This is a genomic window from Sodalis ligni, from assembly GCF_016865525.2.
Taxonomy (GTDB): Bacteria; Pseudomonadota; Gammaproteobacteria; order Enterobacterales; family Enterobacteriaceae; genus Acerihabitans; species Acerihabitans ligni.
The window spans coordinates 1,671,754-1,729,424 of sequence record NZ_CP075169.1; the positions used below are offsets into that span (position 1 = coordinate 1,671,754).

The following is a 57,671-nucleotide window of genomic DNA, read 5'->3' on the forward strand; positions in this document are numbered from 1 at the left end:
CCACGCCGAATCCGGAAGAAGATCGGGATCGGGCCTTATTCCGTAAGCTGGGCCTTACTCCGCAGCCTCACCACACCGATAGCGGCGATGAGGAGCGCCGGCGTCAGCTGGCCGATGCGATACTGGATGCCGACACCGAGCAATTTTACAACGCGGCGCGCGGATGAGCTGGTCTGAACGAATCGCCCAGGGCCTGCAAAGCCGCAGGCAGGCAGACGCTTATCGCCGCCGCCTGGCCATTATCGGCGGCAACGGCCCCAGCCTTCAATATCGGGGCCGGCAATACCTGAATTTCTCCAGCAACGATTATCTGGGCCTGGCGCGCAATCCGGATATTATCGCCGCCTGGGCAGAGGGTGCGTCGGCGCACGGCGTCGGCAGCGGCGGTTCGGGGCATGTGGCCGGCTATAGCGAGGCGCACCGGGACTTGGAGCAACGGTTGGCGGGTTGGCTGGGATATGAGCGGGCTCTGTTGTTCAACGCCGGCTATGCCGCCAATCAGGGCCTGATCGCCGCGCTGGTAGCCAAAGGGGATATGGTGTTGGCGGACAAGCTCAGCCATGCCTCGCTGCTGGAGGCGGCCGTACTGTCCCCCGGCCAGCTGCGCCGTTTTCACCACAACGACGCCGGTTCGCTTCGTCAGCTGACGCGGGCGGAGTGTACGGGCAACCGGCTGGCCATCACGGAAGGGATCTTCAGCATGGACGGCGACAGCGCGCCGCTGGCCGCCCTGCAGCGCGGCATCGCGGATGCCGGCGGATGGCTGCTGGTGGATGACGCCCACGGTTTCGGCGTGGTGGGGGAGCAGGGAAGGGGCAGCGCCTGGCAGCAGGGCTGCCACCCGGAACTGCTGGTGGTGACCTTCGGCAAAGCGGCGGGAGTGGCGGGGGCGGCGGTGCTTTGCGCCGAGCCTGTGGCGGAATATCTCCTCCAGTACGCCCGCCATCTTATCTACAGCACCGCCATGCCGCCGGCACAGGTCTGCGCCATTGACGCCTCCCTGGACGCCATCATCCGGGGCGACGGACTGCGGGCGCAGCTGGGGCGCAATATCACCCGTTTTCGCGCCGGGGCCGCCGGTTTGGGATATCGCCTCGCCCCTTCCGCCAGCGCGATACAGCCGCTGCTGGTCGGGGAGAACGGCCGGGCGCTGGAGCTGACCGAGAGCCTTCGTGAACGGGGCTGCTGGCTGACGGCTATTCGCCCCCCCACCGTGCCCGTGGGCGGCGCCCGCCTGCGCATCACGCTCACCGCCGCCCATCAAAGCGCCGATATAGATTGTTTACTGGAGGCCCTCGCCGATGTACGCCGACCTGCATAAACAGGGTATTGCCCGCACCTTCGGACGTGCGGCGGCCGGTTATGACCGCCATGCCGCCTTTCAGCGCGCCAGCGGCGACGAACTGGCGGCCTTGCTGGGACCGCTGCAGGGGAAAACGCTGCTGGACGCCGGCTGCGGCACCGGATGGTTCAGCCGCGTTTGGCAGCGGTCCGGCAACCGGGTGATTGCGCTGGATCTCTCATCAGACATGCTGGCGGAGGCGCGCCGTCGGGAATCAGCCTCGGTTTACCTGGCGGGAGATATCGAACGATTGCCCCTGGCGGACGGTAGCCTGGACATTTGTTTTTCCAATCTGGCGGTACAGTGGTGCGATGAGTTACCCCGGGCGCTGGCGGAATTTCACCGCGTTACCCGTCCCGGCGGCATGATTGCCTTCTCTACCCTGGCGGAAGGCTCGCTGGAAGAATTGACCCGGGCCTGGCGGCAGGTGGACAGCGCCGTGCATGCCAACCGCTTTATGCCGGCCGCCGCCATCGCCCGGGCGTTGCAGCCTTATCGGCACCAATTGCATGCCGTACCCCACCGGCTCTATTACCCCGGCCTGGTGCCGCTGCTCCAGGATATCAAGGGGGTGGGGGCGGGTTATCTACGCGACGGCCGCCCGCTGGGGCTGGCCGGCAGCCAGCGCATCCGACGCCTCGAGGCGGTATGGGAGCGCCACGCCGCGGGTCTGCCGCTCACCTATCAATTGATTCACGGACTGATTTATCGTGACTAAAACCTATTTTATCACCGGCACCGATACCGATATCGGCAAGACATTGGCCACCTGCGCCCTGCTGCAGGCGGCCAATGGCCGCGGCCGCCGTACCGCGGGGTATAAACCGGTGGCTTCCGGCTGCATTGAGACCCCGCAAGGGCTGCGCAATACCGACGCCCTGGCGTTATCCGCCAACGGCAACGTCCGGCTGCCCTATGAGCTTATCAACCCGCTGGCGTTTCGGGAGGCGACGTCGCCGCATATCGCCAGCGGCGATGAACGGCGGCCCATCGATGCTTCCATGCTCTCCCGGGGGTTGGCAGCGGTACAGGCCCGCGCTGAATGGGTATTCGTCGAAGGAGCCGGCGGCTGGTTCACGCCCTTGAGCGATAACCTGACCTTCGCGCAGTGGGTGGCCGCCGAGCGGTTGCCGGTGATCCTGGTGGTGGGACTGAAACTGGGCTGTATCAATCATGCGCTGCTGACGGCATTGGCTGTCCGGCAGGCGGGATTGACCCTGGCTGGGTGGGTGGCCAACGATCTTTCCCCCGAACCGCATCGCCGCGCCGACTATCTGGCCACGCTTACACAACGCCTGGGAGCGCCATTGCTGGGGGAGATTCCATGGCTGGACGAGCCCGCGGGCGCCCGCCTAGGGCACTATCTTGATCTGGCGTTGCTGGTTTAACGGTATCAAACCATGAAATTGAACGGCGATGGTGCCGATATGACGCCTGTTCATGCAAGGATATTGAACAGCGATATCGCTGATGCGGCGGTGGCTTGATGCAGGGCGTCAAAACGGCGATAAACGCCCTGGAAAACCAGGCAGCGAGGAAAAAGCTAAGGCCGGGCGGTAATATAACGACATAGTCAGGCGTGGAATTATCATGGCTTTATGCTACACGGCCAGATAAGCCTGGATCAGGCTTTCATCCAGCTGCTCCAGCCTGCCCTGGGCCACGTTGCAACCCCCTTCCAGCAGGCAGAAACGATCGTCGCCCTGGGGCGTGAAAGGCAGCTGTTGTTCCACCACCAGCAGGGTCAGTCCGAACTCCTGCTGCAACTGGCGGATATTACGGCCTATCTCCGCCACCACCGTGGGCTGGAAACCGCCGGTGGGCTCGTCGAGAATCAGCAACTCCGGTTCAAGCACCAGCGCGCGCGCGATGGCCAATTGCTGTTGGCCGCTGCCGGTTAAATCACCGGCCCGGTGATGACGCATATCGTAGAGTACCGGAAACAGCTCATAGACCATCGGCGGTATACGGTTGGTCTTGTTGCGTCCGGCCATCAACGCCACGCGCAGATTTTCATCCACGCTTAGCTGCGAGAAAACCTGGCGTCCCTGTGGGACATAGCCTATGCCCAGCGCTGCCCGCTCCTCCACCGGATACAGCAGTAAATCCAGCTCCGGCTCGCCGTAAAGCTGCCAGCTAACGGTACCGCTGCTTACCGGCAGATGGCCCATGATACAGTTTACCAGTGTGGTTTTACCGACGCCGTTGCGCCCCAGCAGGTAGGTGCATTGGCCGCGGGGTAATTCCAAACTGATATCCCGCAGAATATGCTTTGGCCCGTAAAACTGATTTACCGCCTGCAAACGTAGCATAAGATTCCTTCCCCCCTTTTACCCTCTTCACTTTGTTTATGGGTGGCGCGGTGTGAAACCCATGGCCATCACCACCGATACGCCGCTCATAACATAAAGCAACTATCAGGCCAATGTGGTTTTAACGGAAAAAGATAACAGGATGAACTGTGGTCGCCGGTGGGTATTAGCATAAATAAATACCCCCAGAGGGCATTTACCAAACAAAGTGCGGGTTTTTGCACTTTTTCGGTGCTGGCGGCGGTTTAAGTGGTGCAGCCGACTTTTAAGGCACTATGAGAGTGCGCTTTTTGTGCAACGGCGACTCGCGGCGGTATTTGATAGTGACAAAAAGAGATAGTTATTTTAAGTATAACGGCGGCTGCCAAAAGGGGTAAAAATGGCTAAAAAAATTCTGTGTTGTCATCTGGGCGTCATTATTCTCGGCTTTACGGAATGCAAGCGGCCAGCGGCGCGGTGGGACTTATCCGCCATTCCTGTGGATAACCGTGTGCATTAGGTTTAGAAAAGCATGCGTAGGCGAGACCAGACGCGGCCTCGCCGCATTTTGCCTGTATTCTCCACGCTTTTTTTAATCGCTATAAATACAATTGGTTAATTAAAATCAAGCAAATTTGTACAAGCTTTGTCAATCCAATGTCATTTTTCGACATTCTTTACCGTCGGATGAATTTCATAACGCTTTGTAAGAAAATCTTTCCAAAGGTCTGAATGGAAGCGGCGGAAATTCCAAATCCGGATCGTTGTCGATCTTTGCACCCGCGCCGAGATAGGGTATTATAATACTGGTTTTGTATCCAGTGCCGATGTGCTGGCAAAATAACCGCTCTGTTCCCATACTCTAGAATTATCCTGTAGAGTTATCCCGTAGAGTTATCCCGTCTTTCATTTCTCCAGCAGGTAGCCAGTAAATGAGTAAAGAGTTCAAACTGCACTCGAGCTTCAAGCCCTCCGGCGATCAACCGGAGGCTATCCGTCGTTTGGAAGAGGGTCTGCTGGACGGCCTGGCCCACCAGACGTTATTGGGTGTGACCGGTTCGGGCAAGACCTTTACCGTGGCGAACGTGATTGCCGATCTCAACCGGCCCACCATGGTCCTGGCACCGAACAAGACCTTGGCGGCCCAGCTCTATGGCGAAATGAAGGCGTTTTTCCCCGATAACGCGGTGGAGTACTTCGTCTCCTATTACGATTATTACCAGCCGGAAGCCTATGTTCCCAGCTCGGATACCTTTATCGAAAAGGATGCCTCGGTGAACGAGCATATCGAACAGATGCGATTGTCCGCCACCAAAGCGCTGCTGGAGCGGCGCGACGTCATTGTGGTGGCCTCGGTGTCGGCAATTTACGGCCTGGGCGATCCGGACGCCTATCTGAAAATGATGCTGCATCTGACGCGGGGAATGATTATCGATCAGCGCTCCATACTGCGCCGGCTTTCGGAACTCCAGTACAGCCGTAACGATCAGGCTTTTCAGCGGGGGACCTTCCGGGTGCGTGGCGAGGTTATCGATATCTTTCCGGCGGAGTCCGATGAAATCGCTCTGCGGGTGGAATTATTCGATGAGGAAGTGGAACGACTGTCCCTGTTCGACCCGCTGACCGGCCAGGTGGTGCAGACGGTGCCGCGTTATACCATTTACCCGAAAACGCACTACGTCACGCCGCGGGAACGGTTGTTGCAGGCGATGGAAGACATCAAGGTGGAGCTGGCGGATCGCCGCAAGAACCTGCTGGCGGACAACAAGCTGCTGGAAGAGCAGCGCCTGTCGCAGCGGACCCAGTTCGATCTGGAGATGATGAATGAGCTGGGCTACTGTTCCGGCATCGAAAACTATTCCCGTTTTCTTTCCGGCCGGGGGCCGGGAGAACCGCCCCCAACCCTGTTCGATTACCTGCCCGCCGACGGCCTGCTGGTGGTGGATGAATCCCACGTCACCATTCCGCAAATCGGCGGGATGTACAAAGGTGACCGTGCGCGCAAGGAAACCCTGGTGGAATACGGTTTCCGTTTGCCTTCCGCCCTGGATAACCGGCCGCTGAGATTTGAGGAGTTCGCCGCCCTGGCGCCCCAGACCATCTACGTCTCGGCCACCCCGGGGAAATATGAACTGGAAATGACCGGCGGCGAAGTTATCGATCAGCTGGTGCGGCCCACCGGGCTGCTGGATCCGCAAATCGAGGTGCGGCCGGTTACCACCCAGGTGGACGATTTGTTATCCGAGATCCGCAAGCGGGTATTGATTAACGAGCGGGTGCTGGTGACCACCCTGACCAAGCGCATGGCGGAAGACCTGACCGAATATCTGGAAGAGCATGGCGAGCGCGTGAGATACCTGCATTCGGACATTGAGACCGTGGAGCGGGTGGAAATCATCCGCGATCTGCGGCTCGGAGAGTTTGATGTGCTGGTGGGGATTAACCTGCTGCGGGAAGGGCTGGATATGCCGGAGGTCTCCCTGGTGGCCATTCTGGATGCCGACAAAGAGGGTTTCCTGCGTTCGGAGCGTTCCCTGATCCAGACCATTGGCCGCGCCGCCCGTAACCTGAACGGCATGGCCATCCTTTATGGCGACAAGATCACCCCTTCCATGGCCCGTGCCATTGACGAGACCGAACGCCGGCGGGTTAAACAGCATGCCTATAACCTGGAACACGGCATCATCCCCCAGGCCCTCAACAAGTCAGTGGCGGATATCATGGAACTGGGCCAATCCCCGGCCCATGCCAAACAGAAAAAACGCAAGGCTATGGAAGATGCGGCTCATTACGGCGCGATGACGCCAAAAGCCGTGGATCAGAAAATACGCGAGCTGGAAGCTAAAATGCAGGCGCATGCGCAGAATCTCGAATTCGAACAGGCGGCGGCGGTACGGGACGAAATACACGCCATGCGGGAACACTTTATCGCCATCTCGTAACGGCGGCTGGCATGCTTGAGCCCAGGGATAACAGCTTCTCCAGCGCGTCCCGAAGCAGCCTCCGGTCATGATGGTGAGGGATCTCCCCGGCGGCCAGCGGCTGTTGTATCCTCAGATGGTGATCCACGTCGGAGGTATCGCTGTCCGGACCAAGTATCAGCCCATCGATTCTTTGCCCCACGCCTATGGCGTGTTCCATGATGTCCAGTTTTTGCCGCAGGCGCAGATTGGCGGCGGCGATGCTCAGCTCCCGTCCGAGGTTATCGATATAGATCAGCGGGGCCCGGCTTTGGCGCAGGGCCTCCGTGAGATCCGGCAGCAGCAGCAGCGGCATCAGGCTGGTGAAAAAGCTGCCGGGTCCCAGCAGGATAAGGTCCGCCGCCGATATCGCCTCCAGGGCTTCCGGGGTGGCTGCCACCGTTGGGCACAGCCGCAGGCTTACCGGCAGCTCCTTCAGATTATCCACCGCCGTTTCGCCGTATATGATTTCGCCGCCGGCGGTTTTGGCCTGTAAATCCACCGGCTGTTCCGACATGGGGATTAATAGCGCCTCCACTTTCAGTAGACTGCGTATCAGGTTGATGGCTTCCAGAGGGCGGACGCTTAAATCATCCAGGGCGGCGAGCATCAGGTTGCCGAGGTTATGACCGGCCAATTCTCCCCGGCCGCTGAAGCGGTATTCAAACATTGCCGCCGCAATATTGGGTCCGGACGCCAGCTGGTTCAGGCAATTACGCGTATCGCCCCAAGCGATGCCGCCGCGAGTCCGCCTGATCCGACCCGTGGAACCGCCGTTGTCGGTGGTGGTGACGATACCGGTCAAACCGGAACCGAGTTTAGAAAGCGCCGACATGGCCCGCCCCAGTCCATGACCGCCTCCCAGGGCCACGACATGGTTCAGTTCCGCCAGGGTGGGATTGCCCATAACGCTCCTCAGAATAGCTAACATTAGCCCCGTTATGCTTAAAATAGCGGATTCGGCACTAAAAGCGAGGCTGCGAACCGATTAACGCGCATTGGCTCGCAATCTTTTGAAAAATCAGGCTATAAATACATCAATATTACGCTATATATATGTTTATATAGCGAAATTTCTCCGACTCAGTCATGGCTAAGGAGCATGATTAGGATTAGAATGATTTTTAAGCCAGGTTTTACCGCTGGAACGATGCTTTCGGCGCGTGAACCCTAACTCCTAGCCTTTACGCCTAAGTGGCTCCTCCGGGAACGATAGGGTGTATTGGCCGTGGCCCCTAAAGGCCGCCAGGGTGCAGGATAGAAATGTCCGCATCTCCCGTATTTGGAAAGGTGTTAACGGTGCCACAACTCATTGATGCGTTTGCGCGCAAATTTTATTATTTGCGCCTGTCCGTCACGGATGTCTGCAATTTCCGCTGTACCTACTGTTTGCCCGACGGCTACCGGCCCAACGGAAACACCAACAAAAGCTTCCTGTCGCCGGACGAAATCCGGCGCGTGACCCGGGCCTTTGCCGAACTGGGAACGGAAAAAGTCCGCCTCACCGGCGGCGAACCCTCGCTGCGCCGCGACTTTTGCGACATCATTGCCGCGGTACGCTCCCATTCATCCATCACCACCCTGGCGGTGACCACCAACGGCTATCGGCTGGCGCGGGATATCGCCTCATGGCGCGACGCCGGCCTGACGGCGCTTAACGTCAGCGTCGACAGTCTGGACGCGCGCCAGTTCAAGGCCATTACCGGCCAGGACAAGTTCCTGCAGGTCATGGCCGGCATCGATGCGGCGTTTGACGCGGGTTTTTCCAAGGTCAAGGTGAATACCGTCCTGATGCGCGATGTCAACGATATTCATCTCGATGCGTTCCTGGACTGGATTAAAACACGTCCGATCCAACTGCGTTTTATTGAATTGATGGAGACCGGCGACGGCGCAGAGCTGTTTCGCCAACGTCACGTTTCCGGCGATACCATTCGCCGGCGCTTGCTGGCCCTTGGCTGGGAATTGCAGCCGCGCGGGCGTACCGACGGTCCCGCCCTGGTGTTCCGCCATGCCGACTATCAGGGAGAGATTGGCCTGATTATGCCTTACGCCAAGGATTTTTGCGCCAGCTGCAACCGTCTGCGGGTATCGGCGACCGGCAACCTGCATCTCTGCCTGTTCGGCGAAGAGGGCATCCCTCTACGGGATTTGCTGGATGGCGACGCGTCCCTTGCGGCGTTGAAACTGCGCATTGCCGGTGGGTTGCAAATGAAAAAACAAACCCATTTTCTGCATCAGGGCAATTCCGGCAGTACCCGGAATCTTTCGTTTATCGGCGGCTGAAACCCGGCAAGGAGCACATAATGTCATCCCTCACTCATATCAATGCCGACGGCGAAGCGTTTATGGTGGACGTTTCCGCCAAAGAAGAGACCCGGCGCGAAGCGCGGGCCGAGGCCTATGTCGCCATGTCCGCCGCCACCCTGGCCATGATTATCGAAGGCAAACACCATAAAGGCGACGTCTTCGCCGTTGCGCGCATCGCCGGTATACAGGCCGCTAAACGGACCTGGGAACTCATTCCGCTGTGCCATCCGCTGGCGCTTAGCAACGTCGAAGTGCATCTGGAAGCGCAAACCGCCCATAACCGGGTGCGTATCGAGACCCGGTGCCGTCTTACCGGCAAGACCGGCGTGGAGATGGAGGCGCTCACCGCCGCGTCGGTGGCGGCGCTGACCATTTACGATATGTGCAAGGCAGTGCAAAAAGATATGGTCATAGGCCCGGTGCGGCTGCTGGCGAAAAGCGGCGGCAAATCCGGCGAATTCGAGGCGGCGAACTGATGATCACGGTGCTTTTTTTCGCCCGGATCCGGGAGTCGGTGGGAGTGGATCGCCTGACGCTGGACAGCGCCTACGGCACGGTGGAGGCGTTGCGCCTGGCGTTGTGCGAGCGTGGCGAACGCTGGTCCGTGGCGCTGGAACCGGGCAAAGTGCTGTCGGCGGTGAACCAGACGCTGGTCAGCCGGGATCATCCCGTGGCGGCCGGCGACGAGGTGGCGTTCTTTCCACCGGTCACCGGGGGTTGATATGGTAAATACCCGTATCCGTGTCAGCGAAGAGCCATTCGATATGGCGGATGAGTACGATTGGCTGGCGGCCTGCGACGAAGATGGCGCGGTGGTGACCTTCACCGGCAAGGTACGCAATCATAACCTGGGGGACGCGGTGACGACCCTGACCCTTGAGCATTACCCGGCAATGACCGAAAAGTCCCTGGCGGATATCGTGGAAGAAGCCCGGCGGCGCTGGCCGCTGCAGCGGGTAACGGTGATTCATCGGGTGGGCGAGCTGCGGGCGGGGGATCGGATAGTCCTGGTGGGCGTCAGCGGCGCCCATCGCGGCGCGGCGTTTGATGCCGCGCAATTCATCATGGATTATCTCAAAACCCGCGCCCCCTTCTGGAAGCGGGAGACCACCCCGGACGGCAGCCGCTGGCTGGATGCCCGCCCCGGCGACCACCAGGCGGCGGATCGCTGGCGGCCTGATTAACGACGGTTTTAAACCGCCGGCGGCCCGGTTAACGGCCCGCTTTATCCAGCGGCCATTGCCGCTTTTTTTGCGGCGGGTCCTTTATTGGCGCGCCGTTTTTTGTGGTAAGCTTTATGGTAGACTATATTCAGGCGGGCCGTAACCGCTTCATCATTGCGGCCTTGGTTTTCCCTATACGTTAAAGGTGATAGTCATGGATCGATTCCCCCGTTCTCAGGGTTCCATTGTGGAACGTGCTGATGCCGGTATCCAGCCATTTATGGCCCAGGTGTACGGCTGGATGACCTGCGGATTGTTTTTAACCGCTTTCGTTTCCTGGTACGCCGCGCGTACTCCGGCGGTGCTGAATCTGATTTTTTCTAGCCAGATCACCTTCTTCGGCCTGATTATCGCGCAGCTGGCGCTGGTGTTCGTGATTTCCGGCATGGTAAACCGCCTGAGCGGCACGGTGGCCACCGGGCTGTTCATGCTCTATTCCGCCCTCACCGGGCTGACGCTGTCGAGCATTTTTATCATCTATACCGCCTCGTCCATTGCCGGGACCTTTGTGGTGGCCGGCGGCATGTTCGGCGCCATGAGTCTCTACGGCTATACCACCAAACGCGACCTGAGCAGCTTCGGCAATTTGCTGTTCATGGCGCTGATCGGTATCGTACTGGCATCGGTGGTGAATATCTGGCTGAAAAGCACCCAGCTGATGTGGGTGGTAACCTATCTGGGCGTACTGGTGTTTGTCGGCCTGACCGCCTACGATACCCAGAAATTGAAATATATGGGTTCGCAACTTTCAGCGGATGATAAGGATAGCTACCGCAAATACTCCATCGTCGGCGCGCTGACCCTCTATCTTGACTTCATCAACCTGTTTTTGATGCTGCTGCGCATTTTCGGCAACCGCCGCTGACCTTTGGCACGCGCCGGGAGGGAGGCCGTTAGCGTCCCCGCCGGCGCCGGAGACAGATAGTGGATTTATCACAGCAACTGGCGAACTTTCCGCGCCTGGATCTTATCGGCCCGCCGACGCCGCTGGAATACCTCACACGGCTTTCCGACTATCTCGGCCGGGAAATTTTTATCAAACGGGATGATGTTACGCCGCTGGCTATGGGCGGCAACAAGCTGCGCAAATTGGAATACCTTGCCGCCGATGCCTTGCGCCAGGGTGCCGATACCCTGGTGACCGCCGGCGCCATTCAATCCAATCATGTCTGCCAGACGGCGGCGGTGGCGGCAAAACTGGGACTGCGCTGCGTCGCGCTATTGGAAAATCCCATCGGCACCCGCGCCGACAATTATCTTACCAACGGCAACCGGCTGCTGCTGGATCTGTTCGATGTGGAAGTGATGTCCTGCGAAACCCTCGACCAGCCGGATCAACAGCTGGCGGATATCGCCGAACGCCTGGAAGCGCAGGGATTTCGGCCTTATGTGGTGCCGGTGGGCGGTTCGAACGCGCTGGGGGCGTTGGGGTATGTCGGCTGTGGGGTGGAGATTGCCCACCAGTGCGACGGGCTGATTCGTCCGGGCAGCGTGGTGACCGCGTCGGGCAGCGCCGGCACCCATGCCGGCCTGGCGCTGGGGCTGCAAACCCTGCTGCCGGAAACCCTGGTTATCGGCGTGACGGTATCCCGCAGCGCCGAACAGCAACGCCCGAAAGTGGCGGCCCTGCAGGAGCAATTGGCCCTGATGCTGGATTGCCATGAGCCGCTGGCGAAAATTACCCTGTGGGATGATTATTTCGCTCCCCGCTACGGTATGCCCAACGAGGAAGGGCTGGCGGCTATCAAGCTGGTGGCGCGGCTGGAGGGAATTTTGCTCGATCCGGTCTATACCGGCAAGGCCATGGCGGGATTGATAGATGGCGTCAATCAATCCCGTTTTCCCGACGGTCCCATCCTGTTCGTGCATACCGGCGGTTCGCCGGCGCTGTTTGCTTATCACCCCACCGTATAATCCTGTGCTCTTGGAAGCATAAAGGGAGTCGTCATGAGCACTATTGAAGTCAGGCAGCTGGTAAAAACCTTTAACGGCCACCGGGTGCTTAACGGCATCGATCTTTCCGTGGAAACCGGCGACGTGCTGGCGATTGTCGGTCCCAGCGGGTCGGGCAAAACCACCATGCTGCGCAGTATCAACCTGCTGGAAGAACCGGACAGCGGCACCATTAAAGTGGGTTCGGTCCTTATCGACGGCGCCCGGCCCCTAAGCGCGCAAAAGCGGCAGATCCGGGCTTTGCGCCAGCAGGTGGGCTTTGTTTTTCAGAATTTCAATCTGTTTCCGCACCGTTCGGTATTGGAAAACATTATCGAAGGGCCGGTGGTGGTCAAGGGCGAACCGCGGGAAGAGGCCATCGAACGGGCGCGGGCCCTGTTGGCAAAGGTGGGCTTGAGCGGCAAGGAGGACGCCTATCCCAAACGTCTTTCCGGCGGCCAGCAGCAGCGGGTGGCCATTGCCCGCGCGCTGGCGATGCGTCCTGAGGTTATCCTGTTTGATGAGCCGACATCGGCGCTGGATCCCGAACTGGTGGGGGAGGTATTGAATACTATCCGCGCGCTGGCGGAGGAAAAACGCACCATGATTATCGTTACCCATGAAATGAGTTTTGCCCGTGACGTGGCTGACCGGGCCATATTCATGGATAACGGTGTGATTACCGAACAGGGCGCCGCCAAGGATCTTTTTACCCACCCCCAACACGACCGCACGCGGCAGTTCCTGAATAAATTTCTGAACGCCGGCTGAGGGTTATCGCATTTTTGGATCAAGCGGGTTCGCTGGCGCAATTGCCAACGGACCATGTAACGACAACCGAATTACAGTTATTTATCCGATACCCATCCCATTTTGTTACTATTTTTGCTACAATCCTTGTAATAGTTTTCGTCCGTTCACCATGGAAAGGCTTAGCCTCCCATCTGATTATCCCCCTGAGCGCAGACTGGCTGGCGACGTCGGGGCGGATCTGGAGTTTTTCAATATTATGTCATTCGATTCACTTGGCCTGAGTGCTGAGATTTTGCGTGCGTTATCCGACAAGGGCTACGAGCAGCCGACGCCGGTACAGCAACAGGCAATCCCCTATATTCTGCAGGGCCGTGATATCATGGCCAGTGCACAAACCGGCACCGGCAAAACCGCCGCGTTTACCCTGCCGATACTACAGTTGCTGAGCCAAAACCCGTTGGCCAAAAATCGCCGTCCGGTACGGGCGCTGATTTTGACGCCGACCCGGGAACTGGCGGCGCAGATTGGCGAGAATGTGGTTGAATACAGCACCAAGCTGTCCATTCGTTCGCTGGTGGTTTTTGGCGGCGTCAGTATCAATCCGCAAATGATGAAGCTGCGTGGCGGGGTGGATGTGCTGGTGGCGACACCGGGCCGCCTGCTTGATCTGGCGCAGCAGCGCGCCGTCGATTTGTCGGCGGTGGAAATCCTGGTGCTGGACGAAGCCGATCGCATGTTGGATATGGGCTTTATCCATGATATCCGCCGGGTGATGAAGCTGTTGCCCGCGAAGAAGCAGAGCCTGATGTTCTCGGCGACGTTCTCAGATGATATCAAGGTGTTGGCCAATACCTTGCTGAACAATCCTGCCCTGGTGGAAGTGGCGCGCCGTAACGCCCCTGCCGATCAGATTGAGCAGTGTGTCCATCTGGTGGATAAAAAGCGCAAGCGTGAATTGCTGTCCTATATGATAGGCCATCACGACTGGCGCCAGGTGCTGGTCTTCACCCGTACCAAGCATGGCGCCAATCATCTGGCGGAGCTGCTGAATAAAGACGGCATCAAGTCGGCGGCGATTCATGGCAATAAAAGCCAGGGCGCGCGTACCCGGGCGCTGGCGGATTTCAAGCAGGGAGAAATCCGTGTGCTGGTGGCCACCGATATCGCCGCCCGCGGGTTGGATATCGATCTGCTGCCCCATGTGGTCAACTATGAACTGCCGCAGATTGCGGAAGATTATGTACACCGCATCGGCCGTACCGGCCGTGCCGACGCTACCGGCGAAGCCTTGTCGCTGGTGTGTGTCGATGAATACGGTTTGCTGCGCGATATCGAACGTATGCTGAAAAAACCGATTCCGCGCATTGCGCTGCCGGGATACGATCCCGATCCGACCATCAAAGCCGAGCCGTTGCAGACCGGCCGCGGCAGTCGTTCCAGCGGTCCTTCACGCGGCGCTCCGTCCTGGCGGTGCGCGCGGCGGCGCCTCATCCGGCGGCGCGCGGGATGGCAACGGCGGTTCCCGCGAGAGCGGCAGCCGTGATGCCAGGCCGCCCCAGCGTCGCCGTGACGCCGACGGCGCTTCGCAGCCCGGCCGAAGCGGCGCCCCGCGTCGCTCAGCCGGTTCGTCTTCCTCGTATGCCGGATCCGGCGCGCGGGACAGCCGTAGCGGCAATAAGAAATAGGGAGCGGTTTTCCTTTAACAGATTCGTTGCACGATCGGTGATAGCGGGCTTACCGCGCCGTGGGGCGCTCGGGCGGGCGGTAAAACCGCGCCCGCTTCGACCCCTTTGTCGCGCTCTCCCTTTAACACGCCCCGTTTGAGCTTCGTTAATAGCCATTGATTTTCCCCGTTCCAATCCCCTACTATGGCGCGATCTTTTTTGCGGATATCTCATGCGCGTATTACTGGCCCCCATGGAGGGCGTTCTCGATTCACTGGTGCGGGAATTGCTCTGCGGCATTAACGATTACGATTTGTGCATCACCGAATTCCTGCGGGTGGTGGACGGCCTGCTGCCGGTAAAAAGCTTCTATCGACTGTGCCCTGAACTACGGCGGGGCGGCTTGACCCCTGACGGTACGCCGGTGCGGGTACAATTGCTGGGTCAATATCCGCAGTGGCTGGGGGAGAATGCATCGCGGGCGGTGGAACTGGGATCGCCCGGTGTCGATCTTAACTGCGGATGCCCGTCAAAAACGGTGAACGGCAGCGGCGGTGGGGCGACGCTGCTTAAGGATCCGGAATTGATTTACCAGGGGACCAAAGCGATGCGCGGGGCGGTCCCGGCCTCTTTGCCGGTCACGGTGAAAATCAGGCTTGGCTGGGACTCCTCCCAGCGGAGCCTGGAAATCGCCGACGCGGTACAACAGGCGGGGGCTACCGAACTGGTGGTTCATGGCCGCACCAAGGAAGACGGCTATCGGGCGGAGCGCATCGACTGGCCGGCTATTGCCGCCATTCGCCGGCGCCTGACCATTCCGGTTATCGCCAACGGCGAGATCCGCGACTGGCAAAGCGGCCAAGATTGCCGGGCTGTCACCGGCTGCGATGCGTTGATGATCGGACGCGGCGCCCTGAGCGTGCCGAATCTCAGCCGGGTGTTGAAATATAATGAGCCTGTCATGCCCTGGCCGTCGGTGGCGGCCCTGTTGCATCGTTATGCCTGTTTGGAAAAATCCGGCGATACCGGTATGTATCACGTCGCGCGTATTAAGCAATGGCTGGGTTTCCTGCGAAAGGAGTACCCCCAGGCGACGGCGCTGATTAATGAGAGCCGGACGCTGAATACCGCTGAAGCCATCGCGGCGGTGATTTGCCGAGAGTGCGCATCATGATGAAAAATACCGGCCCGGACCGGTTTTCTTGCGTATGCTTCCGCCGGCCCCCGTCGCGGCCACTGGCGTTCGGCTCCCGGTAGGCTACGCTATCATCATCTTCTTCAAGGCACGGTCCAATCCATGAGTCTGCTTCTGCTACATCCGGTAAAACATTATCTGACCGCCCGTCCAAGGCTGCTGATCGCCGTCGGCGCCGGGATTCTGGTTTATTTTTTCTTGCCCGCGAGCTTTTCGACGCTGATGCGCCTGACCATTGCCTGGAATGTGCTGGCCTGGTTATACCTGTTCTTCCTCTGGTGGCTGATGATGCGAGCCCAGGAGGAAGATATCCGGCATATTGCCCGTATACAGGACGAGAGCGCCAGTACGGTATTGTCGCTGGTGAGCGTCACCTGTCTGGTAAGCATCCTGGTGATCCTGCTGGAACTGAGCATGGTAAAACACTTGTCGGGCGCATCTAAGGTCATGCACCTGGTCTTGACCGGCACGACGCTGATAGGGTCCTGGGCCTTGTTGCCGACGGCATTCGCCATGCATTATGCCCATTTGTTTTACCGAACCCGCGCGCAGCCGGAGTTGGCGCTGCTCTTTCCCAATGATTTACGCAAACCCCGCTATTGGGACTTTTTATATTTTTCCTTTACCATCGGCGTGGCGTCGCAAACCGCCGATGTCGCCATCGGCAGTTCGGACGTCAGGCGCATCGCGCTGCTGCAGTCGGTATTATCCTTTATTTTCAATCTGGTTATCCTCGGCCTTTCCATCAACGTCTGCGCCGGGTTATTGAGTTAAAGAAGGAAGTAAGCGGGGCGTTAAGCATCACTGACTTAAAACTGTCAAAAACGGCCTATAGGATAGGATGCACTTGAAGCCGTGATGCAGAAGTCTTCTTATGCGCAAACGCCTTTTTCCCTATTTGCTGCTGGCACCCACGTTTATTTTCCTCGTCGGTTTCACCTATCTGCCGTTAATCCGCGCCCTGATTGACAGCCTGCATGATTCCAGGCTTTCCACCGACAGTCCGCCTTTCGTCGGCATGGATAATTTTATCCGCCTGTTTCAAGACCCGGTATTCTGGCTGTCCCTGAGAAATAACGGCGTTTATATCCTGCTGACCGTGATACCCGGTATTCTGCTGGCCCTGGTTCTGGCGGTATGGCTGACGGAGAACACCAGGGTAAATCGCTGGCTGCGCACGGCGTTTTTTTTTCCTACCATTATTCCCCTGGTGAGCGCCGCCACCTTGTGGACGTTTATTTTCATTCCCAACCTGGGCCTGCTGGATTATTACCTGGGCAAAGCGGTCGGTCCGCTGTCGGTGAATTACCTCGGCATGGGGAATAGCGCGATGGTTGCCCTGGCGGCGGTGGGTATCTGGAAGTTTGCCGGCTATTACATGCTGTTTTTCCTGGCCGCCCTGCAAGGCCTGCCGGCTTCGCCGCGGGAAGCGGCTATTATGGAAGGGGCCGGCCGGCGGCAGGTGTTTTTTTATATCACCTTGCCGCTGCTCAGGCCGACCCTGAATTTTGTCATTATCATCGCCTTGGTTTATGCCATTACCCAAATTGATCATGTGGTCATCATGACCCAGGGCGGCCCCAACAATGCCACCTCGGTAGTGCTGTTTTATATCCAGAACCTGGCCAACAACAGCCACGATTTCGGTAAAGCGTCTGCCGCCACCTTCTTCACCATGCTCGCCCTGTTTGTGATTTCCATCCTCAATCTGCGCACCCTGGAAAAAGGGGTGCACTATGAACGTTAAACAGCGATTCCCGCTGCGCACCCTCTCGCTGCTGCTGATCTGCGCCGCCCTGCTGTGGCTAACGCCGATATTCTGGATGATCTCATCGGCGTTCAGCGCCGACAGTTTTTCCCCCGCCATGGCGTCGATCCTGCCCCGCCGGCCCTTGACCTTCGGCACGCTGGAGGAGGCATGGGAGATCGCCGATTGGCTGCGGTTGTATGCCAACACGCTGATTTTCGCCCTGGGGACGTTTGCGGTGCAACTGGTGACCATTACCACGGCGGGTTATGTGTTTGCCTATCACGAGTTTCACGGCAAAACCACGCTGTTTTACCTGCTGCTGATTCAACTGATGATCATGCCGGTCATGCTCATGGTGCCCAATATGATGACGTTGCACCAGCTCGGCCTGCTCAATACCCTGACCGGGACCATGCTGCCTTATTTCGCCTCGGCCTTCGGTGTTTTCCTGATGCGGCAGGCGTTTCTCAATATCCCGCGCGAACTGGAGGATGCGGCGCTGATGGAAGGGTGCCGCTGGTGGCAGGTGGTGATGCATGTCCTGCTGCCTATGACCCGGCCCGCGCTGCTGGCGTTCGCCACTGTCTCCATTACCTATCACTGGAACGAATTTCTCTGGCCGCTGATGGTCTTGAACGACCCGGATAAACAGGTGCTTACCGTGGGCTTGGCCTCCTTTGCCCTGGGAGCGGAATCCGGCGGCCAGTGGGGGCTTATCAGCGCCGGATCCCTGATGGTCTGCCTGCCGCTGATGGTGGCGTTCATTCTGTGTCAAAAGCATTTTCTCAGTGGTTTTGGTTTCTCCGGTATCAAATAAGAGGACGACTATGTTCATTGCCCAACTTTCCGATCTTCACTTTCGCCAGCAGGGAACGAAGCTATATGACTTTATCGATGTCAATGCCGCCAATGGTGAAATCATCAACCGGATCAACGCGCTGGCGGAACGGCCCGATGCGGTGATCGTCACCGGCGATATCGCCAACTGCGGCGAGCCGGGGGAATATCGCCTGGCCCGCCGCATGCTGGGCATGCTGAACTATCCGCTCTATGTCATTCCCGGCAACCATGATAACAAGGCTTTTTTCCTTGACGCCTTCAGTGAGCTTTGTCCGCAACTGGGCCAGGATCCGGAAAATATCGCCTATCAAGTGGACGATTTCCCGGTCCGGCTGCTGTTTATCGATAGCTCGGTGACCGGCGCCGCCCACGGACATTTAAGTGAAAATACCCTGCGCTGGCTGGAGCGGGCGTTATCCCGGGACGATAAAGAGAGCTATGTTTTCATGCATCATCCGCCGCTGGCGTTCGGCTCGGCGCAGATGGACCCCATTGCCTGTGACAACGGCAAGGCGCTGTTGGCGCTGATTGAGCGCTTCGCTCACCTGACGCGGGTATTCTGCGGCCATGTGCATCGCATGATTGCCACCCAGTACCGGCAGGCGCTGATTTGCTCCGCGCCCGCCACCGTGCATCAGGTGCCTTATTACCATTCGGACGAACGGGCTTATTACAGTCTGGAACCGGGCGCCATGATGATGCACAACCTGGTGGAGGGGGTGGGGTTGGTGAGCAGCTACCACTCCCTGGCGCACTATGCCGGGCCCTGGTTATACGATCCGCGAATCAGCTGCCCGCTGGATACGTTCTGATGTCTTTATTGGCAATCGATGGCTTGACCAAGCGCTTCGGCGAGGTGGATGTCCTGCGGGAGGTGACGCTGGACATCCGGGAAGGGGAATTCCTGGTGTTGGTGGGACCCTCCGGATGCGGCAAAAGCACACTGTTGCGGATAGTGGCCGGCCTGGAGCAGCCCACCGCGGGCCGCATGCTGTTCAACGGCAGCGATATCGTCAACCGGACGCCGCGGGAGCGCAATTTCTCGCTGATTTTCCAGAATTATGCCCTGTTCCCTCATATGACGGTGAGAAATAACATTCTGTTCGGCATGAAAATACGCGGCGAGCCGGCGTCGGGATTCCCCCAACGGCTGGCCAAGGTGGCAGACCTGTTGCAATTGCAGCCGCTGCTGGATAGAAAACCGTCCCAGCTTTCCGGCGGCCAGCGGCAGCGCGTGGCCATGGCGCGGGCCATTATCCGCGAACCGGCGCTGTTTTTAATGGACGAGCCGTTATCCAATCTTGACGCCCGGCTGCGCGGCGAAGTCCGCGACGGCATCATGGCGCTGCATGAGAAGCTGAAGATCAGTACCGTTTACGTTACCCATGATCAAATCGAAGCCATGACCATGGCGGACCGTATCGCGGTTTTACATCAGGGCCGTCTGCAACAAATCGGTACGCCGGAATCCCTTTACCGGCGACCGGCCAATCTGTTCGTGGCGGGGTTTATCGGCACACCGGCCATGAATATCCTCAAGCTGCCTTGGGGCGACGGGAAGGCCTGGCTGGCGGGGCGGCCCATCGACGGGCCGGCGGGGGCTGCAGCGCGGGGTTACGGGGAAACGGAAGTCTATTTCGGCATACGTCCCGAGCACTTGGCGGAGGATCGGCAAAACGGTTTTCTGCACGGCCAGGTGGTGCGGCGAGAGCTGCACGGCGCTGAGTATCTCATCGCATTAAACACCCCTGCGGGGGTTATTCAGTACCGCCGGGAAAATCGCGGCGCTATCCCGGCCCCCGGCCAGGAGATTTCTCTCTCGTTTTCACCGCTGGATTGTTATCTGTTTTCGGTGGTTAACCAACATACGCTTTTAGGGGAGCAATAAATGAAAATATCAGGGTGGATGCTATTGATGGGCGGCGTGGCGGCAAGCGGCGGCGCCTGGGGGGCACAGGCCATTGACTTTATGTTTCCCGCCCCGGTGGACGGTAAGCTGACGATGGAAATGACCCGCATCATCAAAGAATTTAATCAATCCCAGCAGCAGGTCGAGGTGCGGGGCATTTTTACCGGTGGCTACGATACCACCAAGGTTAAGGCGGAGTCGGCGGCCAAGGCGGGCTCCCCGCCGGCGCTGGTGATCATGTCCGCCAATTTTACCGTCGATCTGGCGCTGAAGGATGAAATTTTGCCCATGGATGAATTATTTAAATTCTCGGCGGACAAGCAATCGGCGACGGATTTTCTGCAAAAAAACTTCTGGCCCGCGGTACAGCAGAATGCCCAGGTGCTGGGCCGGACCTATGCCATCCCTTTTCATAATTCCACCCCCATTCTTTATTACAACCGCGACCTGTTCCAACAGGCGGGCATCAGCCAGCCGCCGCGGACCTGGTCGGAACTGGCGGAGGACGCCAAAAAGCTCACCAATAAAGATAAAGGCCAGTGGGGCATTATGATTCCGTCCACCAATGACGATTACGGCGGCTGGATGCTTTCCGCGCTGACCCACGCCAACGGCGGCAACTGGTCTAACGACAACTATCCGGGGGAGGTGTATTACGACACTCCCAGCGCCAAGGGCGCCCTGCAGTTCTGGCAGAATCTGGTGTATCGCGACGGGGTGATGCCGGCGGGGGTATTGAATACCAAACAAATCAGCGCCGCGTTTTTCTCCGGTAAACTGGGCATGGCGTTGCTGAGCACCGGCGCATTAGGCTTTATGCGCGATAATAGCCGCGATTTTACCATGGAGGTGGCGATGATGCCGGTCCAGCAGCGCCAGGCGGTAATTATCGGCGGCGCCAGCCTGGTGAGTTTTAAAGGCATCAGCGAAGCGCAAAAGGCCGCCGCCTATCAATTCCTCACCTATCTCACCAGCCCCGATGTGAACGGTCAATGGAGCCGTTTCACCGGTTATTTCGCGCCGCGCATGGCCGCTTACGATACCCCGGCCATGAAGGATTATCTTGCCAAGGATCCGCGAGCGGCGGTGGCGCTGAAACAGCTGCAGTATGCCCATCCCTGGTATGCCACCTATGAGACGGTGGCGGTACGCCAGGCCATGGAGAATCAGCTGGCGTCGGTGGTCACAGACAAATCGCGCCTGGTGGCGGATGCGGCAAGGGATGCCCAGCGACAGGCGGATGAGATCATGAAGCCGTATGTGGCGCAAACGGCGTTGAAACAGCCCTGAGACCGGGGTTAAACCCCGGTCGGAGCTTGTTGACAAAGTGCCCGGTCGAGACAGGCTGCTAGATCGTAAACACGCCGTGAACCCTTCCCTGGGGGCTCGATCCGCGCCATCCCTGGCGCGGACGGTTTACTCTTCTAGCAGCCTGTCCCGCCTTATTGGCTTCGGGCATGTTTGTCAGCAGTCTGAGACCGGAGTTAAACCCCGGTCTTTACCCTGGCGATTAGGGCTGTCCGTTTCTGCCGTGGGCGATAAAAGCCGGCCGCAGGCTTAATCGTTCATAATAGGCGCTCACTGCCGGGAGGTCGGGGCGTTGGAGCGGGGTGGAAAACCAGCGGTTCACCGACAGGCCGATGGGGATATCCGCCAGGGTAAATGCCGGACCCGCGACAAAGGCTCCGGTGGCCTTGAGCTGGCCCTCCAGGATCGACATTTTGTCGGCCCAGCTTGCGGCGGCGGCCTTGATGCGTTCGGGATCGGGATGTTCGGGATTGTGCCGCACCAGGGCGCTGAAAACATAGCTCCAGGCGGGATTGAGATCGGCGGCCTGCCAATCAATCCACCGGTCGATGCCGGCCCGGATTTTGGGGGCCGCCGGGTATAGCGATTCGCCGCGGTAGGCGCGCGCCAGGTAACGGATAATGGTATTCGATTCCCATAGGACAAAATCCTCGTCCTGGATAACCGGAACCATGGCATTAGGATTCAGCGCGAGAAATTCGGGGCTGTGGGTGGATTTGAATCCGTTGCCCCAGTCTTCGCGCTGATATTCGATGCCCAACTCCGCGCAGGCCCATAGGACCTTGCGCACATTAATGGATGAAGATCTGCCGAGTATTTTCAGCATAGGCTTCCTTTACAATCAATGTTAGGGTGACAGTGGCCAAGCCATACTGGCATTTTTCCCGGCGGCTGGGAACAGGAAAACGCCGGCTTAAAGTCTCCAGGGCTGCTTGCGCCATTGAAATGCCTTGCCGGTATGCCGGGGATAAGTATCCCTAGCGCGCTGCCAACTGCTCGTTGACCCGCCTTTGCAAGCGTAGGAGGCTCTTGGAGAAGAACTCCGCGTCGTCAAGGGCGCGGGCCAGGATCAGGGCGCCCTGGATACCGGCCACCACCTCCTGCGACAGGATGGCGCAGGTGGAGTCGTCAACCCCAGCGCGCCGCAGGGCGCCCCCCAGCGCGGCTATCCACCGCCTGAAATAGCCGCTGATGGCGGTAGCGAACCGATCCCGCGTGCCGTCCAGGGCAAACGCCCCCACCAGGCAAACGCGTTTACCGGACTGAAAATAGTCATCCACTTCCCGCCACATGTCATCCAGAGCGCCGAAGGCGTTCTCCTGTTCCAGCGGCAGGAAAATATGCCCGGCGAACCAGCGGTGGATATGCAGCAGCACCTCAGCGGCCATCTCCTCCTTACCGGCGGGGAAAAAGTGATAAAGACTGCCTTTGCCCAGCCCGGTACCCTCGGTAATGCGGCTGAGGGAGGCGCCCTCAAAGCCGCACTCGCGGAATATTTCGGCAATGCGGGCCACCAGCTCGGTTTTTGCGTTTTCTTTGCTGTTCAATGAATGAATGCCTTGCAGTTACCGAGAACCACTACAAACCAAAATCGGACAGGCCGGGGTGGTCGTCCGGACGCCGGCCCAGCGGCCAGAAAAACCGGCGATCGTCGCTGGTAATGGGCAAATCATTGATGCAGGCAAAACGGCGGAACATCAATCCTTGCTCATTGAACTCCCAGTTTTCATTGCCGTAGGAGCGAAACCAGTTTCCGCTGTCATCGTGCCATTCGTAAGCGAAACGTACCGCTATCCGGGCGCCGGTAAATGCCCATAGCTCTTTGATCAGCCGATAATCCAGCTCCCTGGCCCATTTGCGGGTCAGGAAGGCTACCACTTCCTCGCGTCCGGTAACAATTTCAGCACGGTTGCGCCACTGGGTGTCTTCGGAGTAGACCAGGGAGACCCGGCGGGGGTCCCGGCTGTTCCAGCCGTCTTCCGCCAAACGGACTTTGGCGATTGCAGTCTCCAGCGTAAAGGGGGGAACCAGGTTAGCCATGATGAGTGCCTTTTCTATGAGTGAAGATAGGACTGTACCGATCGGTACAGCCATTGACAAGGTTTATTTTATCCTGTCAGGTTTCGCGGGAATTGCCGAAAACGTCAAGCCCGCCCGGAACGTGGCGGAAATGAACCCGGGTCCGAGGAGAAACGAAAAGCCGCACGTGTTGAAATCGGGTATGAAATGAGGGAACGGATGGGAGACGGAGGTGAACCGATAAAATCGGTTAAGGGATTTTAAACAGCAAAAGACCTGGCTGAATGCGCCATGTCTGAATGCGTGGGTCGTTAAAATGTATTAGCGGAATGGGCGTCCGGTAAAGGCCCGGATCAGGTAATCTGCCAGTCCGGCGGGGTGTGGACGATAATATATTCCCCCAGCTCTTTCAGACCGGCCCAGATATCGCGCCAGTGCGCCAGCTCCATCGAGAGGGTAATGCCCAGCAACCCGGCGACAAACCAATAGGCCATGCTGATGCCGACGCCGGTGAAGATAAAGGCAAGGGCATTTTTACTGGATCTACGGCATACGACATTTAGCGTGCTAGCGAAAAACATCATCACCGCACTGAGCAATTCCCAGCGCATCATCACAAAGCCTGCGGCCAGCGTACTCATGTGGAACCATCCTCCCGTTGATTAAGTTGCCGTAATTTTCTCCTGTTTTTAGGTATTGTGCTACAAAAATATGTGATGGAGGTCAAATTTTTTTGACGGCAATGGATAAGTTGTTTACTTTTTTGGTTTTTTTACTTTTGGGTGCCGGCCGCTACGGTTTCCGCCGGCCCGAACACCGGATACTTAGGTAAATTCACCTGCGTGTAGGGTTCCCAGCCTCCGCCCAGGGCTTTGTAAAGCGCCACCAAATCAATGCCGGTCTGGACCCGGGCGGCGGCGACCTACTGGCGGGCCTGGGCCAGCTGCCGCTGTGCATCAAGCATAGTGATAAATGACGTCAGTCCCTGGCGGTAGCTTTCGCTGGATAAATTGAAGGCGTTTTGAAATGACGCGGCGGCTTGCTCCAGGCCATCCACCTGCTGCTGATCCGTGCGGTAGCTCACCAGCGCGTTCTCCACATCCTGCAACGCGGTCAGGACGGTTTGGCGGTAGGACAAGACCGCATTGGCCTGTTGCACCCGGGCCAGCCGGACGCTTGACACCAGCCGGCCGCCCTGGAAAATCGGCAGCGACACCTGGGGACCGTAACTGTAAAAATGGCTGCTCCAGTGGGTCAGATAATCCGCCTCGGTATTGCGCATGCCGAACTGGCCGGTGAGGGAAAAATCAGGGAACAATTGCGCCACCGAGACGCCGATATTGGCGGTGGCCGCATGCAGATTGGCTTCCGCCTGGCGCACATCGGGACGGCGGCGCGCCAGGGCTGACGGCACGCCCACCGCCACAGCGGCCGGGACGGCGGGCTGCGGCTTGTCTTGGCGTAGTTCGTTATCCAGCGTGCCGGGAGGTTGTCCCAGCAATACCGCCAATCCGTTCATCGCCTGACGCTGTTCCGCTTCGTACCGCGGCAACTGCGCCCGCAGCGAACCGAGCTGGGCAGCGGCGTTTTCCACATCATACTGCGGCGCCAGACCGTGCTGCTGGCGGCTGCGGGTCAATTCCAGGGACTGTTCCGCCACATCGATTTGCGTGCGAAGCGTCTGCGCCACGGTCTGGGCGCCCCTCAGCTGCAAATAGGTCCGCGCCACCTCCGCCTCCAGGGACACCAGGGCGTCGTTGCGTTCTTCAACCGAAGCCTGGCTTTGCGCCTGCGCCATCTCCACCGATCGGCGGACTTTTCCCCAAAGATCCAGCTCCCAGCTGGCGTCGAAACTGCCCTGATACAAGCTTATCGGCTGAGTCAGGGTATCCAGCGCGGAGGCTGCCTGCGGACTAAGACTCGCCACGCTTGAGGTGTCGACATGGGCCGAATCCAGCTGGCCCGCCAGACCCAGCTGCTCGCGCTGGGCGCTGGCCTTGGCCTGCACCGACGGCAGGTAAGCGGCGCCGGCCTGCAGGGTTTGTTCACGGGCGCCGGCGATACGCAGTACCGCCTGCTGCAGATTGATATTGCCGGCGATGGCCCGGTCTATCAGGCTATCGAGCTGCGGATCGTTAAAGCTGTGCCACCAGGACGGATCGGGCAGCGCCGCCAGGGTAGCGGAGGCGGACCGGTTTTTGCCGCCGTTGTCGAGATTGTTGAACGCGGCGGGGGTCACCGGTGATGGGGGGCGGTAATCCGGACCCACCGAACAGGCGGTTATCATGGCCGCCAGCAAACCAAGGCCGAAACGGCGCAGGCGGGGAGCGTGCTGCAATTGAGCTTTTAACAAACGGGCCGGCATACTAATGGGCTCCAACGCTGCCTTCGCTCTTCACCGGCGAAAGCAACAGACAGAAAGGAATCAGGATAAACGCCACCACCGCGCAAATGGAAAACACGTCGATATAGGACATAATCCGCGATTGGATAATCATTTGCTGGTACATCTTGCCGGTGGCTATTTGCAGCGGGTCGCCTATTTGCAGGGAAAAGTCCCGGATGGCCGCCGCGCTGGTATTTACCGCCTGCTGGAATTGCTCATTAAGCGGCGACATGTTATGCACCATATACGCGCTGTGGACCTGGCTGCGTTCGGTAATGGCGGCGGTGGACAGGGAAATCCCGACGGATCCCGCCACATTGCGGAACATGGTAAACAGCGCCGAGGCGTCGGCATTGAGCTTCGGCGCCAAGGTGATATAGGCCACGGTGGTGAGGGGCACGAATAAAAATCCCAGCCCGATGGATTGGGCGCTGCGCATCATGACCAGGGTCAGATAGTCCACATTGGGCACCAGCCGGCTGGAATAGACAAAGGCCAGCGCCAGTAACGTGAAGCCGAAAGCCACCAGCCAGCGGGTTTGTACGATGGGCATCAGTTTTATCACCAGCGGGATGGACAGGACGATTAAAATCGCCCCCGGCGACATCACCAGGCCGGAGAGGGTGGCGGTATAGCCCAGCTCCTGCTGGGCCAACTGCGGTATCGCCACCGAACTGCCGTAGAGGATCATGGCCATGCCGGCCATCAGCAGGCTGGAGACGGCGAAATTTCTGTCTTTGAGACAGCGTAAATCCACCACCGGTTTTTTGGCGTAAAGCAGCCAATAGACGGCGCCCACAATGCCTACCGCCGTCAGGACCGCAAACAGACGGATAAAATTGGACGAGAACCAGTCATCGTCCTCGCCGCGGTCCAGCATGACCTGCAAACATCCCAGGCCAAGAGCTATCAGGCCGATGCCGGTAAAATCAATGGATAATTTACGGCCTTTGACCCGGCGTTCCCACGGAGGGTCTTCCAGCAGTTGGTAAATAGCCACCAGGGTCAGGACGCCGATGGGAATATTAATCAAAAACACCCAGCGCCAGCTGTAATTGTCGGTTATCCAGCCGCCCAGGGTGGGGCCCAGCACCGGCGCCACGATTATGGCGATAGAGGAGAGGCCGAAGGCTTTGCCGCGATCTTCTGGCTTGAAATAATCCAGCAGCACCGATTGTTGTACCGGCTGCAGTCCGCCGCCGAAAAAACCCTGCAGCACCCGAAATAAGATGATTTGCCACAGCTCGGTGGAGATGCCGCACAGGAACGAGCAGACGGTAAACATGGCGATACACAGCAGGAAATATTGCTTGCGGCCAAACACCCGGCCCAGAAAGGCGGAGATGGGCAATACGATACCGTTCGCCACCAGATACGAGGTGAGCACCCAGGTGGATTCATCGTAACTTGCCGATACGGTTCCGGCGATATGGGGCAGGGCGACATTGACAATGGTGGTATCCAGGATCTCCATGAATACCGCCAGGGTCACTACCCACGCCACGACCCAGGGGTTGCCCGTCGGCCGCCAGTGCCGATCGTCACTCATTTCAGGAATACCTTGGGCTGCACCGAGAGGCCGAGGGGCAGGGGCATATTCGGATCCAGTCCGCTGTCGATGACGATTTTCACCGGCACCCGCTGCACGATTTTCACAAAGTTACCGGTGGCGTTTTCCGCCGGGAACGCTGAAAAGCGCGAACCGGAACCTTGCTGCACGCTGTCCACATGGCCGTGCAGTTTCATGTCGGGGTAGGCATCCACCTCAATATCCACCTGGTTGCCGGGCTGCATGCGCTCCAGCTGCGACTCCTTGAAGTTGGCCGTCACCCAGACATCCGGTGAGACCACCGACATCAGGGCGCCGCCGGCCTGTACCAGCATGCCGGGCTGCACATTGCGGCGGGTGACGAATCCGTCGAACGGCGCGCGGACGTCGGCATAGGAGAGATTCAAATCGGCGGTTTCCACCTGCGCTTTCGCCTGCTGCACCTGTTGCTGGCGCGCCTCGACGGTGGTCTCCGCCTGGCGGATTTGCAGCGCCACCTGAGCGGCTACCTGCACCTGGGCGCGGGCATTGGCGACATCGGCGCTGGCCGCGCGCAACTGCGCGTTGGCGCTGTCGATATTTTGCTGCGAAGTGGCCCGGGGATCGACGCCGCGCTGCCGGCGATATTCCGCCTCGGCATTTTGTAGATTAGCCTCGGCCCGGGCCTGTTGCGCCTGGGCCTGCGCCAGCTGCGCCGGATACTGCACGCGGGATAGGTCCAACTGCACCTGGGCCTGGTGCAGCTGCGCCTGGGCCAGACCCAGCTGGGCCAGGGCCTGGTCCCGCTGCGCGGTATAATCCCTTGGGTCTATTTGCACCAGCAAATCCCCTTTATGCACGCGCTGGTTATCCCTGACCGCCAGGTTGACCACATAACCGGAGATTTTCGGCGCGATGGTCACCGCGTCGCTTTCGGTATAAGCATCGTCGGTGGTCTCCTGATTACGGGTGGACAACCAAAAGTAAAGCGCCACCAGGATGAGGATCAGCACCACCACGGCCAAAATGATCAGAGGCTTTTTACCGGGACCTTTACGGGGCGGCTCCGACGCGTCGTCTTGCTTATCGCCTTCCTCGTCGGACTGGTTGTCTTCATCTTGCCGGCCATGGGCCGGTGGCTGGTCTTGGTGGTCGTTATCGCGGCGGTCTTGGTTCGCCGGCAATGCGTCATCTGATTTGTCGTTATTATTGCTGTCCATAGGCCCCATCAAGATATCGGCAGCAAGGCGCTGCGCCGTTGATTAACAGAGAATCTTTTCATTGATTAAAAAGATTATAGCAAAGTTGTGACTTACATCAGTTTATTGCTGCTTTGCGAATGCATGAGACGTGGAGACGCTGGCCATTTCTTGCCAGACCCCCGTTGGACAAGCGGCGCGCAGCTTGATATCCGGCCTTCGCCGCTCGCCAGACCGCGGGATCCTGTTAAAACAATACATTGGCCGGCGCGTGCAAGAGATGCGTTGAGCGGCGAAAAAAAAATCGTTAGAAATTATGTCTAACATCGCGCGCGCCCGCTTTTTCGAGAGCCGGCGGGTTCTGCGGGCCGCCAGGAGATGAGATAAACCGGCGGAAAAATCGTGCTCTGCTAAACTCATGCATAGAATAGATTAGAAAAATTAACCTGCCGGAGAGGAGAGCCGCAAGCAGGGATAATGAGAAAATGGATCAGGTATCAGGCCGAATTTTCCCCGGTTCGCGGATGAATGACATCATCACACATGATTTATCATGAAGTATTGATTGTTCTACTTACCCTTTAGTCCGTGAGATGTTCCTCTCCCCATGGCCGCCGGGTATTTGTATGTGCAATGGATCTGTATCGATTATGCTGAAACATACCAGGCCGATTGTCATTGATAGCACGGCCGGCGATATGCTCACGTGCCGTTCCTCTCAATCCCCGATATCGGGGATGGCTGCCGCCGAAGTGCGAAGAGCCATTATTCTGACCTATCCGGGATGTTTTCTTGGCGAGGCCATCGAGCTGCTGGAATTAATGACTGCGCTGAACAGCGATCATGTTATTCATTACGTGTCGCGGTTTTATTCGCTGTCGGGAGGACCGGTGGATTCACCGTCCAGCGAGCTTATCCATGTGGACTGCCTGGCGGTGGACGGCCCGTTGCCCATTGAAAACGATCTGCTGATCATCGCCTCCGGCGCCAGATCGGCGGGGATCCAACCGGGGAAATATCCCGTTGGCTGCAGGCGGTCTGTCCGGCGTCAAGGCAAATCGTCGCACTGGGCTCTGGGGTACTGCGGCTGGCGGCCGCCGGCCTGCTGAACCACCGGCAAGTGACTACCCATTCCGCGCTGGCGCCGTTTCTCACCGCCAATTTTCCCCTGGTGGAGGTTAAAGCGCCGGGCGCGCTGCTTATCGACGGCAATCTTTTCACCACCAACGAACATATCGATTTGCGTAAGCTGGCGTTGCTGCTGGTGAGAGGGCCGCCATCGCTAAAAAGAGTACAGCGGCCGGCCAAGCCCGTCGGGCAGGCCGGGGTTGAGATTGTCTTTCATTCAGCGGCGTTCGTGAGTAAGGGAACCATTGCGCACCGGATTCTCCTTTGGTGGTTGATCCATTTGGACTATGACATAACAATGCAGAACTCGGCGAATTTTTTAGCTATGAGCGAACGCAGCTTCCGGCGTCATTTCAAAAGTGAAGTAGGATATAACCCCAATCTTTTTCTGCTGCTGCTGCGGCTGGAATTAGCCCGTCAGGCGCTGCTTGACGGTGATTTGCCGATCGATAAAATCGCCCGGCGCGGCGGATTGCACGACGGCCAACAGCTGGCGCGGATGTTTCGCAAGTTTCTCGGCATCACGCCTAATCAATACCGGGCGGTAAAAGGCCTGGGCGAACTGCCTCTTATGGATCCGCTCTACCACGCCGTCTTTGACGGCCGTCGGACGCCATGCTGGCTGCGGGAATTCCTGGGCCTGTAATATGCCGGGCCGGCGGCGGCTGGGGTAGGGAGAGCGGTTCCATTTTCTTCCTGGCGTAAAAATGCCAAGGCGCGCCTTATCGGCAGAACCAAGGACTCCTAGAGTGAATTAACCGCGATTGGCCGGAACTGCAGCCATTCTGTCCGGATTTGCTGTGAAATGAATTTTCAACAATAGCAGCGAACAGTTTATATTGGCACTCGACAGTTCGGGTTTACCATACAGAATCCAATGGGTTAGCAACAGATCTTGCCGGGACCCCTATTACCGCTGCCAAAGAGCAGTATGTTTATTAATAAAGAATTTAAAGAGATTATTTTTATATTTACTCTCTTTTATAAATCGGAAACTCTCGGCTTGAGTATGCATGAAGGATTATTTTTCGATTATTGTTCATTAACAAAAAATGCTTTTGAGCTGTGATTTTCTTAATATGCCTATCAATGAATATATCAGCTGGTAGGTCTTGATTTATCTCCACTGGAGAGTGATATATTTTCCATAATGCCGTGTCATTCTCAATGACGTTGTCGGCCGGATTATGATAACTATGCTTAAAAGTAACGCAGCTTTTCATTTTATCGGCAACCAGTCTGGCGTAAATGCCGGGCCGGGGTATATGCCCTCGCCGCGTTCCCGATCCTGATGGAGATTGGCAAGGATATCCGGAGGATGGCAATTTTGACCTACCCGGGCTGTTATTTCGGCGAAGCGATCAGATTACTGGAGCTGGTCATATCCCTTGAAGAGCCTTTGGCGGAGCAAAACCAACGCAGCACCCGCAATCTGATTCAAATCTACTCCCTGTCCGGAGGGCGGGTCTTTTCGCCGGCGTCATGTTTGATATATATGGATACCCTGATGATTCAGGGTCCGAAGCCGGTGGATCCCGACCTGTTGATTATTGCCCACGGCGCACGGGCGGCGGCGGATCACGCCGGCGAGTTGTCAGATTGGCTGCGGGAGGTATGTCCCGGGACGAAGCAGATAGTCGCTCTTGGCTCCGGCGTTATTCCACTGGCGGCGGCCGGCCTGCTGAATCATCGAAAAGTGGCTACCCACTCCGCTTGGGTGCCGCTGCTGGCCGAACATTACCCGCTGGTGCAGATCGATGCTCTGTCGCCTTTGCAAATAGACGGCAATATTTATACCACCAGCGAACAAATCAATTTGCACGAACTGGCGATGTTGTTGGCAAAAAATAGCCTGTCTCCCGGCCATCGTCCGCCGCAACTGCTCGCGGTATCAAGAACGGGCGACGGCGTGGCGGCGTTCAGCCTTGCGTTTACCCGGTCGGATTCCATCGCCCACCGGATCATACTGTGGTGGCTGGCGCATATCGACGAAGATATCAGTATGGAGCGTTCGGCGGAATTTTTATCCATGAGCGAACGAAGTTTCCGGCGTCATTTTAAAACGGAAGTGGGTTACTCGCCGTATTTGTTTTTGTTGCTGTTGCGGCTTGAACTCGCGCGCCAGGCAATGATCGATAGCGATCTTCCCATCGACAAAATTGCCCGTCGAGGGGGTTTGCACGACGGCCAGCAGTTAGCGCGCATGTTCCGCAAATTCATTGAAACATCACCCCATCGGTACCGAACGGAAAAATGCAATGAGGTGCTGCCGATGCCCCATCCGATCTACGCCGCCTTGTTTGACGGCCGCACCACGCCCCCCTGGCTGCGGGAACTGCAATTCGCGGCGAAGCGAGATCGAGCCGAAGACCGGGGCTCAGTGCTGTGATGATGCGGTTTCACATTTTAAATCGCTGCGAATATCGACGGGTGCGCCGTCATTAAAAGAATAAAATGAAGTTTCATTTACTATAAATTTTGTTAAGAAATAATTATTCGGACGAAAAAAATATATTACATCCACTCGGTTTTTATCGCTTATGGCGGGCAGTTCGTAAAATAAATATCATCTTTTGGCCGATATTGCGATTATTTAGTCCGTATTTGCGATGGTATAAAACCGTACTTAACTCAAATAGCCGTTATTATGTTTGTGAGAAATGACACAACCAAAGTGCCAAATCCATTCAAATTATCAGTCGCTTCTTTCAAGGAAATATCATGTCCTGCAAACGTCTTTTCAAAGTCGGTGCCCTGTCTGTACTCTGCCTGGGTACCGCTATTTCCAGCCAGGCTTATGCCGCCGGTACGCAAAATGCCAACATCGCGGTTACCGCCGCGGTTGAATCAGCCTGTACCCTTGCCACCACCGCGCTGACGTTCCCCGCCTATACCGGTGCTGCGGTAGTGGATACCACTGCGACCTTGACGGTCACCTGCACCAACGGCGCGCCGTATGTTATGGCCCTCGGCGCGGGTACCGGCGCAGGCGCCACCACCACGGTGCGCGTTTTGACCAGCCCGTCGACCACTTCTGTGCTGAACTACGGTCTGTATAGCGATGCTAACCATACCGTAACCTGGGGCAATACCGTTGGTACTGATACCGTAGGCGGAACCGGTAACGGTGCGGCACAAGACGTGACCGTTTATGGTGAAATCGCCGCTAACCAGCTTTCCGCCCAGGTCGCTACCGATTATGCCGACACCGTCGCTGTGACTGTGACTTACTAAGAAAAGTAAAGCCTAATGCCCAGTAATATCATTTTTATCCGGGTGCTTATGCTGGCAGTCCTGTGGGCCATCGTGCCCCAGGCTTCTGCCCAAGCATTGGCCATCGTGCCCATCCGTCAGGATTTATCATCGGTACACCGTTCCGCCAGTTTTACCTTGACCAACACCTCGGATAAACCGACGTTAATCCAGATTCGCGGTTTCAGCTGGATCCAGAAGGGAAATGACGACAATTTTGTCCCTACCTCCAAGCTGACGGTAAGTCCTCCTTTTGCCACTATTCCGCCGGGCCAATCGCAAACCGTGCGTTTGTTGCTACGGGATCCTGCAACAAGAGACGAAGAGTCCTATCGTATTGTATTTGACCAAATTCCCGATCGCGGCGTTAACCACATTCAATTGACCCTGCGCTTTACCGTACCGGTATTCTCCTTGAGCAATACCCCCGCGCACCCCGACGTGCGGTGGCGCATCGAGCGGCAGGGCAATGATCTGATGCTGGTGGCGGTGAACCAGGGATTATCACATAGCATGCTGGCCAACCTGAGCGCCGCCACAGCCGGCGGCGAATCCCTGAAGCTGGCGGGTCCCGGGATGCCTTATATCCTGGCCGGCAACGAACGCCGCTGGGGTATCAAAGATCCCCGTCATTTGTTAAACACCGGTTCACGTGTTCATGTCATCAATCCGGGTCCGCAGGACAAATCGGACCAATGGGTGAATGTCGGCCCTAGCAATTGATTTCATCACCCTATTGGCGCCAGGCAAGCGGTATGCTCGCCATGGCGCTGATGTGGCCGGCGGCGGCAACCGGCACCCCGCCGGATGCCGGGCAAAGCCTGCTGCTCGATGTGGTGGTGAACGGCCAGGATCATAATAACATTCAGGAAATCGCCCAGCGGCAGGGCGCGCTGCTGTTTACCCGAGAACAGCTTACCGCCTCCGGATTGGTGTTGCACGGTAAGCCGGCTGAAACCGGCGACGGTCTGATTTCATTGGACAGCATCAAGGAGTGGACCTGGCGGCTGGACGCCAATGCACAAATCTTATATCTCAAGGTTCCGGTGCAAAACCAGATTGCCCAGCAGCTCAACGCCGATCCCGAGTCGGCTGACCTGTCGCCCGCCCACAGCGATACCGGCGCGCTGCTGAATTACGATACCGAGTTTACCCACTATGCGGGCCAGACCGGCAATAGCCTGCTGGGAGAGCTGCGGCTGTTCGGCAATGGGGGGGTGCTCAGCAACAACGCCCTTGAAACCCATAATCCCTATCTTAGCCAGACGGTACGGTTGGACAGCACCTATAGCGTCTCCGACGTGGCGACCCTGCGCACCTGGAACGTCGGCGACTATATCAACGGCGGTCTGGACTGGACTCGTCCCGTGCGCATGGCGGGTATGCAAATGACCACTAATTTCGGGCTGCGTCCCGATTTGGTGACCTTTGCGCGGCCCGGCATCAGCGGCGAGGTGGCGGTGCCCTCATCGGTGGATATCTATGTCAACGGGCTGCATCAGATGACCACCCAGGTGGACCCCGGTCCGTTTGAAATCAACCAGCTGCCGGTGACCAGCGGCGGCGGGGATGTGTCGATGGTGGTGAAAGACGCCAATGGCCGGCAAACCAACGAGACCCTGCCGTTTTATGCCAGCAGTAATCTATTGCAAAAGGGATTGGATTCCCTGTCCGTTGAAGCCGGCTCGGTGCGCCGGGCATATGCCAGCCGTTCCGATGATTATGCCGGCGGCGCGGCATCCATGAGCTATCGCCACGGCGCCACCGACCGGCTGACCTTGGAAACCCATCTGGAAGGCAGCGAAAAGGTGGCGATGGGGGGCGTGGGGGCTGATATGCTGGTGGGTTCTCTTGGTGTCTTGTCCGGCTCGCTGGCCGTCGGCGGCTACGGCCAGACGCCGGGAACGCAATACGGCGTGGGTTTTGTCCATAACGTTCATGCCTTCAGTTACGGCGCCAGCCTATTAAAGGCCGACTCGCATTTTTACGATCTGGCCTCGGCGTATGGCGACGGCACTCCCGGCACTACCCTGCGGGCCAATGTCGGTTTTCCATTGCCGGGGGGAGGTTCATTCGGCGTGGTCTACGCCAAGCGCTTGGTTAATTATTATAATGATTACAATTATGAATCCACCCGAATAGAAACCTCGACCCTGACCGCCACCTATTCAAGCTCGCTGCCGTTTTTGCGGGCATTTGGCTATGTTACGGCACTGCATGATTTTGATTATGACCATGATAACGCAGTGTTTGTCGGTATTTCCCTGCCCATCGGGCATCGGGCCACGGCCAGCGCCGGCGGCAGCGTCAGCAATGGGGAAAGCTATCAAACCCTGCAGGCGCAGCAGTCCGCGGTCCAGCGGGGCGATATCGGCTGGAGCCTTGGCGAGCAGAACGGATCGATATCCCGGCAGACCGCCGGGCTGGAATATAAATCCGATTGGGGATTGATGGGGGCCCAGGCAGAGCAGGGTACGGCGGGCCAGGCGCAGCGCGGCACCTTGCAGGGGGCCCTGGTGGCCATGGATGGACATGTCTTCGCCGCCAATACCATTCAGGACGGTTTTGCGGTGGTGGATACAGACGGGTTGCCCGGTGTCGAGGTCATGCAGGAAAATCGGCCGGTGGGTAAAACCGATAAAAACGGTTTGCTGTTTGTCGAAGATCTCCGCGCCTACGAGAGCAACCGTTTATCCATTAATCCCAATGATGTACCGATGGACGTCTCCCTTGAAAACGACAATCTCACCGTCAAGCCAAACGATCGATCCGGCGTATTGGCTAAATTCCCCATCCATCATACCAACGGCGCCACTTTGCGGCTGGTGGACTCGCAGCATGTGCCGCTGCCGCTGGGCAGCGTGGCGACACTGGTCAGTGGCGGGGCACAGGCCATGGTGGGGGTATGACGGCGTGACCTATTTTGAGAATCGGGCGAAACATAACCGCCTCAAGGTCGCCACACCCGGCCGGCCGGACTGCGGGCTGACCTTCGATTATCGGCCACAGACCGGCGCCATACCGGAAATCGGGCCATTAATATGTATCACCGGAGCTTGATTATGCAATTAATGAACGTTGTAGGCATGGTATTGATGTTTATCAGCGGGCCGGCATTGGCCTATGACTGCGGGATTTCCGGCACGCCGCTGAATTTCGGTTCGGTGGAAGGTATTGCCGGACATATACAGCAAAGCACCGCCACCCTGACCGTGGTTTGCCGCACCGGTAACGCCCCGGAAACCGTCAGCTACCAGATTCTGATGGTGGGGCCCACGGGGGATGAGCAGCGACAAATGTCCGTCGGGACGCATAACACCGGCTATCAGCTTTATACCTCGGGAAGTTACCAGCAAGTGTGGAACAATACCGGCCCGGGCGTTATCAGCGACAGCTACAGTCTCGGGGCCAATGCCACCGTCTCGCGCAACTACACCGTTTATGCCAAAATGAAAGCCGACCGCGCGTCTTCCCCCGGCAATTACACGGATAATGTCGCGGTACAGCTTATCTACTGAACCATTGGATGTTATGGAACTCCTGGTTAAAGTGATTCCTTCACCGCAGAAAAACTGACAAATCACTGTTTTTTGCCGACAATAGTGGCTCATCCCCCATCTAAATTGGGTTAACGAGGACTTTTCGCCGGTTATAGGGATATGTTCATGACCACTTCTTCTCAACGACTGAGCTTCACCCTGGTGCTCGGCTCCCTGGCCGCGCTGGGCCCGCTTTGTACCGATTTCTATTTGCCCTCCCTGCCGGAGCTGGCGGCCGGCCTGGGCACCACTACCGCCACCGCGCAGCTCAGTCTGACCGCCGGGTTGCTCGGGCTGGGCCTGGGCCAGCTGTTTTTCGGTCCCTTGAGCGATAAGCTCGGGCGTATGCGTCCGCTGCTGGCGTCGCTGTTCATCTTACTGCTGGCTTCCATTGGCTGCTCCCTGGCCCGCGATATCTCGCAATTACTGGCGGCGCGTTTTATTCAGGGCCTGGCGGGAGCGGGCGGGGCGGTATTATCCAGAGCGGTGGCCCGTGATTTGTACAACGGCCACGACCTGACCCGGTTTTTCGCCCTGCTGATGCTGGTTAACGGCCTGGCGCCCATCGCCGCGCCGGTAATGGGCGGCGCGCTCTTGTCCTGGACGGATTGGCGCGGTTTGTTTATGGTGCTGGCGGCCATCGCATTGCTGCTGCTGGTATTGAGCGTCTGGCGGCTGCGGGAAACCCTGCCGGCGTCAAGGAGAACCCCGGCGTCCCTGTTCGGGGTTTACGGCGGCCTGGGACATCTGGCGACCCAGCGGCAATTTATGGGATTATGCCTGACCCAGGGGTTCAGCATGGCGGGAATGTTCGCGTATATCGGCGCCTCGCCTTTCGTCCTGCAGCAAATTTACGGTCTCAGCCCCCAGTCCTTCAGCTTTTGTTTTGCCGCCAACGGCCTGGGCCTGATCGCCGCCGCGCAAATCGCCGCCCGCTGCAGCATCAGATTCGGCGAGCTCATCCCGCTGAAAGTCGGCCTTGCCGTGGCGGGCGTGGCGTCGTCGGCCCTGGGGGCCTGCGGCGTGTTCCGGGCGCCGCTGCCCATGATTTTGACGGCGCTGTTTTTTTCCGTGATGATAAACGGTTTAATCGGTACCCTGGCTTCTTCCCTTGCTATGCAAAGCCAGGGTAAAAACGCCGGCAGCGCTTCGGCGATTATCGGCGTCGGCATGTTTGCCCTTGGCGCCCTTAGCGTGCCGGTTACCGGTATCGGGGGTACCTCGGTGGTGACGATGGGGCTGACAATTTGGGGATGCTATATCATAGCCATCCTGATATTTACTTTGTAGTGAATAAAAGGTACTGGCTTAATACCCTATTAAGGTGATAACGAGGCGTTTTGGTGCTGACTTAAATCCAATAATCAGTTATATATCGCCTAAAAGAATGCCGGAGAAGAGCTTATTATCGTTTATTCAAAGAGCGATGTTATAGCTTATTTAGCTCTTCCAGAGTTAATAAACTCTTTAACCCCAAGGAAAAGTCCGGTGATGGTTTTACGAAAATAAAAACATGTCAATTTTAATCGTACTTTTTGGTGACAAAAATACAGGGTTGAGGAGATTTTCGTTTTCCGATAATCGGATATACTATGGCGTCATTCACTGCGGTCTCGCTGTCATTTTCAGGTAATGAATAATGTTATCTTTTTCGTGTCGTTTGTTTGGGTCTGTCGCTTTGTACGCTCGGTAATGGATTGATCGGCGACGCAGAGGCCGCCGTCAGTACGGAGCCGGCGCCGCTGACATCACCTTTGGTAATAGCCTCCGGCAGCGCCATTGTGGTGGATATGGCGGATAACCGTCTGCTTTATGCCGCCAATGCGGATAAAGTGGTGCCCATCGCTTCCTTGTCCAAGTTAATGACCGCCATTGTGGTGCTGGATGCGCATCAGCCGATGGATGAAATTATTTCTGTGGATATTCATCAGACGCCGGAATTGAAAGGCGTATTTTCACGGGTCAGGGTAGGGAGTGAAATCAGCCGGCACGATATGTTGCTGCTGGCGCTGATGTCTTCGGAAAACCGTGCGGCCGCCAGTCTGGCGCATCATTATCCCGGTGGTTATCCGGCGTTTATTGCCGCCATGAATGCGAAAGCCCGATCATTAGGCATGCTGCATACCCATTATGTGGAACCCACCGGGTTATCGGTTAATAACGTGTCGACGGCGCGGGATTTGTCCAAATTGCTTATTGCCAGTGAAAATTATCCGATGCTGAGCGAGCTGAGCACTACCCACGAGACGATGGCGAAGTTCCAGAATCCCCCCTATACCCTGCCGTTCCGTAACACCAATCATCTGGTTTACCGTCCCGACTGGGCGATTCAATTAACCAAAACCGGGTTTACCAATCTGGCGGGGCATTGCCTGGTGATGCGTACGGTGATCAATCATCGGCCGGTGGGGTTGGTGGTGCTGGATGCGTTCGGTAAATATACTCATTTTGCCGACGCCAACCGTATCCGCAGCTGGCTGGAAACCGGCAAGTCTTCGCCGGTGCCGCCGGCGGCTTTGGATTACAAGAAGCAGAAGGCCCGCCAGTCCGGCGTGACGGCGCAGAATAACAGCCGCGACCAGAACGGTATCGCGGATTAGGTCATCCTGTACCAGGCGCGGTCTCCCTTCAACCGGTTCGTTGCACGATCGGTGATGGCGGGCCTATCGGGCCATGGGGCGCTCTCCCTTATTGCGGGGTGCGCCGATCCGCCACGATGGCGCCGCACTGTGCGGCTTCTTCCTCCTGGCTTTCATCCCCCCCCTCTTCCGCCAGCGCCTGCCGCTACCCCTCCTCCATGGCCGGTAGCGCCAGCATGGTCTGGCACCAGCGCTGGGCGGCGGCGGACCGCGGCAGTCCATAACTTTGAACGCGAAAAACCACCGGGGCATAAAAGGCATCCGCGGCGCTGAAGTCAGGGCCGGCCAGGAACGGACCGCCAAACTGCGTCAAGCCCTGCTGCCATAGCGCATCCAGCCGGGCGAGATCGGCGTTTAATTCCGGCGGCAGCGCCGTCAGCTTTACCCGTATTCCGCAATTCATCGGGCACATGGTGCGAAGCCGGGTAAATCCGGCGTGCATTTCCGCCGCGGCGCACCGCGCCCAGGCCCGGGCCTGGTACTCCTCCGGCCAGACTCCGGCATGGATCTCCGCCAGATATTCGGCGATGGCCAGGGAATCCCATATTGCCATCGCGCCGTCATACAGCACCGGCACCCGGCCGGTGGGAGAAAAATGCTGAAAAACATCGGCGTTATTGTTGCCCTGAAACTGATGAGTCGTTTCAGCGAAAGGAATGTTCAGGGCTTTCATTAAAAGCCAGGGGCGCAGTGACCAGGACGAGTAATTCTTATTGGCGATATGCAGTTCATACACGATTCATAACTCCCTCGTATTCAGCATGGCGGCGTATGCCGTTCAAGCGACGATCATTTCTCTGACGGAGAACGGCAGGGGGATAGGGTCACTTTAAAACGGGGCGTGCGATAGCCGGGGACCGTACCGGAATCCACAATACCCTCTTCACGGGCGCCCATGCGCTGGAAAAACCCGGCGGCGGCCGGGTCGCAGTCAATCAGTAAACGCTTGGCTCCGGCCCGGTGCGCCGCTTTCAGCGACCAACCGAACAGCGCCTTGCCGATACCGTGTTTGGTCTTGTCCGGCGACACGAACAGTCGCTGGAGAAAAGCGATTTCATCCTCGAAGTAGAGCTGGGCGGCCCCCAGCAAGGTGCTGTCGACCTCCGCCACGCAAATTGAGGTCTTTTCCATGTCCGAGGGACGAAACCTGAGCATCTCCCGGCACCCGCGCATAAACGCGTCGTCATAACCTGATAATGCTTTCGATTGCAAACAGAGCTCTGTGAGTTTTTCCAACTCATCAATACGGGCCGCTCTGAGCTGAAGCATCAACTTTTCCTCTCTTGGCAACGGTAAATCTGCAGCACCAGGTCGGTGGTCCGCCTGGCATCCTTACCGTCCGCCAGCGGCGTGGTTCCCCGTGCCACCGCCTGTTCAAAGTCCGCCAATACCGCGGCATGGCGTGAAAAATCGGTTACGGTCGGGCTGCTGGCGCCGGGGTCGTCGGCCGGAGGAACGGTGCTGGCGGGGTTATCAATGCCCTCTACATGCCAGTCGCTGATGCAATCGTTAAGCAGCGTAAACGTGCCTTTTTCACAGCTCACTTCCAGCCGCGGCGGATATCCCGGCGGGGCGCAGGTGGAGGCCACGATGGTGCCGATCATGCCGTTGTCATAGCGCAGCACTACCGCGCCGTGATCTTCGGCTTCAATCCGGTGGGCGAAGGTATCCAATTCGCCCTGTACCCGCGCGGGCATACCGAACAGCCAGATATAGTTATCGATATTGTGGCAGGCCTGCTGCATAAAGACGCCGCCGCCGTCGAGGGCATAGCCGCCGCGGTAATCGGCGCTGTCATAATAGCGCTGGTCGCGCCAGAAACGGCAGCTCAGATCGGCGGAGTAGATCCGGCCGAAGGCCCCTTGTTCCATCAGGGCTTTCACCGCCATGTTATCAGGGTTGGTCCGGCGCTGGTAACTGACCGCCAGGGTAACGTTTGCCCGGGCCGCCGCGTCGATCATGCCGTCCATCGCCCCTTGGGTGATATCCAGCGGTTTTTCCACCAGCACATGCTTGCCCAGGCGCGCGGCTTCGATGGCGCTTTGGTGGTGCAGGCCGTTTGGCGTGGTGATTATAACCGCGTCGAACGGACGACTGACCTCCGCCAGGGTCGGCCAGCAGGGCAAGCGGTAATCATTGTCTCCGGAGGTTTTGCTGCGTGATACAAACCCGATCAGTTCGCATGCCGGTAATGATTGCAAGGCGCTGATATAGGTTTTGCTGATATTGCCCGTTCCGATAATGACATATTTCATAAGTGATTCGGTGCCTTGTAGAAAAAGAAGAACCGATCATCCCTGAAGGCCATGATAACCGGCAGAAGACCCGGCATACTTCCTGGCGGGAGCGAGGCGCGTCTCCTGTGAGACAATCGTCAGCTCCCGTATAGACCGATCATGGCTTGTTACACTGCAAAGCAGTATTGCAAAGGTAATGGCGCTTGCCAAGCCCCCTGCCGCGACTAATGGATGAGACGCCGGAATTCTCCATAGGGCCGTCCGGCGTAACCTGTCCTGGGATGGCGTTCGCCGGCGTTATATCAGGATTATTTATGCTCAGCGGGTCCTTCGCCCCAATGCTTCAGTTTGCTGGTTTTACCGATGCCGGGATTGAAGCTGTTGGTGGGATCGGTTTGCCGGTAAAACGCCGCCAGCGACGGTTTTGCCTGGTAGAGGTGGCCGACGTTATGCTCGGCGGGATATTCGGCGTGCCGCTTGTCCAGCTCCTCCAGCATGCGCTGTTTGAGGGCGTGGCTGTCGACGCCCTTGGCGACGATATAGTCCTGGTGGAAGACATGGCACATGAAATGGCCGTAATAGAGTTTCGCCACCAACTGCCGGTCAATGTCCGGCGGCAGGGTTTCGAACCATTGGGTTTCATTGCGGGGCAGGGCGATATCCAGCGCCAGGATGTCCTCCACCTTGTCGCTATGGACGGCGTGATAACGGACAGCGGCGCCGGCGGCGGCGAAACGGTGTAAAAAGGCTTTGTTTCCTTCCTCCGGCGTGCAGGCAAAATAATCCCCCTCGGCCCTTGCGAAATAATCAGCCAGGTAATGGCGGGCCTCATCGATGCCGGCGCCGGACATTTTCAGCAGCAGGTGGTGTTCATAGCGATCCCGGTACTCTTTTATTCGTTGCGGCAGGTGGCTCGGCCAGAGCCGGCTCAGTCCCTGCAGGAAACGATCGCTGAGCTGCGAAGGCAGCCAGGACTGGGCGTTGAGGGTGGCGTCGACGCGTCCCTTCAGTTGAAACAGCCAGGGCATGCGATCGGTGCCCAGGCGGTTGATCATCACAAAGGTATCTTTACCGTAGGTCTCGGCGATATCGAAACAGTCCCGGTGCATATATTCCCCGGCCACCGGCAGTTGGCTGAAGCCGGAGAGGATATCCCGCCTCAGGGCGGTGAGCACTTGGGGGTCGTTGGTGCCGATGTAGAACACCTGCTGCTGATCTTCGGCGGGGAAAGTATCCAGGCGCGCGGCGAAAACCGCCAGTTTACCGGCGCTGCCGGCGGCCTCGAACAGGCGGCGCCGGTCGGCATTGAACCGGGACGGGGTGTCGGCATCCACTTCCCGTACCCGCTGCGCATAGTCATGATCCGAACAGGCCCGCTGCGGCGGCAGAATATCCGTGGGCCCGTATTGTCCGTTCTCCAGCCGGGTCAGGATCTGTTCCGGCGTGCCCCCCAGTTCGATACCCAGATGGTTGACCAGAGTCAGGTCGCCGTCGGCATTGATTTGCGCATACAGCGCCATTTCGGTGTAGGCCGGCCCGCGTTTAACCAGTGAACCGCCGGAATTATTGCAAATGCCGCCGATGACCGATGCGCCGAGGCAGGAGGAACCGATGGCCGGGTGCGGCTCGCGCCGGTAGGGTTTGAGGCGGTTTTCCAGCTCGTATAGCGTACTGCCGGCCAGGGCGATGACCTGCTGCCCTTCGTCGATAACCTTGATGCCTCCCAGCCGCCGGGTGCTGATTATCACCACCTCGCGGTCATAATCCGCACCGTTGGGGGTGGATCCTTCCGTCAGTCCGGTATTGGCCGATTGCATGATAATGCCCTTATCGGCGGCGACGCAGGTTTCCAGAACCCGCCAAAGGGCAAGCAGCGAATCGGGCAGCACCACCGCCAGCGCCGGTCCGCTGCCGGAACGGAAACCCTTGCGGTAGCGCTGGGTTTGGCGCTCTCCGGTGAGCACATTATGCCTGCCGGCCAGGGTCTTGAGCTGTTCGATAAATATATGCGATGAATAAGGCGAACGTTGCGGCATGATAATGTCCCTTGATTATAATTTATACGGACGCGGCGCAGGCGGCGCACAGCCGCGGGAGCTGACCGACAGTTTAATCCAATATCGCCGCGCCGCCTTGATGGGTGCAGGTTCAGAGTGATTAACCAGCAGGATTTTTACCGGGCCTGTTATGCTGCTTTTATTATCATACATCTCGGTTAACAGGACGGCGGGATTTTCTGCCGCCGGCGCGGACGATTATTTCAGCACTCATCTGGAAACAAATGCTTTCAATAATTTAACCTTACCCTTTCGGCTTTGTGATGGGCTACACTGAGGCTAATAAATCTCGGTGGCATAGTGACAAAAACATCCATGACCGGGCTATATGCCCGGTTTGCTTTTGCGATTGTGAGAATAACGATATGAAATGGCTGTGTTCAATAAGCCTGTTTGTAGCATTAACGCTCAATTCCGCTTTGGCGGACAATACCCAGCTTCCTTCCCCCGATTTGCCCCGTGATGCTTATGTCAACGCATTGCTGCAAAAAATGACCCTGTCGGAAAAAATCGGCCAATTGCGCCTTATCAGCGTCGGACCGGACAATCCCAAAGAGGCCATCCGGGAAATGATAAAAAAAGGGCAGGTGGGGGCCATTTTCAACACCGTTACCCGTCCCGATATCCGGGCTATGCAAGACCAGGTCATGCAGCTGAGCCGCCTTAAAATTCCGTTATTTTTTGCTTATGATATCGTCCACGGTCAACGTACCGTGTTCCCCATCAGCCTCGGGCTGGCCGCCAGCTGGAATCTTGACGCGGTTGCCACCAGCGCTCGCATCGCGGCCTTTGAAGGCAGCGAGGACGGTCTGAACATGACCTGGGCGCCGATGGTGGACATTACCCGCGATCCCCGCTGGGGCCGGGTATCGGAAGGCTTGGGGGAAGATACCTTCCTGGCGAGTGAAATGGGCCGGGTGATGGTGTCGTCGTTCCAGGGCGATAATCCCGCCGGCCGGCACTCCCTGATGACCAGCGTCAAGCATTTCGCCCTGTATGGCGCGGCGGAGGGCGGCCGGGATTACAACACCGTCGACATGAGCCCGCAGCGGATGTTCCAGGATTACCTGCCGCCCTATAAAGCGGCGCTGGATGCCGGCAGCGGCGGCGTCATGGTGGCGCTGAACTCCATTAACGGCACTCCCGCCACCGCCAACACCTGGCTGCTGAAAGATCTGCTGCGCAAGCAATGGCATTTTTCCGGTATCGCCATCAGCGACCACGGCGCGGTTAAAGAATTGATTAACCACGGCGTCGCCGGTTCGCCGAAAGAGGCGGTGAAAATCGCGCTGGATGCCGGTATCGATATGAGCATGGGCGATATCTATTTCAGCCGCTATTTGCCGGAAATGATTAAAAGCGGCGAGGTCAGCGAGTCGGAGCTCGACGATGCCGTGCGCCACGTGCTGAATGTGAAATACGATATGGGACTGTTTCGCGATCCCTACAGCCATCTGGGGCCGGTGGGCAGCGATCCCAAGGATACCAATGCCGAAAGCCGTCTCCATCGCGCCGAGGCGCGTGAAGTGGCCCGGCAAGGCCTGGTCCTGCTGAAAAACCGCCTGCAGACCCTGCCGTTGAAAAAACAGGGCACCATCGCGGTTATCGGGCCGCTGGCGGACAGCCAGCGCGATATCATCGGCAGCTGGTCGGCGGCCGGTCGCATCGATCAGGCCGTTACGCTGCTGGCGGGAATACGCAACGCGGTGGCGGGAAAAGCCACCGTGGTCTACGCCAGGGGATCGAATATCACCGATCATAAAGATATGGTGGCTTTCCTCAACAGCTATGAAGTATCGGTGAAGCAGGATCCGCGCACGCCGCAGGCTATGCTGGACGAAGCGGTCAAGACCGCTGAACGGGCGGATGTGATCGTGGCGGCGGTGGGCGAGTCCCAGGGCATGGCCCATGAGGCTTCCAGCCGCAGCAATATCACCATTCCCGACGGCCAGCGCCGGCTGATTGACGCCTTGAAGGCCACCGGCAAACCGCTGGTGCTGGTGCTGATGAACGGACGTCCGCTGGCGCTGGTGCATGAAAATCAGCAAGCGGACGCTATCCTTGAGACCTGGTTCAGCGGCACCGAAGGCGGCAACGCCATCGCCGATGTGTTGTTCGGCGATTACAATCCTTCCGGTAAGCTCCCCATGTCGTTTCCGCGCTCGGTGGGGCAGATTCCCATTTATTACAATCACCTGCCTACCGGGCGGCCCTATAATCCCCTGGCGCCGGACAAATACACCTCGCATTATTTTGACGAGGCCAACGGTCCGCTCTATCCGTTCGGTTATGGCTTGAGCTATACCCGTTTCAGCGTCTCGGATGTGAAGCTGTCCAGTCCCACCATGCCTCGCGACGGCAGCATCAATGTCAGCGTGACCCTGACCAATACCGGCGATCGCGACGGCGATACCGTGGCCCAGCTTTATATTCATGATGTCAAGGCCTCCATCAGCCGGCCGGTGCAGATGTTAAGAGGGTTCCGGCAGGTGTTCCTGAAGGCCGGCGAATCGAAGCAGGTGACCTTCAAGCTCGATGCCGAGGCCCTGAAATTCTATAATCAACAGATGCAATGGGTGGCCGAGCCGGGCGCCTTCGATGTGATGGTGGGGCTGGACTCCGCCCGGGTCAAAACGGCCCGATTCCAGCTGTTGTAATCAGGCCATGCGGCCAAATGGGATACCAGGATGCCCGGGGCGGGTGCCGTCAGGTTTTATCCCATGCCGCGAATGAGAGGATAGATGGAGCGGTTGCGTCTGCTGATTGAAAAACAGGTGCTTGGGGTCAGCGGCGTGGCCCTGGGCAATATCGATTTTTCCCATCCGGCGGGAGATCCTGGGCTCTATGGTCCGGATTCGGTGGTCTGGCAGGTACACGGCGATTTCACCTCGATGATGTGCGGCGGCATCAGCGCCTTGCTGCTGCAAATGCTGCATCCGTCGGCATTGGCGGGGGTCTGGGATCACTCTAATTTCCGCGAGGATATGTTGGGCAGGCTGCGGCGCACCGCGCAATTTATCTCCGGTACCAGCTTCGGGCCCCATGAGGCGGCCTGGCGGCTGATTGAAAAAATGAAAGGAATCCATGAGCGCGTCAGCGGCGTGGACAGCCGCGGCGTTCCCTATCGGGCAAGCGATCCGGCGCTGCTCACCTGGGTGCATGTCGCCGAAGCCCATAGCTTTCTCTGCGCTCACCTGCGCTGGTGTAACCCGGCCCTCGGCGCCGGTGAACAGGACCGGTATTACCGGGAAGCGGCGCGGGTCGCCGAGGCGCTGGGGGCGGCGGATATCCCCGATAACCGGCGGGATGTGGCGCTGTATCTGCAAAAAATGCGGCCGGCGCTGCGCTGCGACGAGCGAACCCGCGAGGTGACCCGCCTGTTTTTGAACGCGTCTTTGCCCGGCGGCCTGGCGGGACCGATGGGACGCCTGATGATGCGCGCCGGCATTGATCTCCTGCCGGACTGGGCCAGGGGCCAGATGCAGCTGGCCGGCACCCCCGGCGGCCCCTGGCTTATCGATCCCCCGTACGCCTGCTGGCATGGGTTTTACGCTGGGCGGTACGCAACGGAGCCCGGCATCGCGCCATGGCGCGTGTCGGCCTAACATCCTAACTGCTGCTTTTAGTTAAACAGAGGTTAAATAAAACCGGTATCATTGCCAGGAAAGCGTGTTTTTTGAACTATTCTGCCGTTTGACCGCAGATTTTTTATTTTTGCGCCGATAAACTCAAGGCAGAAAAATTCACCGAGGCATTAAGTTATGGCATTTACTGAAGTCATCCTGGTGGATGAGCGGGATCAGCCGGTGGGCCGCATGGAAAAGCTCAAAGCGCACCGGGAAGGGTTGCTGCACCGGGCCGTGACGGTTTATTTATTTAATCCCGAAGGCGATCTGCTGCTTCAGCAGCGGGCCGAAAGTAAATATCACTGCGGCGGATTATGGAGCAACACCTGCTGCGGTCATCCCATGCCGCGTGAGGAAACCGCGTCCGCGGCGCAACGGCGGCTCTATGAAGAGATGGGGCTCAATTGCGCCCTGACGCCGATCTTTACGCTGCAGTACCGTTTGCCCCTGTCCAACGGCCTGGTGGAGCATGAATTGGGGCACGTCTTTTTCGGCATCAGCGGGCAGACGCCGAAACTTAATCCCGGCGAGGCCATGGCCTACCGCTATCAGCCGTTAACGGCACTATTGGCGGAAACCCAGCGTGACCCGGCGCTGTTCACTCCGTGGTTTTTGCTCACGCTGCCCGACATTCCTCCTTATTTTAATGAGTTCCTGCGTTTAAAACATGCCGGGTAGTTCCGCCATTTTTGTATCCAGCAAAAGGTTCTATTCTTATACATTCTTTTTGGGTGAATAAATTCACATATGAACTATTATTTCAGTTACATATACCCCAAATAATAAACTTATAGGAACCCTCTTTATGGCCCTTATCTTTCATCAAGGACGTTTACTCGGCCTCGCCGCTATCATGCTGGGCATGACTCTGGGCGCGCAGGCGGCGGATCAACCGGTGCGTGTCGGTTCCAAAATAGATACCGAAGGCTCGTTGCTGGGCAATATCATCGTTCAGGTATTGGAATCCCACGGTGTCAAAACCATCAATAAATCGCAGTTGGGCACCACCCAGGTGTTACGGGGCGCCATTACTTCCGGTGAAATTGATATCTATCCGGAATATACCGGCAACGGCGCGTTCTTTTTCAATGATGACAAAGACCCGGCCTGGAAAGACGCCAACGCCGGCTATCAAAAAGTCAAAAAGCTCGACTACGATAAAAATCATATCGTGTGGCTTGATCCGTCGCCGGCCAATAACACCTGGACCATCGCCATCCGCGAGGATTTGGCGAAAGGACAGCATATCGATTCCCTTAGCGATTTAAGCCGCTATCTCAAGAGCGGCGGCAAGTTCAAGCTGGCGGCTTCCGCTGAATTCATCGAGCGTCCCGATGCCTTGCCGGCGTTTGAAAAGACCTATGATTTCAAACTCCAGCAGGATCAACTGCTGTCCCTGGCCGGCGGCGATACCGCGGTCACCCTGAAAGCCGCGGCGGAACAGACCTCCGGCGTCAACGCCGCCATGGCCTACGGCACTGATGGTCCGGTGGCCGCCCTGGGATTGCATACCCTGGCCGATCCTGACGGCGTACAGCCGATATACGCGCCGACCCCCATCATCCGCGAGTCGGTTTTAAAACAGCATCCCGATATAGCGCAGTGGCTAAAACCGGTCTTTGCCTCGCTGGATACGCAAACGCTGCAAAAGCTGAATGCCAGTATCGCGGTTGAGGGGCAAAACGCCAGCAAGGTCGCGGCGGATTACCTCAAGCAGAAAGGACTGATAAAATAATCCGGTCCCGGGCGCCGGGGAGAAAAGGGTATTTTGGTTAAAAATCCTGTACTGCTGACGCTGTTCATACTGCTGCTGGCGGCGGGGCTGCTGCTGCCGTTTGTCAATTATGCCCCCAACCGCCTGATGTCCGGCCGCGGCATCGGCCTGGAAGAACTGCTGACCGGCTACTGGCTCTGGCTGCCGGTACCGGCGCTGTTGGCCGGCGCCCTGTGCTTTATCGCGCCGTCCCGGCCGCTCTCGGTGGCGGTGACGATACTGGCGGAGCTGCTGCTGTTCTGCCTGGTGGCGCTGGCGGGGAGCACGGCGGCCCGCTTGGCGGGACAGGGCGGTTATCTGGTGCGCACCTCCTTCGGCAGCGGATTCTGGCTGATGGCGGCGCTGTGCTTGCTGATGGCCGCGGATGCCATTGGCCGGGCCACGGCCAGCCATGCGCTGCGGGTATTGGCCAACGCGCAGCTCTGGCTGCCGCTGGCGCTGCTGCTGATGGCCGGTCGTCTGGACGAGCTGTCGCTGCTCAAAGAGTACGCCAATCGCCGCAGGTTTTCCAGGCGGCCCTCGGCGAGCATTTGACCCTGCTGTTCGGTACCCTGGCGCCGGCCATACTCATCGGCATTCCGTTGGGTTTTATCTGCCATCACTCGGCCCGCTGGCGGCCGGCGCTGTTTTCCACCCTGAATATTATCCAGACCATTCCCGCCATCGCCCTGTTCGGCCTGCTGATTGCTCCCTTAAGCGGATTATCCGCCGCCTGGCCCTGGCTGCGGGACGCGGGCATCGGCGGAATCGGCCTGGCGCCGGCCCTGATTGCGCTGGTGCTTTATGCGTTATTGCCTCTGGTGCGCAGCGTGCACGCCGGTTTGCAGCAGGTCCCCGCCGAGGTGATTGAAACCGCCCTCGGCATGGGCATGACCCGCCCGCAGATTTTCCTGCGGGTGGAGGTGCCGCTGGCGCTGCCGATGATACTGTCCGGGATACGTATCATCGCGGTGCAGACGGTGGGCATGGGCATGGTGGCGGCGTTAATCGGCGCCGGCGGTTTCGGCGCCCTTATGTTCCAGGGGTTGCTCAGCAGCGCCCTGGAACTGGTGCTGCTGGGCGTTATCCCGGCCATCGCCCTGGCGGTGGTGGTGGATCAACTGTTTAAACTGATCGTTTCATTTCTTCACCAGGTGCGCCAATGATCCAATTTCAGCAGGTGAGCAAATATTTCCACGGCAAGCCGGCGGTGGAAGATCTGAATCTGAATATTGCCGCCGGTGAATTTACCGTGCTTATCGGCACCTCCGGTTCGGGCAAATCCACCACGCTGAAAATGATTAATCGCCTGATTGAACACGACCGGGGAAAAATCCTGTTCGCCGGTGATGAAATCCACAGTTTCAAGCCGCAGGAGCTGCGTCGCCGCATGGGTTACGCCATCCAGTCCATCGGATTGTTTCCACACTGGACGGTGGAACAGAACATTGCCACCGTGCCGCAACTGCTGAAATGGCCCCGGGGAAAAATACGCGATCGGGTGACTGAACTGCTTGAGCTGCTGCATCTGGACGCGGCGCAATTTCGCGGCCGTTATCCCCATCAATTATCCGGCGGCCAGCAGCAGCGGGTTGGGGTAGCCCGCGCCCTGGCCGCCGATCCGGAAGTCCTGCTGATGGATGAGCCGTTCGGCGCACTGGACCCGGTCACCCGCGGCGCGCTGCAACTGGAAATTGCCCGCATCCATCAGCTGTCCGGCCGTACCATCGTGCTGGTCACCCACGATATCGACGAAGCGCTGGCTCTGGCGGATCGCATCGTGCTGCTGGATCAAGGCAAAATTGTCCAGCAAGGATCCCCTCGTCATCTGTTGACGCAGCCGGCCAATGCCTTTGTGCGACATTTCTTCGGCCAGAACGATATCGGCATCAAATTGCTCGGGCTGGGAGCGGCGGGAGAGCGGGCCCCAAAAGAGAAAGGCTGGAGGGGGGGGGCATTCCCGCCGATATGACCCTGCGGGAAGCCCTGTCGGAATTCGTGGCCCGCCGGACCGAACGATTGCCGGTGGTAGATGCGTCAGGCAACGCGGTGGGCGTGCTGCATATCGGCGACCTGGTTAACCCCACCGGGGAGGAGGCGTCCGATGCCGCGCCGGATACTCACTGATCCGCTGTTATGGTGTCTGTTGCTGCTGCTGGGCCTGATGTTCGGCATGCCGCGACTGGATGGCTTGTTCGCCTGGCTTTTCCCGGCTCTCGATCGTCCTGTATATCTGCAGGACAGTTTTGCCTCCCTGGCCTGGGCGCATCTGCAGCTGGTGCTGATATCCAGCGTTATCGCCGTGCTTATCGGCGTGGGGGCCGGCATCGGCGTAACACGCCCGGCGGGTATTGAATTCCGCTCGCTGGTGGAGACGGTAGTGGCGGTGGGCCAGACCTTTCCGCCGGTGGCCGTGTTGGCTGTTGCGGTGCCGGTAATGGGGTTCAGCGAACAGCCGGCCATTATCGCCCTGGTGCTGTACGGTCTGCTGCCCATCGTGCAGGGCACCATCACCGGCATTGAATCGGTGCCGGATTCCATCCGTGAGACCGCCACCGGCGCCGGCATGACCCGCCGCCAAATATTAACCCGGGTGGAGTTACCGCTGGCGGCGCCGGTGATCATCACCGGTATCCGCACCTCGGTTATCATCAATATCGGCACCGCCGCCATCGCCTCCACCGTGGGCGCCAAGACCCTCGGCACGCCGATCATCATCGGCCTGAGCGGCTTTAACACCGCCTATGTGCTCCAGGGCGCGATATTGGTGGCGCTGTTGGCCATCATAAGCGACATGCTGTTCGAACGCGCCCTGGCGGCCCTACGCCACCCCTAGGGCGCGCCCGTCAGCTATGGACGATGATGATATAACCCGCCAGCATCACGCCGCCGATACCGCCGAGGGCCATAAGGGAAATCACGCTGAAAACGACGGCTCTGGTGAAATTCATACATTTCCTTAATGCGGGGCAAGGGACCATTATAAAGCCTGCCGACCCCGATACAAGCGCCCCATGGTGCGGCAGGCCCGCGATCAACGAACGTGCAGCGAACGTGTTAACCGGCGGCGTCGCTCGCCAACAGTGCTACCCGAATTGCGATGCCCCCTGAAGATATAGCCAGTATCGGGCTGACGCCGCGTGCGGTCTGTGTGACAATAGCCATACCTGCACTCGGAAAATAGTAATCCATGCCGCTGTCCGTCGCCGCCAAAGCGCAAATCCACGATTGGTATAAAGCGCTGCAAAAACATATACCGGATTTTATATCCCGTACCCCCCAACGCCAGATGATCGCCGAAGTGGCCAGGGCGCTGGCGGGGGATATCGAACGCCACCTGGTGATCGAAGCCCCCACCGGGGTAGGGAAAACCCTCTCCTATCTGATACCAGGCATCGCCATAGGCCGTGCCGAAGAAAAACCGCTGGTGGTGAGCACCGCCAATGTCGCGCTGCAGGATCAAATTTTCAATAAAGACCTGCCGCTGCTGAAAAAGCTGATTCCCGACCTGAAGTTTACCGCCGCCTTCGGCCGCCGGCGCTATGTCTGCCCGCGCAATCTGGCGGCGATGGCCGCCGATGCGGTTTTCCAAGGCGATTTAAAACTGTTTCTCGATGACGAACTGGCGCCGGCCAGCGGGGCGGAACAGGCGATATGCGTAAAAATGCAGCAGGCGCTCACCGGCTTTGCCTGGGATGGCCTGCGGGATCACTACTCCCGCTCGGTGGACGATCCCTTATGGAACAAATTGAGCACCGACAAAGCGAACTGTCTCGGACGTAATTGCCATTATTTCCGCGACTGTCCGTTTTTCATTGCCCGCAAGGAAATTGAGCACGCCGACGTGGTGGTGGCCAATCATGCGCTGGTGATGGCGGCCCTGGACAGCGAATCGGTGCTGCCCGGCCCCAGGGATATGCTGCTGGTGCTGGATGAGGGCCATCATTTGCCCGATGTGGCCCGCGATGCGCTGGAGATGTCCGGCGAAATTACCCCAGGCTTCGTTGCCCATCAATTGGACCAGTTTATGCGCCAGACCGAACAGACGCTGGCGCAGTTCAAACCCGCCAAGCCGCCGCTGTTGAGCGAAAGCGAACGGCTGAAGAATCATTGCGATGAAATTCGCGAACTGGCGCTGCAGTTTGAACGGCAGGGAACAGCGTTTCTGCCCCGCGACAGCGTGGCGGGCGAATACCGTTTCGCCATGGGCCAACTGCCGGAAGAAATGAGGGAGGCCGCCGCCCGTTTATATAAGCTGGCGGATGCGCTGCGCATGCTGGCGGAGTTTTTCCTAAACGATTTGAGCGAAAAGACCGGCAAGCAAGATATCGTCAGGCTGCATCAGGCGCTATTGCACACCAGCCGCATCCTCGGCTATTGGGAATCCACCAGCCGGTTATGGAAACTGGCGGCTCAGGAGAAAGCCTCCAACGCCCCCATTTCCAAATGGCTGACCCGGGAAATGTTCGACAACGGCGCCCATGTTTATCTGCACTGCGTCGGCATTCGGGTGAGCGACCAGTTGGAAAAGCTGCTCTGGTCGAAGATCCCCCACGCGGTAGTGACCTCCGCCACGCTGCGATCCCTGAACAGTTTCGACCGGCTGCAGGAGCTTAGCGGCCTGCAGGAGCGGGCCGGCGACCGGTTTGTCACCCTGGCCTCGCCCTTTGATCACCGTCACCAGGGCAAGCTGGTTATCCCCCGGATGTTCACCGAACCGGTAATGGCGACGGAAGGAGAGCATCTGGCGGAAATGGCGCGTTTTTTCCGCGGCGAGCTGGCCATGGGGCGGCATCACGGCATTCTGGTGCTGTTTGCCAGCCATCGCGCCATGCAGGCGTTCCTGACCCATGTGACGGAGCTGCGGCTGCTGTTATTGGTCCAGGGGGATCAGCCGCGCTACCGTCTGATAGAAGAACACCGCAAACGGGTGGATCAGGGCAAAACCAGCGTTCTGGTGGGGCTGCAATCTTTTGCCGAAGGGCTGGATCTCAAAGGCGAACTGCTGACGCAGGTCCATATCCACAAAATCGCCTTTCCCCCTATCGACAGCCCGGTGATCCTCACCGAGGGCGAGTGGCTTAAAAGCCAGAAACGGCACCCGTTTGAAGTACAAAGCCTGCCCAGCGCCTCATTCCAGCTGATCCAGCAGGTGGGTCGCCTGATCCGCAGCCATGCGTGCACCGGCGAAATCGTGATTTATGACCGGCGCCTGCTGACCAAATCCTACGGCGCGCGGTTACTGGCGGCGCTGCCGGTATTTCCCATCGAGCAGCGTTCGATGCCGGAAGAGCCCATTCCTGCAGAACCGATTGAAAAAAGGCCCCGTCTGTGACTATGCTCGTCCTGACACGGATCTCAACGCCCGCCCCGGCAGGTAGTCGGATGTAAACCCGGCGGCGTTGCGGCGAGACGGAAGTGAAACTATATCAAGGGCGGATCACCATCGGTTATGGATTTTAGCAAAGTCATCAAAGAAGTAGGGCGCGGAAAAAACCATGCCCGCGACCTGGACCGTCAAACGGCTTTTGAACTTTACCGCGCCATACTGGCGGGAGAGGTGCCGGAGCTGGAGCTGGGCGGATTGCTGATTGCCTTTCGCATCAAGGGCGAAGCCGAAGGGGAAATGCTGGGGTTTTACCAGGCGATGGAAGAACGGGTCATGGCCCTGCAGGCGCCGGCGGATATGCCGCCTCCCATCGTGATTCCCAGCTATAACGGCGCGCGCAAGCAGGCCAATCTGACCCCTTTGCTGGCATTGGCGCTGTCCCGTCTCGATTTTCCGGTGGTGGTGCACGGTGTGACCGAGGATCCGGGACGGGTCACCAGCGCGGAAATTTTCCGGGCGCTGGACGTGCCCTGGCAGGATTCCCAGGCCGGGGCGCAAAGCGCGCTGGTGATGGGGCGGCAGCCGGTATTTATCCCGATCCGCCTGCTCTGCCCGGCGCTGGACGGCCAGCTTAAGCTGCGCTGGCGCATGGGGGTCAGGAACAGCGCCCATACCCTGGCGAAACTGGCCACCCCCTTCCATCATCACCTGCACTGGCGCCTGGCCAGCGTCTCCCATCCCGAATATATCACGCGGGTGGGCGACTTTTTCAAAGCCATCAACAGCAGCGCCCTGTTGATGAACGGCACCGAGGGCGAATCTTACGCCAACCCGCAGCGGCTGAGTAAAATCTTCGGCCTGTACCAGGGTGAACAACAATTACTGCTTGACCCGTCGTTATATCCTTTGCCGCCGCTGGAAGCGCTGCCCGCCGATCGGGACGCGGCCGCTACCGCCTGCTGGACGCAAGCCTGCCTGCGCGGCGAGTTTGCCCTGCCGCAATCGATCCGGCTGCAGCTGGCCTGCTGTCTGGTGGCCACCGGGCGATCGTTATCCATGGCGCAGGGTCTGGACTATGTGGACGGCGTATTCAGCCGCCCCCGAGGCTAATCTGAGAGAGTATATCATGCAGCAAGTGATTGATTATTTTGACGCGCTGAATCGCGACTATCTGGCGGTCCATCAAACCAAAGAAGACCTGTTCTGGCAAAATTATATGGCCACTGGCGGCGATGATGTGCCCGCGCGGTTCGAACGGGCGGAACAGGCCTACAAGCGTTTTATCGCCGACCCCAAGCGCCCCGCCCAAATCCGGGCGCAAATCGAATGGTTGGAACGCTCGCCCGAAAGCAGCCAGAGAGATGAATTGCTGCATGGCCTGCGCGGCTGGGCGCGTTTTTTTGACTGCAATGTCATTGAAGATGACCAGGCGTTATCCCTGATGGACGATATCGTCGCGGCGGAAAACGATTTGTACGCCCGGCGCAAAACCTTCCAGCTGACCCACCTGAATGACCAGGGCGAACGCGTGCCGGCGACCCTGGGCGAACTGCTGACCAACCAGGCCAACAACGCCGATGAAACCTATCGCCAAAGTTCGCAGCAGGCCTTGCGGGAGCTGGAGCAGTGGCTGCTGCATAACGGCTTCCCCACCCTGGTGCGCCTGCGCAATCGCTTTGCCCGGCAGATGGGCTATCGGAACTACTTTGATTATAAAGTGAATAAAACCGAGCAGATGACGCCGGAGCAGCTGTTCGCCATTCTGGACTCTTTTGAACAGCAGACCCGGGAAGCCAACCTGCGCAGCCTGCGGCAATTGGCGGCGGAGAAAGGCCAGGATGCGTTAGAGCCCTGGAATATCCGTTATGCCACCGCCGGCGATGTGACCCGCCAGCTCGATCCCTACCTGCCGTTTGCCGAGTCCCTGCGGCGTTGGGTCGACAGCTTCAAACGGCTGCACATCGGTTTCAACGGCGCGCAGCTGCAGCTTGATCTGCTGGTGCGTAAAAACAAATATGAAAACGGTTTTATGCACGGACCTGTGCCGCCGTTCCGGCAGCATGAAACGTGGATCCCGGCCCGCATCAACTTCACCAGCCTGGCCAAGCCGGACCAGGTGGGCAGCGGCATCAGCGGCATCAATACGCTGTTTCATGAAGGCGGCCACGCCGCGCATTTCGCCAATATCCGGCAGAATGCCCCCTGTTTTTCCCAGGAGTTCCCGCCCACCTCCATGGCATATGCCGAAACGCAGTCCATGTTTTGCGACAGCCTGCTGGATGACGCCGACTGGTTGAAACGCTATGCCCGCAACGGCAACGGCGCGCCGCCGCCGGATGGCTTGATCCAGGCGCTCATCGCCGCCCGGCAGCCGATGCGTGCCTTTAATGAACGTCATATTCTGCTGGTGCCCTATTTCGAATGGGCCCTTTATCAATGGGACGACGAAAAGCTGACGCCGGAGGCGATTACCCGGCTGGCGCGGGAATGCGAGCAGCGAATTCTCGGCATCAGCGGCAGCCCGCGTCCGCTGCTGGCCATACCCCATTTGTTATCCCAGGAGTCGGCCTGTTCCTACCAGGGCTATTTGCTGGCGCTGATGGCGGTGGAACAGACCCGGCATTATTTCCTGCAGCGCGACGGCTATCTCACCGACAATCCCGCCATCGGTCCGGATCTGGCCCGCCATTATTGGCAGCCGGGCAACAGCGTGACCCACGACGACACCCTGCGCAGCCTGACCGGCGAGGGCTTTAATCCGGCCTATCTGGCGCAAATCTGCAATCAAACGGTGGAGGAGGCCTGGCAGCTGGCGCAAATGAGCATTGCGCAGAGCGAAAAACGGGCGCAGCCGACGGCCGATTTTAACCTCGACGCGCGGATAACCATTATCGATGGTGAGCGGGTACTGGCGTCCAATGCCCGCAGCGATGACGACATGTGCCACCGGTTTGCCGAGACGATCCGGCGGGAATATGGCCCCAAGACCACATCCGCATAAAGAAGTCCGTAGAGTAAGGGTGGGGAGATGGCGCGATGCGATACCCCAAACGGGCGCATCGCTATGGGATTATAGCCGTTTAGTCTTTATGATAAACCGGGCTGTAACCCTCCATCGCCTGGCTTTTCCCAGGCACAAATACCTGGCGCGGACAGCTGCCGGCCGTGTCGGCGGTGGTTTTGCTGATACAGGCGCTGTCGGTACGCGGGTTGCGCGGCATATCCGGCAGCCGATACGCCGGAGCGCCATAGGCGGCGGCGCTGGAAATCGCGAGCAGGGCGGCGATAAATCTAAGTTTCATAATAATCACGTTGTAAATTATACCATAACGAATGCTTATACTACGCCCATCAGGTATTTTTTTCCGTGGCGATTATTGACGAAATATGTCAGAAAATTTGAACGACCATGGCTGGCTATTTCCTGTCGTCGGGCCGGATAAGATCGAAGCGCTGCTGCTCGGATATGCCGTAATAAGCGCTCGGCCCGCCGCCGCGCAAA

Annotated in this window: 50 protein-coding genes, 5 pseudogenes and 1 riboswitch (2 of these 56 only partly in view); of the genes and pseudogenes, 40 read left to right on the forward strand and 15 right to left on the reverse strand. The window is 58.3% G+C overall.

The features are described from left to right. The 4 genes in view from bioB to bioD are tightly spaced (each overlapping or abutting the next) and all read left to right on the forward strand, a layout consistent with a single transcriptional unit that may run on beyond the window. A protein-coding gene (gene bioB, locus GTU79_RS07885) for a biotin synthase BioB (protein ID WP_203522277.1) crosses the window boundary here: on the forward strand, positions 1-167 show its final stretch. 874 nt of this gene lie to the left of the window's left edge; 167 of the gene's 1,041 nt are visible here — the last part of the coding sequence; the start codon falls outside the window, past its left edge; the stop codon is at positions 165-167. Then, complete coding sequence (gene bioF / locus GTU79_RS07890; protein WP_203522276.1) at positions 164-1,321, forward strand: 8-amino-7-oxononanoate synthase; 1,158 nt, start codon at positions 164-166, stop codon at positions 1,319-1,321. The genes bioB and bioF overlap by 4 nt, the downstream gene beginning before the upstream one ends. Then, the gene (gene bioC / locus GTU79_RS07895; protein ID WP_203522275.1) at positions 1,302-2,060 is read left to right on the forward strand and encodes a malonyl-ACP O-methyltransferase BioC; all 759 of its coding nucleotides are present in this window, start codon (positions 1,302-1,304) and stop codon (positions 2,058-2,060) included. Before bioF ends, bioC begins: the two co-directional genes overlap by 20 nt. Further along, positions 2,053-2,730, forward strand: coding sequence for a dethiobiotin synthase (gene bioD / locus GTU79_RS07900; RefSeq protein WP_203522274.1), 678 nt, complete (start codon positions 2,053-2,055; stop codon positions 2,728-2,730). The genes bioC and bioD overlap by 8 nt, the downstream gene beginning before the upstream one ends. A 213-nt stretch (positions 2,731-2,943) precedes the next feature. Here the strand turns inward: bioD and GTU79_RS07905 are convergent, their stop codons facing one another. Continuing rightward, positions 2,944-3,654 carry an ATP-binding cassette domain-containing protein gene (locus GTU79_RS07905; RefSeq protein ID WP_132922746.1) on the reverse strand — a complete coding sequence of 237 codons (711 nt, stop codon included), beginning with the start codon at positions 3,652-3,654 and terminating at the stop codon, positions 2,944-2,946. A 911-nt stretch (positions 3,655-4,565) separates the two neighbouring features. Between GTU79_RS07905 and uvrB the strand changes: the two genes are divergently transcribed. Then, complete coding sequence (gene uvrB, locus GTU79_RS07910; RefSeq protein ID WP_132922745.1) at positions 4,566-6,575, forward strand: excinuclease ABC subunit UvrB; 2,010 nt, start codon at positions 4,566-4,568, stop codon at positions 6,573-6,575. On the opposite strand, the gene yvcK is transcribed toward uvrB, so the two are convergent. Beyond that, positions 6,559-7,500 carry a uridine diphosphate-N-acetylglucosamine-binding protein YvcK gene (gene yvcK / locus GTU79_RS07915; RefSeq protein ID WP_203522273.1) on the reverse strand — a complete coding sequence of 314 codons (942 nt, stop codon included), beginning with the start codon at positions 7,498-7,500 and terminating at the stop codon, positions 6,559-6,561. The genes uvrB and yvcK overlap by 17 nt on opposite strands. A 256-nt stretch (positions 7,501-7,756) precedes the next feature. Next, a riboswitch (molybdenum cofactor riboswitch) is annotated at positions 7,757-7,902 on the forward strand. Between yvcK and moaA the strand changes: the two genes are divergently transcribed. The 15 genes and pseudogenes from moaA to GTU79_RS07990 all read left to right on the forward strand — a co-directional run bounded on the left by moaA (position 7,893) and on the right by GTU79_RS07990 (position 21,459). Beyond that, positions 7,893-8,879: a GTP 3',8-cyclase MoaA gene (gene moaA / locus GTU79_RS07920; RefSeq protein ID WP_203522272.1), complete on the forward strand. Its 987-nt coding sequence runs from the start codon at positions 7,893-7,895 to the stop codon at positions 8,877-8,879. (Overlaps the previous riboswitch by 10 nt.) A gap of 20 nt (positions 8,880-8,899) precedes the next feature. Beyond that, on the forward strand, positions 8,900-9,379 hold the full coding sequence (gene moaC / locus GTU79_RS07925) for a cyclic pyranopterin monophosphate synthase MoaC (RefSeq protein WP_203522271.1): 480 nt from the start codon (positions 8,900-8,902) through the stop codon (positions 9,377-9,379). Continuing rightward, complete coding sequence (gene moaD / locus GTU79_RS07930; RefSeq protein WP_132922741.1) at positions 9,379-9,624, forward strand: molybdopterin synthase sulfur carrier subunit; 246 nt, start codon at positions 9,379-9,381, stop codon at positions 9,622-9,624. The genes moaC and moaD overlap by 1 nt, the downstream gene beginning before the upstream one ends. A 1-nt stretch (position 9,625) precedes the next feature. Further along, positions 9,626-10,087 (forward strand): molybdopterin synthase catalytic subunit MoaE, encoded by a 462-nt coding sequence (gene moaE, locus GTU79_RS07935; RefSeq protein WP_132922740.1) that lies wholly within the window; start codon positions 9,626-9,628, stop codon positions 10,085-10,087. Between the two features lie 193 nt (positions 10,088-10,280). After that, positions 10,281-10,991, forward strand: coding sequence for a Bax inhibitor-1/YccA family protein (locus GTU79_RS07940; protein WP_132922739.1), 711 nt, complete (start codon positions 10,281-10,283; stop codon positions 10,989-10,991). A 59-nt stretch (positions 10,992-11,050) separates the two neighbouring features. Further along, positions 11,051-12,040: a D-cysteine desulfhydrase gene (locus GTU79_RS07945; protein ID WP_203522270.1), complete on the forward strand. Its 990-nt coding sequence runs from the start codon at positions 11,051-11,053 to the stop codon at positions 12,038-12,040. 33 nt (positions 12,041-12,073) lie between these two features. After that, positions 12,074-12,829, forward strand: a complete 756-nt coding sequence (tcyN, locus tag GTU79_RS07950; protein ID WP_132922737.1) for an L-cystine ABC transporter ATP-binding protein TcyN — start codon at positions 12,074-12,076, stop codon at positions 12,827-12,829. A 238-nt stretch (positions 12,830-13,067) separates the two neighbouring features. After that, positions 13,068-14,496, forward strand: a pseudogene (rhlE, locus tag GTU79_RS07955) (ATP-dependent RNA helicase RhlE). Positions 14,497-14,707: 211 nt separating this feature from the next. After that, on the forward strand, positions 14,708-15,649 hold the full coding sequence (dusC, locus tag GTU79_RS07960; protein WP_214513822.1) for a tRNA dihydrouridine(16) synthase DusC: 942 nt from the start codon (positions 14,708-14,710) through the stop codon (positions 15,647-15,649). Positions 15,650-15,778: 129 nt separating this feature from the next. Beyond that, complete coding sequence (locus tag GTU79_RS07965; RefSeq protein ID WP_420854172.1) at positions 15,779-16,444, forward strand: DUF1345 domain-containing protein; 666 nt, start codon at positions 15,779-15,781, stop codon at positions 16,442-16,444. Between the two features lie 100 nt (positions 16,445-16,544). After that, on the forward strand, positions 16,545-17,417 hold the full coding sequence (locus GTU79_RS07970) for a carbohydrate ABC transporter permease (RefSeq protein WP_132922734.1): 873 nt from the start codon (positions 16,545-16,547) through the stop codon (positions 17,415-17,417). Continuing rightward, a complete protein-coding gene (locus GTU79_RS07975; RefSeq protein WP_203522266.1) occupies positions 17,407-18,237 on the forward strand; it encodes a carbohydrate ABC transporter permease in 831 nt (276 codons plus the stop codon). Before GTU79_RS07970 ends, GTU79_RS07975 begins: the two co-directional genes overlap by 11 nt. Positions 18,238-18,247: 10 nt before the next feature. After that, positions 18,248-19,072: a phosphodiesterase gene (locus GTU79_RS07980; protein WP_132922732.1), complete on the forward strand. Its 825-nt coding sequence runs from the start codon at positions 18,248-18,250 to the stop codon at positions 19,070-19,072. Further along, on the forward strand, positions 19,072-20,148 hold the full coding sequence (locus GTU79_RS07985; protein WP_214513823.1) for an ABC transporter ATP-binding protein: 1,077 nt from the start codon (positions 19,072-19,074) through the stop codon (positions 20,146-20,148). Before GTU79_RS07980 ends, GTU79_RS07985 begins: the two co-directional genes overlap by 1 nt. Next, complete coding sequence (locus GTU79_RS07990) at positions 20,149-21,459, forward strand: ABC transporter substrate-binding protein (protein ID WP_203522264.1); 1,311 nt, start codon at positions 20,149-20,151, stop codon at positions 21,457-21,459. A gap of 220 nt (positions 21,460-21,679) precedes the next feature. Here the strand turns inward: GTU79_RS07990 and GTU79_RS07995 are convergent, their stop codons facing one another. The 3 genes from GTU79_RS07995 to GTU79_RS08005 all read right to left on the reverse strand — a co-directional run bounded on the left by GTU79_RS07995 (position 21,680) and on the right by GTU79_RS08005 (position 23,517). Next, positions 21,680-22,303, reverse strand: coding sequence for a glutathione S-transferase family protein (locus GTU79_RS07995; RefSeq protein WP_132922729.1), 624 nt, complete (start codon positions 22,301-22,303; stop codon positions 21,680-21,682). A gap of 151 nt (positions 22,304-22,454) precedes the next feature. Further along, positions 22,455-23,024, reverse strand: a complete 570-nt coding sequence (locus GTU79_RS08000) for a TetR/AcrR family transcriptional regulator (protein ID WP_203522263.1) — start codon at positions 23,022-23,024, stop codon at positions 22,455-22,457. A 31-nt stretch (positions 23,025-23,055) separates the two neighbouring features. Further along, positions 23,056-23,517, reverse strand: a complete 462-nt coding sequence (locus GTU79_RS08005) for a nuclear transport factor 2 family protein (RefSeq protein WP_132922727.1) — start codon at positions 23,515-23,517, stop codon at positions 23,056-23,058. On the opposite strand from GTU79_RS08005, the gene GTU79_RS08010 reads away from it, so the two are divergent. Next, the gene (locus GTU79_RS08010) at positions 23,516-23,707 is read left to right on the forward strand and encodes a hypothetical protein (protein ID WP_203522262.1); all 192 of its coding nucleotides are present in this window, start codon (positions 23,516-23,518) and stop codon (positions 23,705-23,707) included. The two genes, GTU79_RS08005 and GTU79_RS08010, sit on opposite strands and share 2 nt — an antisense overlap. Positions 23,708-23,849: 142 nt before the next feature. On the opposite strand, the gene GTU79_RS08015 is transcribed toward GTU79_RS08010, so the two are convergent. The 4 genes and pseudogenes from GTU79_RS08015 to GTU79_RS08030 form a co-directional block, all read right to left on the reverse strand. Then, entirely contained in the window at positions 23,850-24,137 is a 288-nt protein-coding gene (locus GTU79_RS08015) for a YjcB family protein (RefSeq protein ID WP_132922725.1), read from the reverse strand. Between the two features lie 131 nt (positions 24,138-24,268). Beyond that, positions 24,269-25,861, reverse strand: a pseudogene (locus GTU79_RS08020) (efflux transporter outer membrane subunit). 1 nt (position 25,862) lies between these two features. Then, complete coding sequence (locus GTU79_RS08025) at positions 25,863-27,431, reverse strand: DHA2 family efflux MFS transporter permease subunit (protein WP_132922723.1); 1,569 nt, start codon at positions 27,429-27,431, stop codon at positions 25,863-25,865. Continuing rightward, complete coding sequence (locus tag GTU79_RS08030) at positions 27,428-28,630, reverse strand: HlyD family secretion protein (protein WP_203522260.1); 1,203 nt, start codon at positions 28,628-28,630, stop codon at positions 27,428-27,430. Before GTU79_RS08030 ends, GTU79_RS08025 begins: the two co-directional genes overlap by 4 nt. Before the next feature lie 629 nt (positions 28,631-29,259). On the opposite strand from GTU79_RS08030, the gene GTU79_RS08035 reads away from it, so the two are divergent. The 9 genes from GTU79_RS08035 (at position 29,260) to pbpG (ending at position 39,128) form a co-directional block, all read left to right on the forward strand. Next, a complete protein-coding gene (locus tag GTU79_RS08035; RefSeq protein WP_214513824.1) occupies positions 29,260-29,718 on the forward strand; it encodes a hypothetical protein in 459 nt (152 codons plus the stop codon). 11 nt (positions 29,719-29,729) lie between these two features. Then, the gene (locus GTU79_RS08040; protein ID WP_214513825.1) at positions 29,730-30,383 is read left to right on the forward strand and encodes a helix-turn-helix domain-containing protein; all 654 of its coding nucleotides are present in this window, start codon (positions 29,730-29,732) and stop codon (positions 30,381-30,383) included. A 672-nt stretch (positions 30,384-31,055) separates the two neighbouring features. Then, positions 31,056-32,126 carry a helix-turn-helix domain-containing protein gene (locus tag GTU79_RS08045; RefSeq protein ID WP_203522258.1) on the forward strand — a complete coding sequence of 357 codons (1,071 nt, stop codon included), beginning with the start codon at positions 31,056-31,058 and terminating at the stop codon, positions 32,124-32,126. 332 nt (positions 32,127-32,458) lie between these two features. After that, positions 32,459-32,971: a spore coat protein U domain-containing protein gene (locus GTU79_RS08050; RefSeq protein WP_203522257.1), complete on the forward strand. Its 513-nt coding sequence runs from the start codon at positions 32,459-32,461 to the stop codon at positions 32,969-32,971. 15 nt (positions 32,972-32,986) lie between these two features. After that, positions 32,987-33,712 (forward strand): fimbrial biogenesis chaperone, encoded by a 726-nt coding sequence (locus GTU79_RS08055; RefSeq protein WP_214513826.1) that lies wholly within the window; start codon positions 32,987-32,989, stop codon positions 33,710-33,712. A 32-nt stretch (positions 33,713-33,744) separates the two neighbouring features. Continuing rightward, positions 33,745-35,898 (forward strand): fimbria/pilus outer membrane usher protein, encoded by a 2,154-nt coding sequence (locus tag GTU79_RS08060; RefSeq protein WP_214513827.1) that lies wholly within the window; start codon positions 33,745-33,747, stop codon positions 35,896-35,898. 153 nt (positions 35,899-36,051) lie between these two features. Next, positions 36,052-36,507, forward strand: a complete 456-nt coding sequence (locus GTU79_RS08065) for a Csu type fimbrial protein (RefSeq protein ID WP_203522255.1) — start codon at positions 36,052-36,054, stop codon at positions 36,505-36,507. 147 nt (positions 36,508-36,654) lie between these two features. After that, positions 36,655-37,818 (forward strand): multidrug effflux MFS transporter, encoded by a 1,164-nt coding sequence (locus tag GTU79_RS08070; protein ID WP_214513828.1) that lies wholly within the window; start codon positions 36,655-36,657, stop codon positions 37,816-37,818. Between the two features lie 407 nt (positions 37,819-38,225). Continuing rightward, positions 38,226-39,128 (forward strand): D-alanyl-D-alanine endopeptidase, encoded by a 903-nt coding sequence (gene pbpG, locus GTU79_RS08075; RefSeq protein WP_420854160.1) that lies wholly within the window; start codon positions 38,226-38,228, stop codon positions 39,126-39,128. Between the two features lie 184 nt (positions 39,129-39,312). Here pbpG and GTU79_RS08080 read toward each other — a convergent pair whose 3' ends face one another. The 4 genes from GTU79_RS08080 to dld all read right to left on the reverse strand — a co-directional run bounded on the left by GTU79_RS08080 (position 39,313) and on the right by dld (position 43,440). Further along, positions 39,313-39,903 carry a glutathione S-transferase family protein gene (locus GTU79_RS08080; protein ID WP_214513830.1) on the reverse strand — a complete coding sequence of 197 codons (591 nt, stop codon included), beginning with the start codon at positions 39,901-39,903 and terminating at the stop codon, positions 39,313-39,315. A 53-nt stretch (positions 39,904-39,956) separates the two neighbouring features. Further along, on the reverse strand, positions 39,957-40,436 hold the full coding sequence (locus tag GTU79_RS08085) for a GNAT family N-acetyltransferase (protein ID WP_203522252.1): 480 nt from the start codon (positions 40,434-40,436) through the stop codon (positions 39,957-39,959). Beyond that, the gene (locus tag GTU79_RS08090) at positions 40,436-41,422 is read right to left on the reverse strand and encodes a Gfo/Idh/MocA family protein (protein WP_203522251.1); all 987 of its coding nucleotides are present in this window, start codon (positions 41,420-41,422) and stop codon (positions 40,436-40,438) included. The genes GTU79_RS08085 and GTU79_RS08090 overlap by 1 nt, the downstream gene beginning before the upstream one ends. Before the next feature lie 290 nt (positions 41,423-41,712). Next, the gene (dld, locus tag GTU79_RS08095; RefSeq protein WP_214513831.1) at positions 41,713-43,440 is read right to left on the reverse strand and encodes a D-lactate dehydrogenase; all 1,728 of its coding nucleotides are present in this window, start codon (positions 43,438-43,440) and stop codon (positions 41,713-41,715) included. A gap of 386 nt (positions 43,441-43,826) precedes the next feature. Between dld and bglX the strand changes: the two genes are divergently transcribed. The 10 genes and pseudogenes from bglX to GTU79_RS08145 all read left to right on the forward strand — a co-directional run bounded on the left by bglX (position 43,827) and on the right by GTU79_RS08145 (position 57,170). Continuing rightward, complete coding sequence (gene bglX / locus GTU79_RS08100; RefSeq protein WP_214513832.1) at positions 43,827-46,118, forward strand: beta-glucosidase BglX; 2,292 nt, start codon at positions 43,827-43,829, stop codon at positions 46,116-46,118. A gap of 84 nt (positions 46,119-46,202) precedes the next feature. Next, positions 46,203-47,074: pseudogene (locus GTU79_RS08105) on the forward strand (oxygenase MpaB family protein). A gap of 148 nt (positions 47,075-47,222) precedes the next feature. After that, positions 47,223-47,765: an isopentenyl-diphosphate Delta-isomerase gene (idi, locus tag GTU79_RS08110; RefSeq protein WP_203522247.1), complete on the forward strand. Its 543-nt coding sequence runs from the start codon at positions 47,223-47,225 to the stop codon at positions 47,763-47,765. 175 nt (positions 47,766-47,940) lie between these two features. Continuing rightward, the gene (gene osmF, locus GTU79_RS08115) at positions 47,941-48,822 is read left to right on the forward strand and encodes a glycine betaine ABC transporter substrate-binding protein OsmF (RefSeq protein ID WP_413726901.1); all 882 of its coding nucleotides are present in this window, start codon (positions 47,941-47,943) and stop codon (positions 48,820-48,822) included. A gap of 30 nt (positions 48,823-48,852) precedes the next feature. Further along, positions 48,853-50,006, forward strand: a pseudogene (locus GTU79_RS08120) (ABC transporter permease). Next, positions 50,003-50,967 (forward strand): annotated as a pseudogene (locus GTU79_RS08125) (ABC transporter ATP-binding protein). The pseudogenes GTU79_RS08120 and GTU79_RS08125 overlap by 4 nt, the downstream one beginning before the upstream one ends. After that, complete coding sequence (locus GTU79_RS08130; RefSeq protein ID WP_132922704.1) at positions 50,945-51,676, forward strand: ABC transporter permease; 732 nt, start codon at positions 50,945-50,947, stop codon at positions 51,674-51,676. Before GTU79_RS08125 ends, GTU79_RS08130 begins: the two are co-directional and overlap by 23 nt. Positions 51,677-52,030: 354 nt before the next feature. Beyond that, entirely contained in the window at positions 52,031-54,175 is a 2,145-nt protein-coding gene (gene dinG / locus GTU79_RS08135; RefSeq protein WP_203522246.1) for an ATP-dependent DNA helicase DinG, read from the forward strand. A 117-nt stretch (positions 54,176-54,292) separates the two neighbouring features. Then, positions 54,293-55,279: a DNA-binding protein YbiB gene (gene ybiB / locus GTU79_RS08140; protein ID WP_203522245.1), complete on the forward strand. Its 987-nt coding sequence runs from the start codon at positions 54,293-54,295 to the stop codon at positions 55,277-55,279. A gap of 16 nt (positions 55,280-55,295) precedes the next feature. Further along, positions 55,296-57,170: a M3 family metallopeptidase gene (locus GTU79_RS08145; protein ID WP_203522244.1), complete on the forward strand. Its 1,875-nt coding sequence runs from the start codon at positions 55,296-55,298 to the stop codon at positions 57,168-57,170. Positions 57,171-57,249: 79 nt separating this feature from the next. Here GTU79_RS08145 and GTU79_RS08150 read toward each other — a convergent pair whose 3' ends face one another. Together GTU79_RS08150 and GTU79_RS08155 are read right to left on the reverse strand one after the other, a co-directional pair. Then, positions 57,250-57,471, reverse strand: a complete 222-nt coding sequence (locus GTU79_RS08150; RefSeq protein ID WP_132922700.1) for a hypothetical protein — start codon at positions 57,469-57,471, stop codon at positions 57,250-57,252. A 115-nt stretch (positions 57,472-57,586) separates the two neighbouring features. Then, positions 57,587-57,671, reverse strand: partial view of a flavin reductase family protein gene (locus GTU79_RS08155; protein WP_203522243.1) — the 3' end only. The gene runs 551 nt beyond the window's last position; only the last 85 of its 636 coding nucleotides appear in the window; its start codon lies beyond the right edge, outside the window; its stop codon occupies positions 57,587-57,589.

Excerpts from the sequence above, each read along its gene's own strand:
- bioF (WP_203522276.1), top strand. The coding sequence starts at position 164 with ATGAGCTGGTCTGAACGAATCGCCCAGGGCCTGCAAAGCCGCAGGCAG.
- bioC (WP_203522275.1), top strand. The coding sequence starts at position 1,302 with ATGTACGCCGACCTGCATAAACAGGGTATTGCCCGCACCTTCGGACGT.
- GTU79_RS07905 (WP_132922746.1), bottom strand. The coding sequence starts at position 3,654 with ATGCTACGTTTGCAGGCGGTAAATCAGTTTTACGGGCCAAAGCATATT.
- uvrB (WP_132922745.1), top strand. The coding sequence starts at position 4,566 with ATGAGTAAAGAGTTCAAACTGCACTCGAGCTTCAAGCCCTCCGGCGAT.
- yvcK (WP_203522273.1), bottom strand. The coding sequence starts at position 7,500 with ATGGGCAATCCCACCCTGGCGGAACTGAACCATGTCGTGGCCCTGGGA.
- moaC (WP_203522271.1), top strand. The coding sequence starts at position 8,900 with ATGTCATCCCTCACTCATATCAATGCCGACGGCGAAGCGTTTATGGTG.
- moaD (WP_132922741.1), top strand. The coding sequence starts at position 9,379 with ATGATCACGGTGCTTTTTTTCGCCCGGATCCGGGAGTCGGTGGGAGTG.
- moaE (WP_132922740.1), top strand. The coding sequence starts at position 9,626 with ATGGTAAATACCCGTATCCGTGTCAGCGAAGAGCCATTCGATATGGCG.
- GTU79_RS07940 (WP_132922739.1), top strand. The coding sequence starts at position 10,281 with ATGGATCGATTCCCCCGTTCTCAGGGTTCCATTGTGGAACGTGCTGAT.
- tcyN (WP_132922737.1), top strand. The coding sequence starts at position 12,074 with ATGAGCACTATTGAAGTCAGGCAGCTGGTAAAAACCTTTAACGGCCAC.
- dusC (WP_214513822.1), top strand. The coding sequence starts at position 14,708 with ATGCGCGTATTACTGGCCCCCATGGAGGGCGTTCTCGATTCACTGGTG.
- GTU79_RS07970 (WP_132922734.1), top strand. The coding sequence starts at position 16,545 with ATGCGCAAACGCCTTTTTCCCTATTTGCTGCTGGCACCCACGTTTATT.
- GTU79_RS07975 (WP_203522266.1), top strand. The coding sequence starts at position 17,407 with ATGAACGTTAAACAGCGATTCCCGCTGCGCACCCTCTCGCTGCTGCTG.
- GTU79_RS07980 (WP_132922732.1), top strand. The coding sequence starts at position 18,248 with ATGTTCATTGCCCAACTTTCCGATCTTCACTTTCGCCAGCAGGGAACG.
- GTU79_RS07985 (WP_214513823.1), top strand. The coding sequence starts at position 19,072 with ATGTCTTTATTGGCAATCGATGGCTTGACCAAGCGCTTCGGCGAGGTG.
- GTU79_RS07990 (WP_203522264.1), top strand. The coding sequence starts at position 20,149 with ATGAAAATATCAGGGTGGATGCTATTGATGGGCGGCGTGGCGGCAAGC.
- GTU79_RS07995 (WP_132922729.1), bottom strand. The coding sequence starts at position 22,303 with ATGCTGAAAATACTCGGCAGATCTTCATCCATTAATGTGCGCAAGGTC.
- GTU79_RS08010 (WP_203522262.1), top strand. The coding sequence starts at position 23,516 with ATGATGAGTGCCTTTTCTATGAGTGAAGATAGGACTGTACCGATCGGT.
- GTU79_RS08005 (WP_132922727.1), bottom strand. The coding sequence starts at position 23,517 with ATGGCTAACCTGGTTCCCCCCTTTACGCTGGAGACTGCAATCGCCAAA.
- GTU79_RS08015 (WP_132922725.1), bottom strand. The coding sequence starts at position 24,137 with ATGAGTACGCTGGCCGCAGGCTTTGTGATGATGCGCTGGGAATTGCTC.
- GTU79_RS08025 (WP_132922723.1), bottom strand. The coding sequence starts at position 27,431 with ATGAGTGACGATCGGCACTGGCGGCCGACGGGCAACCCCTGGGTCGTG.
- GTU79_RS08030 (WP_203522260.1), bottom strand. The coding sequence starts at position 28,630 with ATGGACAGCAATAATAACGACAAATCAGATGACGCATTGCCGGCGAAC.
- GTU79_RS08035 (WP_214513824.1), top strand. The coding sequence starts at position 29,260 with ATGCTGAAACATACCAGGCCGATTGTCATTGATAGCACGGCCGGCGAT.
- GTU79_RS08045 (WP_203522258.1), top strand. The coding sequence starts at position 31,056 with ATGGCAATTTTGACCTACCCGGGCTGTTATTTCGGCGAAGCGATCAGA.
- GTU79_RS08050 (WP_203522257.1), top strand. The coding sequence starts at position 32,459 with ATGTCCTGCAAACGTCTTTTCAAAGTCGGTGCCCTGTCTGTACTCTGC.
- GTU79_RS08055 (WP_214513826.1), top strand. The coding sequence starts at position 32,987 with ATGCCCAGTAATATCATTTTTATCCGGGTGCTTATGCTGGCAGTCCTG.
- GTU79_RS08060 (WP_214513827.1), top strand. The coding sequence starts at position 33,745 with ATGCTCGCCATGGCGCTGATGTGGCCGGCGGCGGCAACCGGCACCCCG.
- GTU79_RS08065 (WP_203522255.1), top strand. The coding sequence starts at position 36,052 with ATGCAATTAATGAACGTTGTAGGCATGGTATTGATGTTTATCAGCGGG.
- GTU79_RS08070 (WP_214513828.1), top strand. The coding sequence starts at position 36,655 with ATGACCACTTCTTCTCAACGACTGAGCTTCACCCTGGTGCTCGGCTCC.
- GTU79_RS08085 (WP_203522252.1), bottom strand. The coding sequence starts at position 40,436 with ATGCTTCAGCTCAGAGCGGCCCGTATTGATGAGTTGGAAAAACTCACA.
- GTU79_RS08090 (WP_203522251.1), bottom strand. The coding sequence starts at position 41,422 with ATGAAATATGTCATTATCGGAACGGGCAATATCAGCAAAACCTATATC.
- dld (WP_214513831.1), bottom strand. The coding sequence starts at position 43,440 with ATGCCGCAACGTTCGCCTTATTCATCGCATATATTTATCGAACAGCTC.
- bglX (WP_214513832.1), top strand. The coding sequence starts at position 43,827 with ATGAAATGGCTGTGTTCAATAAGCCTGTTTGTAGCATTAACGCTCAAT.
- idi (WP_203522247.1), top strand. The coding sequence starts at position 47,223 with ATGGCATTTACTGAAGTCATCCTGGTGGATGAGCGGGATCAGCCGGTG.
- osmF (WP_413726901.1), top strand. The coding sequence starts at position 47,941 with ATGCTGGGCATGACTCTGGGCGCGCAGGCGGCGGATCAACCGGTGCGT.
- GTU79_RS08130 (WP_132922704.1), top strand. The coding sequence starts at position 50,945 with ATGCCGCGCCGGATACTCACTGATCCGCTGTTATGGTGTCTGTTGCTG.
- dinG (WP_203522246.1), top strand. The coding sequence starts at position 52,031 with ATGCCGCTGTCCGTCGCCGCCAAAGCGCAAATCCACGATTGGTATAAA.
- ybiB (WP_203522245.1), top strand. The coding sequence starts at position 54,293 with ATGGATTTTAGCAAAGTCATCAAAGAAGTAGGGCGCGGAAAAAACCAT.
- GTU79_RS08145 (WP_203522244.1), top strand. The coding sequence starts at position 55,296 with ATGCAGCAAGTGATTGATTATTTTGACGCGCTGAATCGCGACTATCTG.
- GTU79_RS08150 (WP_132922700.1), bottom strand. The coding sequence starts at position 57,471 with ATGAAACTTAGATTTATCGCCGCCCTGCTCGCGATTTCCAGCGCCGCC.